Origin of the sequence: Stenotrophomonas sp. NPDC077420, from assembly GCF_044543385.1 — a bacterium.
GTDB lineage: Bacteria > Pseudomonadota > Gammaproteobacteria > Xanthomonadales > Xanthomonadaceae > Stenotrophomonas.
The window spans coordinates 1-55,521 of sequence record NZ_JBITVZ010000007.1; the positions used below are offsets into that span (position 1 = coordinate 1).

General features: G+C 67.5%; 50 protein-coding genes, 7 tRNA genes and 1 pseudogene (1 of these 58 only partly in view). 10 read left to right on the plus strand and 48 right to left on the minus strand.

Going from position 1 to position 55,521, the window contains the following annotated elements; genetic code table 11:
• A pseudogene (locus tag ACIGII_RS08680) lies at positions 1 to 100 on the plus strand (IS481 family transposase); the annotation flags it as partial.
• 31 nt (positions 101 to 131) lie between these two features.
• Here the strand turns inward: ACIGII_RS08680 and truD are convergent.
• The 7 genes from truD to ACIGII_RS08715 all read right to left on the minus strand — a co-directional run bounded on the left by truD (position 132) and on the right by ACIGII_RS08715 (position 6,374).
• Positions 132 to 1,181 carry a tRNA pseudouridine(13) synthase TruD gene (gene truD, locus ACIGII_RS08685; protein ID WP_399636754.1) on the minus strand — a complete coding sequence of 350 codons (1,050 nt, stop codon included), beginning with the start codon at positions 1,179 to 1,181 and terminating at the stop codon, positions 132 to 134.
• Positions 1,178 to 1,675 carry a 2-C-methyl-D-erythritol 2,4-cyclodiphosphate synthase gene (ispF, locus tag ACIGII_RS08690; RefSeq protein WP_399636756.1) on the minus strand — a complete coding sequence of 166 codons (498 nt, stop codon included), beginning with the start codon at positions 1,673 to 1,675 and terminating at the stop codon, positions 1,178 to 1,180. Before ispF ends, truD begins: the two co-directional genes overlap by 4 nt.
• Before the next feature lie 64 nt (positions 1,676 to 1,739).
• On the minus strand, positions 1,740 to 2,438 hold the full coding sequence (ispD, locus tag ACIGII_RS08695) for a 2-C-methyl-D-erythritol 4-phosphate cytidylyltransferase (protein WP_399637093.1): 699 nt from the start codon (positions 2,436 to 2,438) through the stop codon (positions 1,740 to 1,742).
• The gene (ftsB, locus tag ACIGII_RS08700; protein ID WP_399636757.1) at positions 2,435 to 2,785 is read right to left on the minus strand and encodes a cell division protein FtsB; all 351 of its coding nucleotides are present in this window, start codon (positions 2,783 to 2,785) and stop codon (positions 2,435 to 2,437) included. The genes ispD and ftsB overlap by 4 nt, the downstream gene beginning before the upstream one ends.
• A 5-nt stretch (positions 2,786 to 2,790) precedes the next feature.
• Entirely contained in the window at positions 2,791 to 4,077 is a 1,287-nt protein-coding gene (eno, locus tag ACIGII_RS08705) for a phosphopyruvate hydratase (RefSeq protein WP_399636760.1), read from the minus strand.
• 69 nt (positions 4,078 to 4,146) lie between these two features.
• The gene (locus tag ACIGII_RS08710; RefSeq protein ID WP_399636762.1) at positions 4,147 to 5,796 is read right to left on the minus strand and encodes a CTP synthase; all 1,650 of its coding nucleotides are present in this window, start codon (positions 5,794 to 5,796) and stop codon (positions 4,147 to 4,149) included.
• Between the two features lie 335 nt (positions 5,797 to 6,131).
• On the minus strand, positions 6,132 to 6,374 hold the full coding sequence (locus tag ACIGII_RS08715) for a hypothetical protein (RefSeq protein ID WP_399636764.1): 243 nt from the start codon (positions 6,372 to 6,374) through the stop codon (positions 6,132 to 6,134).
• Between the two features lie 162 nt (positions 6,375 to 6,536).
• Here ACIGII_RS08715 and parE point away from each other — a divergent pair, with 162 nt between their 5' ends.
• Positions 6,537 to 8,426 carry a DNA topoisomerase IV subunit B gene (parE, locus tag ACIGII_RS08720; protein WP_399636766.1) on the plus strand — a complete coding sequence of 630 codons (1,890 nt, stop codon included), beginning with the start codon at positions 6,537 to 6,539 and terminating at the stop codon, positions 8,424 to 8,426.
• A 260-nt stretch (positions 8,427 to 8,686) separates the two neighbouring features.
• Here parE and ACIGII_RS08725 read toward each other — a convergent pair whose 3' ends face one another.
• Positions 8,687 to 9,808, minus strand: a complete 1,122-nt coding sequence (locus ACIGII_RS08725; protein ID WP_399657496.1) for an anion permease — start codon at positions 9,806 to 9,808, stop codon at positions 8,687 to 8,689.
• Positions 9,809 to 9,821: 13 nt separating this feature from the next.
• Entirely contained in the window at positions 9,822 to 10,448 is a 627-nt protein-coding gene (locus tag ACIGII_RS08730) for a DUF47 domain-containing protein (RefSeq protein ID WP_399636768.1), read from the minus strand.
• Between the two features lie 342 nt (positions 10,449 to 10,790).
• Between ACIGII_RS08730 and ACIGII_RS08735 the strand changes: the two genes are divergently transcribed.
• Complete coding sequence (locus ACIGII_RS08735; protein WP_399637096.1) at positions 10,791 to 12,047, plus strand: hemolysin family protein; 1,257 nt, start codon at positions 10,791 to 10,793, stop codon at positions 12,045 to 12,047.
• Complete coding sequence (locus ACIGII_RS08740; protein WP_399636770.1) at positions 12,031 to 12,690, plus strand: exopolysaccharide biosynthesis protein; 660 nt, start codon at positions 12,031 to 12,033, stop codon at positions 12,688 to 12,690. Before ACIGII_RS08735 ends, ACIGII_RS08740 begins: the two co-directional genes overlap by 17 nt.
• Positions 12,691 to 12,987: 297 nt before the next feature.
• On the opposite strand, the gene ACIGII_RS08745 is transcribed toward ACIGII_RS08740, so the two are convergent.
• The 4 genes from ACIGII_RS08745 to ACIGII_RS08760 form a co-directional block, all read right to left on the minus strand.
• Positions 12,988 to 13,488, minus strand: coding sequence for a pyridoxamine 5'-phosphate oxidase family protein (locus ACIGII_RS08745; protein ID WP_399636772.1), 501 nt, complete (start codon positions 13,486 to 13,488; stop codon positions 12,988 to 12,990).
• Between the two features lie 159 nt (positions 13,489 to 13,647).
• Positions 13,648 to 14,643 carry an LLM class flavin-dependent oxidoreductase gene (locus ACIGII_RS08750; protein WP_399636775.1) on the minus strand — a complete coding sequence of 332 codons (996 nt, stop codon included), beginning with the start codon at positions 14,641 to 14,643 and terminating at the stop codon, positions 13,648 to 13,650.
• Between the two features lie 115 nt (positions 14,644 to 14,758).
• Complete coding sequence (locus ACIGII_RS08755) at positions 14,759 to 15,505, minus strand: sulfurtransferase (protein WP_399636777.1); 747 nt, start codon at positions 15,503 to 15,505, stop codon at positions 14,759 to 14,761.
• 20 nt (positions 15,506 to 15,525) lie between these two features.
• On the minus strand, positions 15,526 to 15,888 hold the full coding sequence (locus tag ACIGII_RS08760) for a DUF6164 family protein (protein ID WP_399636778.1): 363 nt from the start codon (positions 15,886 to 15,888) through the stop codon (positions 15,526 to 15,528).
• Positions 15,889 to 15,951: 63 nt separating this feature from the next.
• Here ACIGII_RS08760 and ACIGII_RS08765 point away from each other — a divergent pair, with 63 nt between their 5' ends.
• Together ACIGII_RS08765 and ACIGII_RS08770 are read left to right on the plus strand one after the other, a co-directional pair.
• Positions 15,952 to 16,392 (plus strand): FKBP-type peptidyl-prolyl cis-trans isomerase, encoded by a 441-nt coding sequence (locus ACIGII_RS08765; RefSeq protein WP_399636780.1) that lies wholly within the window; start codon positions 15,952 to 15,954, stop codon positions 16,390 to 16,392.
• 7 nt (positions 16,393 to 16,399) lie between these two features.
• Positions 16,400 to 17,644, plus strand: a complete 1,245-nt coding sequence (locus ACIGII_RS08770) for a TIGR03862 family flavoprotein (protein WP_399636783.1) — start codon at positions 16,400 to 16,402, stop codon at positions 17,642 to 17,644.
• Between the two features lie 220 nt (positions 17,645 to 17,864).
• On the opposite strand, the gene ACIGII_RS08775 is transcribed toward ACIGII_RS08770, so the two are convergent.
• The 5 genes from ACIGII_RS08775 to ACIGII_RS08795 all read right to left on the minus strand — a co-directional run bounded on the left by ACIGII_RS08775 (position 17,865) and on the right by ACIGII_RS08795 (position 23,411).
• On the minus strand, positions 17,865 to 19,487 hold the full coding sequence (locus ACIGII_RS08775; protein WP_399636785.1) for an FMN-binding glutamate synthase family protein: 1,623 nt from the start codon (positions 19,485 to 19,487) through the stop codon (positions 17,865 to 17,867).
• A gap of 47 nt (positions 19,488 to 19,534) precedes the next feature.
• Complete coding sequence (locus ACIGII_RS08780) at positions 19,535 to 20,842, minus strand: nucleotide sugar dehydrogenase (protein WP_399636786.1); 1,308 nt, start codon at positions 20,840 to 20,842, stop codon at positions 19,535 to 19,537.
• Positions 20,843 to 21,068: 226 nt separating this feature from the next.
• Positions 21,069 to 21,524 carry a BLUF domain-containing protein gene (locus ACIGII_RS08785; RefSeq protein ID WP_399636788.1) on the minus strand — a complete coding sequence of 152 codons (456 nt, stop codon included), beginning with the start codon at positions 21,522 to 21,524 and terminating at the stop codon, positions 21,069 to 21,071.
• Between the two features lie 63 nt (positions 21,525 to 21,587).
• Positions 21,588 to 22,592, minus strand: a complete 1,005-nt coding sequence (locus ACIGII_RS08790; RefSeq protein ID WP_399636791.1) for a TraB/GumN family protein — start codon at positions 22,590 to 22,592, stop codon at positions 21,588 to 21,590.
• 93 nt (positions 22,593 to 22,685) lie between these two features.
• Complete coding sequence (locus ACIGII_RS08795) at positions 22,686 to 23,411, minus strand: glutathione S-transferase family protein (protein ID WP_399636794.1); 726 nt, start codon at positions 23,409 to 23,411, stop codon at positions 22,686 to 22,688.
• A gap of 50 nt (positions 23,412 to 23,461) precedes the next feature.
• Between ACIGII_RS08795 and ACIGII_RS08800 the strand changes: the two genes are divergently transcribed.
• Positions 23,462 to 23,548, plus strand: a tRNA-Leu gene (locus ACIGII_RS08800).
• Positions 23,549 to 23,576: 28 nt separating this feature from the next.
• Here ACIGII_RS08800 and ACIGII_RS08805 read toward each other — a convergent pair.
• The 3 genes from ACIGII_RS08805 to ACIGII_RS08815 form a co-directional block, all read right to left on the minus strand.
• Positions 23,577 to 23,867, minus strand: a complete 291-nt coding sequence (locus ACIGII_RS08805; RefSeq protein ID WP_399636797.1) for a DNA-binding protein — start codon at positions 23,865 to 23,867, stop codon at positions 23,577 to 23,579.
• Positions 23,868 to 23,991: 124 nt separating this feature from the next.
• Positions 23,992 to 25,401: an oxygen-independent coproporphyrinogen III oxidase gene (hemN, locus tag ACIGII_RS08810; RefSeq protein WP_399636800.1), complete on the minus strand. Its 1,410-nt coding sequence runs from the start codon at positions 25,399 to 25,401 to the stop codon at positions 23,992 to 23,994.
• 44 nt (positions 25,402 to 25,445) lie between these two features.
• Positions 25,446 to 25,883 carry a group III truncated hemoglobin gene (locus tag ACIGII_RS08815; RefSeq protein ID WP_399636802.1) on the minus strand — a complete coding sequence of 146 codons (438 nt, stop codon included), beginning with the start codon at positions 25,881 to 25,883 and terminating at the stop codon, positions 25,446 to 25,448.
• Positions 25,884 to 25,982: 99 nt separating this feature from the next.
• Between ACIGII_RS08815 and ACIGII_RS08820 the strand changes: the two genes are divergently transcribed.
• Positions 25,983 to 26,276 carry a hypothetical protein gene (locus ACIGII_RS08820; protein ID WP_399636804.1) on the plus strand — a complete coding sequence of 98 codons (294 nt, stop codon included), beginning with the start codon at positions 25,983 to 25,985 and terminating at the stop codon, positions 26,274 to 26,276.
• Complete coding sequence (locus ACIGII_RS08825) at positions 26,273 to 27,325, plus strand: 4Fe-4S dicluster domain-containing protein (RefSeq protein WP_399636806.1); 1,053 nt, start codon at positions 26,273 to 26,275, stop codon at positions 27,323 to 27,325. The genes ACIGII_RS08820 and ACIGII_RS08825 overlap by 4 nt, the downstream gene beginning before the upstream one ends.
• A 55-nt stretch (positions 27,326 to 27,380) precedes the next feature.
• Here the strand turns inward: ACIGII_RS08825 and ACIGII_RS08830 are convergent, their stop codons facing one another.
• From ACIGII_RS08830 to uvrB, 17 genes are all read right to left on the minus strand, one after another.
• A complete protein-coding gene (locus ACIGII_RS08830; protein WP_399636809.1) occupies positions 27,381 to 27,617 on the minus strand; it encodes a hypothetical protein in 237 nt (78 codons plus the stop codon).
• 186 nt (positions 27,618 to 27,803) lie between these two features.
• Positions 27,804 to 28,013 carry a hypothetical protein gene (locus tag ACIGII_RS08835; protein ID WP_399636811.1) on the minus strand — a complete coding sequence of 70 codons (210 nt, stop codon included), beginning with the start codon at positions 28,011 to 28,013 and terminating at the stop codon, positions 27,804 to 27,806.
• Positions 28,014 to 28,144: 131 nt separating this feature from the next.
• Positions 28,145 to 28,218: transfer RNA gene (locus tag ACIGII_RS08840), tRNA-Cys, on the minus strand.
• A 47-nt stretch (positions 28,219 to 28,265) separates the two neighbouring features.
• Positions 28,266 to 28,341: transfer RNA gene (locus ACIGII_RS08845), tRNA-Gly, on the minus strand.
• 61 nt (positions 28,342 to 28,402) lie between these two features.
• Positions 28,403 to 28,478 (minus strand) — tRNA-Gly (locus ACIGII_RS08850).
• Positions 28,479 to 28,622: 144 nt separating this feature from the next.
• A tRNA-Gly gene (locus ACIGII_RS08855) sits at positions 28,623 to 28,698 on the minus strand.
• Positions 28,699 to 28,744: 46 nt separating this feature from the next.
• Complete coding sequence (gene pgsA, locus ACIGII_RS08860) at positions 28,745 to 29,368, minus strand: CDP-diacylglycerol--glycerol-3-phosphate 3-phosphatidyltransferase (RefSeq protein WP_399636812.1); 624 nt, start codon at positions 29,366 to 29,368, stop codon at positions 28,745 to 28,747.
• Positions 29,369 to 29,377: 9 nt separating this feature from the next.
• Positions 29,378 to 31,225 carry an excinuclease ABC subunit UvrC gene (gene uvrC / locus ACIGII_RS08865; RefSeq protein ID WP_399636815.1) on the minus strand — a complete coding sequence of 616 codons (1,848 nt, stop codon included), beginning with the start codon at positions 31,223 to 31,225 and terminating at the stop codon, positions 29,378 to 29,380.
• On the minus strand, positions 31,222 to 32,637 hold the full coding sequence (locus ACIGII_RS08870) for a hypothetical protein (protein WP_399636818.1): 1,416 nt from the start codon (positions 32,635 to 32,637) through the stop codon (positions 31,222 to 31,224). Before ACIGII_RS08870 ends, uvrC begins: the two co-directional genes overlap by 4 nt.
• Positions 32,638 to 32,661: 24 nt before the next feature.
• Positions 32,662 to 33,459, minus strand: coding sequence for a 3-deoxy-manno-octulosonate cytidylyltransferase (kdsB, locus tag ACIGII_RS08875; protein ID WP_399636820.1), 798 nt, complete (start codon positions 33,457 to 33,459; stop codon positions 32,662 to 32,664).
• 42 nt (positions 33,460 to 33,501) lie between these two features.
• On the minus strand, positions 33,502 to 34,524 hold the full coding sequence (lpxK, locus tag ACIGII_RS08880) for a tetraacyldisaccharide 4'-kinase (protein WP_399636823.1): 1,023 nt from the start codon (positions 34,522 to 34,524) through the stop codon (positions 33,502 to 33,504).
• Entirely contained in the window at positions 34,524 to 36,272 is a 1,749-nt protein-coding gene (gene msbA / locus ACIGII_RS08885; RefSeq protein ID WP_399636826.1) for a lipid A export permease/ATP-binding protein MsbA, read from the minus strand. Before msbA ends, lpxK begins: the two co-directional genes overlap by 1 nt.
• Complete coding sequence (locus tag ACIGII_RS08890) at positions 36,269 to 36,691, minus strand: biopolymer transporter ExbD (RefSeq protein ID WP_070209310.1); 423 nt, start codon at positions 36,689 to 36,691, stop codon at positions 36,269 to 36,271. Before ACIGII_RS08890 ends, msbA begins: the two co-directional genes overlap by 4 nt.
• Before the next feature lie 3 nt (positions 36,692 to 36,694).
• Positions 36,695 to 37,375: a MotA/TolQ/ExbB proton channel family protein gene (locus tag ACIGII_RS08895; RefSeq protein ID WP_399636829.1), complete on the minus strand. Its 681-nt coding sequence runs from the start codon at positions 37,373 to 37,375 to the stop codon at positions 36,695 to 36,697.
• 3 nt (positions 37,376 to 37,378) lie between these two features.
• A complete protein-coding gene (locus ACIGII_RS08900) occupies positions 37,379 to 39,742 on the minus strand; it encodes a DNA internalization-related competence protein ComEC/Rec2 (protein ID WP_399636832.1) in 2,364 nt (787 codons plus the stop codon).
• Positions 39,743 to 39,911: 169 nt separating this feature from the next.
• A tRNA-Val gene (locus ACIGII_RS08905) sits at positions 39,912 to 39,986 on the minus strand.
• A gap of 106 nt (positions 39,987 to 40,092) precedes the next feature.
• Entirely contained in the window at positions 40,093 to 42,117 is a 2,025-nt protein-coding gene (gene uvrB, locus ACIGII_RS08910) for an excinuclease ABC subunit UvrB (protein WP_399636835.1), read from the minus strand.
• Between the two features lie 148 nt (positions 42,118 to 42,265).
• Between uvrB and ACIGII_RS08915 the strand changes: the two genes are divergently transcribed.
• The gene (locus ACIGII_RS08915; RefSeq protein WP_399636838.1) at positions 42,266 to 42,805 is read left to right on the plus strand and encodes a GspH/FimT family protein; all 540 of its coding nucleotides are present in this window, start codon (positions 42,266 to 42,268) and stop codon (positions 42,803 to 42,805) included.
• A 47-nt stretch (positions 42,806 to 42,852) separates the two neighbouring features.
• Here the strand turns inward: ACIGII_RS08915 and ACIGII_RS08920 are convergent.
• The 10 genes from ACIGII_RS08920 to ACIGII_RS08965 all read right to left on the minus strand — a co-directional run.
• Positions 42,853 to 42,929, minus strand: a tRNA-Asn gene (locus ACIGII_RS08920).
• Between the two features lie 53 nt (positions 42,930 to 42,982).
• Positions 42,983 to 43,426, minus strand: a complete 444-nt coding sequence (locus tag ACIGII_RS08925) for a type IV pilin protein (RefSeq protein WP_399636840.1) — start codon at positions 43,424 to 43,426, stop codon at positions 42,983 to 42,985.
• Positions 43,423 to 47,184 carry a pilus assembly protein gene (locus tag ACIGII_RS08930; protein ID WP_399636843.1) on the minus strand — a complete coding sequence of 1,254 codons (3,762 nt, stop codon included), beginning with the start codon at positions 47,182 to 47,184 and terminating at the stop codon, positions 43,423 to 43,425. Before ACIGII_RS08930 ends, ACIGII_RS08925 begins: the two co-directional genes overlap by 4 nt.
• An 11-nt stretch (positions 47,185 to 47,195) precedes the next feature.
• A complete protein-coding gene (locus tag ACIGII_RS08935) occupies positions 47,196 to 47,720 on the minus strand; it encodes a PilX N-terminal domain-containing pilus assembly protein (protein ID WP_399636845.1) in 525 nt (174 codons plus the stop codon).
• A gap of 2 nt (positions 47,721 to 47,722) precedes the next feature.
• Positions 47,723 to 48,889: a PilW family protein gene (locus ACIGII_RS08940; protein WP_399636847.1), complete on the minus strand. Its 1,167-nt coding sequence runs from the start codon at positions 48,887 to 48,889 to the stop codon at positions 47,723 to 47,725.
• Positions 48,886 to 49,362 carry a type IV pilus modification protein PilV gene (gene pilV, locus ACIGII_RS08945; protein ID WP_399636849.1) on the minus strand — a complete coding sequence of 159 codons (477 nt, stop codon included), beginning with the start codon at positions 49,360 to 49,362 and terminating at the stop codon, positions 48,886 to 48,888. Before pilV ends, ACIGII_RS08940 begins: the two co-directional genes overlap by 4 nt.
• Complete coding sequence (locus tag ACIGII_RS08950; RefSeq protein ID WP_399636851.1) at positions 49,359 to 49,874, minus strand: GspH/FimT family pseudopilin; 516 nt, start codon at positions 49,872 to 49,874, stop codon at positions 49,359 to 49,361. The genes pilV and ACIGII_RS08950 overlap by 4 nt, the downstream gene beginning before the upstream one ends.
• 162 nt (positions 49,875 to 50,036) lie before the next feature.
• Positions 50,037 to 51,425, minus strand: coding sequence for a nucleotide 5'-monophosphate nucleosidase PpnN (gene ppnN / locus ACIGII_RS08955; protein ID WP_399636854.1), 1,389 nt, complete (start codon positions 51,423 to 51,425; stop codon positions 50,037 to 50,039).
• Between the two features lie 242 nt (positions 51,426 to 51,667).
• Positions 51,668 to 54,934, minus strand: coding sequence for a carboxypeptidase regulatory-like domain-containing protein (locus ACIGII_RS08960; RefSeq protein WP_399636855.1), 3,267 nt, complete (start codon positions 54,932 to 54,934; stop codon positions 51,668 to 51,670).
• A 324-nt stretch (positions 54,935 to 55,258) separates the two neighbouring features.
• Positions 55,259 to 55,521, minus strand: partial view of an SDR family NAD(P)-dependent oxidoreductase gene (locus ACIGII_RS08965; protein WP_399636856.1) — the end only. It continues 481 nt past the right edge of the window; only the last 263 of its 744 coding nucleotides appear in the window; the start codon falls outside the window, past its right edge; it ends in the stop codon at positions 55,259 to 55,261.

The window sequence follows — 55,521 nt, forward strand, 5'->3', positions numbered from 1 at the left end:
GCTCCACCACTACAACTGGCACCGACCCCACATGGGGATCGGCAACCAGCCGCCTATTTCAAGAATCCCGCTGAACAACGTACTGGGTTTACACAACTAACAGTCGGCGCTACCCCGGGCTGCGCCGGCCATCATTCGGCGTCACCCCGCTCTGCCACGGCGGCGTCCGTTACCGGGCCCAGTTCGTGCAGGACGGCGGTGGCGTAGCAGCCCGGCGGCAATGCGAAGGTCAGCTCCAGTACGTCCGCTTCCAGCCAGCGGTGCTGCAGGTTGGCCGGGCGCAGGCGCAACGCGCGGCGCTCCTGCTTCAGGCGGGCGCCTTCCAGGCCGGCGCGCAGCTGCAGGGATTGTTCGTCGCTGATCGCAGCCAGCTCCAGCGCCGCTGCCGCACCCGTGCTGCGCAGCTCGCCCTCGCCCCACAACGGGCCACTGGGGTGGATGTCGAAACGCCCCAGCCGGTCGGCCAGCAGGTCGGTCCACGGCTCGGGGCCGAACACGCTGCGGCTGCCGTCCAGCATCCACACCTCGCCGTCCAGCGGGCTGTCCCAGTTGCCCTGCGCCACGCGCTCGGCCAGCACCTGGTTGAACAGCGCCGAGCGTGCCGCCGAAAGCAGCAGCGAGCGCTGGTCCGGACGCACCCGGCGGCCACCAAACATCGCCAGCGCGGCCGGCACGTTGCCACCATCGCGCCCGAAACGCTGCTCGCCGAACCAGTTGGGCAGGCCGCGCGCGGCGATCAGCGACAACCGCTCGTCGATCGCCTTCGCCTCGCCCTCCACCTTCCGCAGCACCAGCCGGAAGCGGTTGCCGGCCAGCGCACCACGCTGCAGCTTGCGGTTGTGCCAGGTGGACGCGATGACCTCGACCTCATCCGACGCCAGCAGCGCGATGTCCGGCGCAACGCGCTTGGGCAGGTGCACGCTGAAGCGCTGGGTGGTGACGGCATGGCGATCCTTCATGCCGGCGTAGCTCACCGCCATGTCCGGCAGCCCGGCCCACCGGGCCAGCAGCTTCGCCACATGCACGGTGTTGGCGCCGCGCTTGCGGATCGTCAGCAGCAGGTGCTCGCCTTCCCCGCTCGGCTCGAACGCCGGCAGTTCGTCGACCTGGAAATCCTCGGGCGCGGTGCGGATGTCGGCGCGCAGCAAGGGCGCGCCGAACGCCAGCGGCAACGGAATCACAGCGCCACCAGCAGCACGACGGCCTGCGCGGCGATGCCTTCCCCGCGTCCGGTGAACCCCAGCTTCTCCGAGGTGGTCGCCTTGACGCTCACCGCGTCCAGCGCGATCCCCAGCAGCGCGGCAATGCGTTCGCGCATGGCCAGCGCATGCGGGCCGACCTTGGGACGCTCGCAGATCACGGTGACGTCGGTGTTGCCGACCTGCCAGCCGCGCTCGCGCAGCAGCTGGTTGCAGTGTTCAAGGAAGCGGCTGCTGTCGGCGCCCTTCCAGCGCATGTCCGACGGGGGGAAATGCTGGCCGATGTCGCCCAGCGCCAACGCGCCGAGCATGGCGTCGCACAGCGCGTGCAGGATCACGTCGCCGTCGCTGTGCGCAAGCACGCCGCAGCTGTGCTCGACCCGGACCCCGCCCAGCATGATGTGGTCACCCTCGCCAAAAGCGTGGACGTCGTAGCCCTGGCCGATGCGGACGGGCGGGAAAGCAGGCGTGTTCATGGTGGAAACCCAACGGTAGGGCCGGGCACGGCCCGGCCGGGTGACAGGGGCGCAACGCGCGGACTCAGGTCCCGCGGCGCGACAGCTCGAATTCGAATCGCGACAGATCGGCCGGGGTGGTGACCTTGAAGTTGTCCTCGCTGCCCTCGACCAGCAACGGGCGCAGCCCCTGCCGCTCCATTGCCATGGCGTCGTCGGTCACCTCCACGCCCGCCGCTGCCGCATCCTGCAGCGCACGCGCCAACTGGTGGCGGCGGAACAACTGCGGGGTCAACGCACGCCACAGCCGTGCGCGCGGCTGGGTGCCGTCGATGCCGCCGTCGTCGCCGGCCCGCTTGAGGGTGTCGCGCACGGGTGCGGCCAGGATCGCCCCGACCGGGTCGTTGCGGCCGACCTCGAGCAGGCGCCCGAGGTCGGCAGCGGCCAGGTTCGGGCGTGCCGCATCGTGGACCAGGACGAAATCGTCCGCGCGCACGCTGTCCGGCAGCGCCTGCAGCCCGGCCAGCACCGACGCGGCGCGGGTCGCGCCGCCGGTGCAGGTCAGGATCGGCTTGTCGGCCAGCGACTGCCAGCCCGGCCAGTCGGCGTCGTGGTCGGCAATCACCACCATCACCCCGGCCACGACCGGATGCGAGAGCAGCGCTTCCAGGGTGTGTGCGAGCAGCACCCGGTCGCCCGCGAGCAGATACTGCTTGGGCACCGGACCACCGAATCGGGCACCCCGACCCGCGGCCGGGACCACCGCCCAGACACTGCCCATCAGGGCACTTCCTGGTGCGGCGCGTCCGGGTCGGCCAGCACCGCCGGCGCACGCGGCGGCGCCACCGGGGCGTTCTCCACCACGCGGTAGAACTTCTCGCCGGGCTTGATCATGCCCAGCTCGCTGCGCGCACGTTCCTCGATGGCGGCCTCGCCTTCCTTGAGGTCCTTGACCTCGGCCGCCAGCGCATCGTTGCGCTGCTGCAGGCCGGCGTTGTCGCGTTTCTGGGCTTCGACCTGGGCTTCGAGCATCATCACTTCTCCCGAATTGCCCGGGCCGAACCAGAAGCGGTACTGCAGCCATGCCAGCAGTACCGCCAGCACCAGCAGCAGCCAGCGCCAGGTGCGCATGCGGGTCAGCGCTTCAGCGAAACGAACGCGTCACGCCCGGCGTAACGCGCACCGGCACCGAGCGCTTCCTCGATGCGCAGCAGCTGGTTGTACTTGGCCACGCGATCGCTGCGGCACAGCGAGCCGGTCTTGATCTGGGTGGCGGTGGTGGCCACGGCGATGTCGGCGATGGTGGTGTCTTCGGTTTCGCCCGAACGGTGCGAGACCACGGCCGCGTAGTTGGCCTTGTGCGCCATCGCGATCGCTTCCAGGGTTTCGGTCAGGGTGCCGATCTGGTTGACCTTGATCAGGATGGCGTTGGCGGTGCCGGACTCGATGCCTTCCTTGAAGATCTTCGGGTTGGTCACGAACAGGTCGTCGCCGACCAGCTGCACCTGCTTGCCGATGCGGTCGGTGAGCAGCTTCCAGCCCGCCCAGTCGTTCTCGGCCAGGCCATCTTCGATCGTGATGATCGGGTACTGCGCGGCCCAGTCGGCCAGGAAGTCGACGAACTGCTCCGAGCCCAGGCGCTTGTTCTCGCCGACCAGGTTGTACTTGCCGTTCTCGTAGAACTCGCTGGAGGCCACGTCCAGGCCCAGCAGCACGTCTTCACCCGCGGTGTAACCGGCCTTGCCGATCGCTTCGAGGATGGTGTCGAGCGCTTCGACGTTGCTGCGGAAGTCCGGCGCGAAGCCGCCTTCGTCACCCACTGCGGTGCTCAGGCCATGGCCCTTGAGCACCGACTTGAGCGAATGGAAGATTTCGGTGCCGGCGCGCAGCGCTTCGGAGAACGAGGTGAAGCCGACCGGCAGCACCATGAATTCCTGGAAGTCGACGTTGTTGTCGGCATGCGCGCCGCCGTTGATGATGTTCATCATCGGCACCGGCAGGGTGACATCGCGGCCCTGCGCCAGGTACTGCCACAGCGCCTGCTTCTTCGAGGCCGCCACGGCATGCGCGTTGGCCATCGACACCCCGAGCAGCGCGTTGGCGCCCAGGCGGCCCTTGTTCTCGGTGCCGTCCAGGTCGATCAGGCGACGGTCCAGGCCTTCCTGGTCGGCGGCGTCGAAGCCCTTCAGGGCCGAGGCGATGGTGGTGTTGACGTTGTTGACCGCGTTGCGCACGCCCTTGCCCAGGTAGCGGGTCTTGTCGCCATCACGCAGCTCGACCGCTTCCTTGGTGCCGGTGGAGGCACCCGACGGCACGGCGGCGCGGCCGAACGAGCCGTCCTCCAGGGTGACTTCGGCTTCCAGCGTGGGATTGCCACGGCTGTCGAGGATTTCACGGGCGTGGATGCTGCGGATCGCGGTCATGGCGGGCCAATTTCCAGTCGGTAAGGGGAAGGCGCCGCCCTGTGGCGGCGCGTGAAACATGCGTCGTGATTATGCAGCAGAACGCGCGGCTTTTCGCTCGCGGGCGGCGCTGATGAAGCCGATGAACAGCGGGTGGCCATCGCGCGGGGTGGACAGGAATTCCGGGTGGGCCTGGCAGGCCAGGAACCACGGGTGCTGGTCGCGCGACAGTTCGATCACTTCCACCAGCGTGTCGTCCATCGACTTGCCGGCGATCACCAGCCCGGCATCTTCGAGCTGGGTGCGGTAGCGGTTGTTGAACTCGTAGCGGTGGCGGTGACGCTCGGACACCACGTCCTTGCCGTACAGCTCACGGGCCAGCGTGCCCGGCTTCAGGCGCTGCTCCTGCAGGCCCAGGCGCATGGTGCCGCCGAGGTCGCTCTTGTCGTCGCGCTTTTCGACATCGCCGGTGGCGGTGCGCCATTCGGTGATCAGCCCGATCACCGGATTCGGCGACTGGCGGTCGTTCTCGGTGCTGTTGGCGCCGTCCAGGCCGACCACGTTGCGGGCGAAGTCGACCACGGCGGCCTGCATGCCGTAGCAGATGCCGAAGTACGGCATCTGCTGCTCACGGGCGAACTGCGAGGTCAGCACCTTGCCTTCGAAGCCACGGTCGCCGAAGCCACCCGGCACCAGGATGCCGTCGACGTCCCTGAGCGCGGCCATGTCAGTGCCTTCCAGGTCCTGCGCTTCCAGCCACTTCAGGTTGACCCTGGTGCGCTGGCGCAGGCCGCCGTGCTTGAGCGCCTCGCCCACCGACTTGTAGGCGTCCTGGTGGTCGACGTACTTGCCGACCACGGCGATGGTGACTTCGTCCACCGGGTGCAGGGTCGCATCCAGCGCGGCTTCCCATTCGTGCAGGTCGGCCGGACCGGCCTTGTCGCCGAGCTTGAGCTGGTTGATGACGATCTCGTCCAGGCCCTGCGCGTGCAGGCCCATCGGAATGCGGTAGAGCACGTCGACGTCGGGCACGCTGATCACGGCACGTTCGGAGACGTTGGTGAACTGGGCGATCTTGCGGCGCTCGGAGTCGGGCACCGGCTGCTCGGAACGGCACAGCAGCACGTCGGGCTGGATGCCGATCGAACGCAGCTCCTTGACCGAGTGCTGGGTCGGCTTGGTCTTGAGCTCGCCGGCGGCGGCGATGTACGGCACCAGGGTGAGGTGCATGAACAGCGCCTTTTCCGGGCCGCGCTCGGTCCGCACCTGGCGGATGGCTTCCAGGAACGGCAGCGATTCGATGTCGCCCACGGTGCCGCCGATCTCGACCAGCGCCACGTCGAAGCCTTCGGTGGCTTCGTCCATGCAGCGGCGGATTTCATCGGTGATGTGCGGAATGACCTGCACGGTGGCGCCGAGGTAGTCGCCGCGACGTTCCTTGCGGATCACGTTTTCGTAGATGCGGCCGGTGGTGACCGAGTTCTTGCGGCTCAGGCGGGTGCGCACGAAACGCTCGTAGTGGCCCAGGTCCAGGTCGGTCTCGGCGCCGTCGTCGGTGACGTAGACCTCGCCGTGCTGGAACGGGCTCATGGTGCCCGGATCGACGTTGATGTACGGGTCGAGCTTCATCATCGTGACCTTCAGGCCACGGGCTTCGAGGATGGACGCCAGCGAGGCGGCGGCGATGCCTTTGCCAAGCGAGGAAACCACGCCGCCGGTTACGAAGATCAAGGGAGTCATGGCTGGAGGTGTCCTGTCAGGAAGGGGAAAACGGCGCCGGCGCGGGGGGCGACGGACGACGTGAAGGGGAAATCGGGACGGGAGCGGTCGGCAGCGGAATGGTCACGCACCGGGGCATCCTGCGAGGTCGGGGGGGCCGTGCCGGTCGCCGATGGGACCGTCACCTCCTGCCTACCCTGCTGGCGGTCGCGCACGACCAGACCAGTCCATTCGCTGATGGATGACACGCACTGCTCCCGGAAAGCGATAGTTTACAGAGTGGAGCGCCCAAGCCCAAGGGGCAGGAACGAAGACGCCCCGGCAAGCCGGGGCGTCGGGGCAGCCTGGAAGCGCGGTCAGCGCTTCTTCCGGGCCTCTTCTTCCTCTTCCTGCTGCGGCACCTGCTGGCCCTTGGCCTTCATTTCGGCAGTGGCGGCAGCACGGCGCTTGGCCTTGGCGTCGGCTTCGGACTGGGCCCGGGCCTCGGCCTGTTCGCCCTGCTGCGCGGTGGACTGGCCCTGTCCGGCGTTCTGGGCCATGGCCAGCGGCACGGCCACGACGGCGGCGGCAATGGCAACGATGGTCAGCAACTTCTTCATGGGGTCTCCTCGCTATGGCTGGGGATGGCGTGGCCGGGGGACCGGCTTTCACCACCGGAACCATTCTATCGCGGGCTGGTCGGCCGCCCCCTGAACGTGCGGCGTGCAAAAAAGCCGCCCAGACCGCAAACTTCGCCGTCGCTTTGCGCTTTATGAAGACCGATGAACACCCGCTATAACGCCGCCGATATTGAAGTCCTGTCTGGCCTGGACCCGGTCAAGCGCCGCCCCGGCATGTACACCGACACCGCCCGCCCGAACCATCTGGCCCAGGAAGTGATCGACAACGCCGTGGACGAGGCCCTGGCCGGGCATGCCCGGACGGTCGAGGTCACGCTGTACAAGGACGGCAGCTGCGAGGTCAGCGATGACGGCCGCGGCATGCCGGTAGACATCCACCCGGAAGAAAAAATCCCCGGCGTGGAGCTGATCCTGACCCGCCTGCATGCAGGCGGCAAATTCAGCAACAAGAACTACACCTTCTCCGGCGGCCTGCACGGCGTGGGCGTGAGCGTGGTCAATGCGCTGTCGACCCTGGTGGAAGTGCACATCAAGCGCGAAGGCAGCGAGCACCGCATCACCTTCCGCAACGGCGACCGCGCCACCCCGCTGGAGGTGGTGGGGACGGTGGGCAGGAAGAACACCGGCACCCGGGTGCGCTTCTGGGCCGATCCGAAGTACTTCGACACGCCCAAGTACAACCTGCGGGCGCTGCGCCACCTGCTGCGCGCCAAGGCCGTGCTGTGCCCCGGCCTGACCGTGAAGCTGCGCGACGAGGCCACCGACGAGCAGGACACCTGGTACTTCGAGGACGGCCTGAGCGACTACCTGAAGGCCGAGCTGGGCGAGCGCGAGATGCTGCCGGCGGAGCTGTTCGTGGGTTCGCTGAAGAAGGACACCGAGGTGGTGGACTGGGCGGTGGCGTGGCTGCCGGAAGGTGAACTGGTCCAGGAAAGCTATGTCAACCTGATCCCGACGGCGCAGCACGGCACCCATGCCAACGGGCTGCGCACGGGCCTGACCGAGGCCCTGCGCGAGTTCTGCGACTTCCGCAACCTGCTGCCGCGCGGGGTGAAGCTGGCGCCGGAAGATGTGTGGGACCGGGTGTCGTTCGTGCTGTCGCTGAAGATGACCGACCCGCAGTTCAGTGGCCAGACCAAGGAACGGCTGTCGTCGCGACAGGCGGCGGGCTTCGTCGAGGGCGCTGCGCACGACGCTTTCAGCCTGTTGTTGAACCAGAATGTCACCCTGGGCGAGGCGATCGCGCAGCTGGCGATCGAGCGCGCCAGTGCGCGCCTGAAAACCGAGAAGCTGGTGGTGCGCAAGAAGGTCACCCAGGGTCCCGCCCTGCCCGGCAAGCTGGCCGACTGCATCAGCCAGGACCTGTCACGTACCGAGCTGTTCCTGGTGGAAGGCGATTCGGCCGGCGGCAGTGCCAAGCAGGCGCGCGACAAGGACTTCCAGGCGATCATGCCGCTGCGCGGCAAGATCCTGAACACCTGGGAGGTGGCGTCGGGCAGTGTGCTGGCGTCGGAGGAAGTCCACAACCTGGCGATCGCGATCGGCTGCGATCCGGGCAAGGACGACATCACCGGGCTGCGCTACGGCAAGGTGGTGATCCTGGCCGACGCCGACTCGGACGGCCTGCACATCGCGACGTTGTTGACGGCGCTGTTCCTCAAGCACTTCCCGGCGCTGGTGGATGCCGGCCACGTGTTCGTGGCGATGCCGCCGCTGTTCCGCGTGGACGTGGGCAAGCAGGTGTTCTACGCGCTGGACGAGGAAGAAAAGCGTTCGCTGCTGGACAAGATCGAGCGCGAGAAGATCAAGGGCCAGGTCAATGTGACCCGCTTCAAGGGTCTGGGCGAGATGAATCCGATGCAGCTGCGCGAGTCGACGATCCATCCCGACACGCGCCGCCTGGTGCAGCTGACCGTCGACGACGGTGAGCAGACCAGCGCGCTGATGGACATGCTGCTGGCCAAGAAGCGCGCCGGCGATCGCAAGCAGTGGCTTGAGAACAAGGGCGACCTGGCTTCGCTTGAGGTCTGATTGCTGATGAAAAATCCCGCTTCGGCGGGATTTTTTTTGCTCTCGCGGGTGGCAGGCAATTCCGTAGTGCCGGGCCCTGCCCGGCAGCTTCATGCATCTGGGCGAACAGCCGGTGACCGTCGCTTGGCCTGAGCTTGGCCGGCGGGGCTGCCCGTCGGCCGCCCCGGCTCGGAAGAACAAAAACGCTGCTCTCAGCGACCAGCCAGCAGACACAAAAAACCCGGCCGAAGCCGGGTTTTTCACGTTTCAAACCAACCCGATCAGGCCCAGCCGAACAGCTCGAACAGCTTCAGGATCAGGTAGGCGCAGCCGCCGGCGGCCGGGATGGTGAGGATCCACGCCCAGACGATGCGTTCGATCACGCCGAAGCGCAGCGAGCGCGGGTTCTTGGCGTAGCCCACGCCCATGATCGCGGTGGAAATGCTGTGCGTGGTCGAGACCGGCATGCCGAAGTGCGCGGCCAGGGTCAGGATCGTCGCCGAGCTGGTTTCCGCCGCGAAACCGTGGATCGGGTGCAGCTTGACCATCTTGTGGCCCAGCGTCTTGATGATCTTCCAGCCGCCCGAGGCCGTACCCGCAGCCATCACCACCGCGCAGGTCAGCACGATCCACATCGCGATACCGTCACCGGCGTGTGCGTCCGGGTGCATGAAGGCCAGCCAGGACGGCAGGTCGTTCAGTGCGCCGGTCGCCTCGGCGCCGATCAGGGTCATGGCGATGATGCCCATGGTCTTCTGCGCGTCGTTGTGGCCGTGGGCGAAGCCCATGTAGGCCGCCGAGACGATCTGCGCCTTGCCGAAGAACGCGTTGACGATGCGCGGGCGGGCCAGGCGGCCCAGCCAGCCACCGGCCTTGGCCATGCCCGCGATGATCGCCCACAGCAGCAGCATCACCACGATGCCGAGCAGGAAGCCGGCGATCGGCGAGGTGATCATCGGCAGGAACACCTTCCACAGCAGGCCCTTGTTCTGCGCCCAGGTGCCGATGCGCTCGGACCAGATCAGCGCGTCCCAGTTGTTGTGGGCGGCGGCCAGGCCGGCGCCGCACAGGCCGCCGATCAGCGCGTGCGACGACGACGAGGGAAGGCCCTTCCACCAGGTGATCAGGTTCCAGATGATGCCGCCAAGCAGCGCGCACAGGATCACCTGCGGGGTGACGTCGACCACGCCGGTGTTGAGCAGGCCCGAGGCGATGGTCAGCGCCACCGCGGTGCCGGTCAGCGCGCCGATGAGGTTCATGAAGGCGGCCAGCATCACCGCCCAGCCGGGCGAGAGCACCTTGGTCGCCACCACGGTGGCGATGGAATTGGCGGTGTCGTGGAAGCCGTTGATGAACTCGAAGACGAGCGCGGCCAGGATCACCACCAGAACGAGGGTCAGCATGCTGTGGCGTCCGTCAGCTGTTCTTCAGGACGATCTGGTACGCCACCACGCCGGCCTCGCGGCAACGGTCGATGGCCTTTTCCAGGATCTCGAAGAATTCCTTGAGCAGGAACATCTGCAGGTTGTCCAGGCGACCGGAATAGATGTCGCGGTACAGCTCGAGCATCAGGCGGTCGGCTTCGTTCTCCAGCGCGCGCAGCTTCTCGTTGAGCGCGGTCATCCGGTCCAGGTTCATGTGGCGCAGGTCGTTGACCATCTCCACCACCACGCTGGCGGCCTGCTCGAGCATCGCCGCGCGCGGCGCGAAGTCGATGTGCTCCAGGTGCTTGGTCGCCAGCGAGTAGCGGTCGGCGAACTTCTCGACCTGCTTGGGGATCTTGTACAGGGCCGACCCCAGCGCTTCGATGTCTTCGCGCTCGATGGGGGTCATGAAGCTGTCCACCAGCGCCTGGCTGATCTTGTCCGAGGCCGCGCGTTCGCGCAGGCGGGCCAGCTTGAAGGCATCCAGCGCCGGCTGGCGGTCGGCGTCGCGCAGCATCGAATGCAGCGCCTTGGCGCTGTCCTGGGCGGCCTGGGCAGCCTCGTCCAGCAGGGTGTAGAACTGTTTGCCGGAGCCGAAAATGGTCTGCAGAGAGAACATTGAGAAACCTATTCGCCGTCGAGGAAGGACGGCACCGGGCGGAATTATGACGGTTTGATGTCCAATCCGGGTACTCCCCATCGTCTTCACATCGTCGAGGGGCCACCTGAACGACCCTGTTTGCTTCCTTCCCCCCGGCTTTTGTTAAGATGCGCGGGCACCTTCGGGTGCACTCTATGGACGACGACCCTTACCCCCCGCCGCGCCCCCCAGGCCTGACCTGGCCAGGCAGCCGCCGCCATCGCCTGAACACGCCCTCCCTGCCACCAACCGGGGACGACGCCCGTGTTTGAACTGATTCTGCTTGTTTTCGCCCTGATCCTGCTCAACGGGTTCTTCGCCATGTCCGAGATGTCGGTCATGACCTCGCGCAAGAGCCGCCTGAAGCAGATGGCCGGTTCCTCCAAGCGTGCCGCCAAGGCGCTTGAACTGTCCGAAAAGCCCGAAAGCTTCCTCTCCACGGTGCAGATCGGCATCACCGTGATCGGCGTGCTGACCGGTCTGCTGGGCGGCGACGCCATCGGCGAGGCCATCGCCGGCTGGATCAAGGGCCTGATGCCCGGGTTCGGCCACGCCGAGCTGGTCGGCAAGGGCCTGGCCGTCACCTTGATCACCTTCGTCACGCTGATCTTCGGCGAACTGGTGCCCAAACGCCTTGCCCTGACCCGGTCGGAAGACATTGCCGGGCTGGTCGCCCTGCCGATGAGCTGGCTGGCCAAGCTGGCCTTCCCCTTCGTCTGGCTGCTGTCCAGGACCACCCGGCTGGTGCTTCGCCTGTTGGGCCTCGGCAACGACGAAGCCGCCACGGTGACCGAAGAGGAGATCCGCATGCTGGTGGCCGAAAGCCACGAGGCCGGCGTGATCGACGCGCATGAGCGCGACATGATGAACCGGGTGATGCGCCTGGGCGACCGCACCGCCGACAGCCTGATGACCCCGCGCAACCGGATCGCATGGCTGGATGTCCAGGCCGATGCGGACAAGAATTTCGCTGCCATGCGCGAGCATGAGTTCTCGCGCTATCCGGTCTACCGGGGCAACGACCAGGACATCGTCGGCGTGCTCGAAGTGAAGAGCCTGGTCACCCGCCTGGTGCGCGACGATCATTCGCTGTTCCAGCAGCTGCGCGATCCGCTCTACGTCTCCGATTCCACCCATGCGATGAAGCTGCTGGAGATCTTCCGCGAGGAACAGCAGTCGATGGCGCTGGTGGTGGACGAGTACGGCGAGATCCAGGGCCTGGTGACCATCAGCGATCTGATGGGCGCCGTGGTGGGCCGCATGCAGTCGGTGGAAAACGTCGACGAGGACGCGCTGGTGGTGACCCGTGAGGACGGCTCGCTGCTGGTGGACGGTTCGCTGTCGATCGAAGACCTGCGCGAACTGATGGGCAATGCCGAACTGCCCGATGCCGAAGACGGCGACTACTACACGCTGGCCGGCATGTGCATCCATTACTTCGGCCGCATCCCGCACGCCGGCGAGTACTTCGACTGGGCCGGCTGGCGCATCGAGATCGTCGACCTGGACGGGGCGCGCGTGGACAAGCTGCTGATGCGCGCGCTGGCCGAAGAGGAGAGCGATGAACTCACCGGCTGATCCGCCCCCCGCGCCGGAACAGAGCCGGCCGGAATACCAGAACGAAGGCATCCGCACGCTGCTGGCGATGTTCGACCACGGCGATCCCGACGAACGCCTGCGCCTGGGGCAGATCCTGCAGGGCCTGCAGCAGAGCGCGTTCGGGGTGTTCCTGTTCGTGGCGATCCTGCCCTCCTTCATCCCGATCCCGGGGTTGGGCGGCGCGGTCAGCGGACCGCTGGTGATCCTGATCGGTGCACAGATGCTGTGCGGGTTGCGCCGCCCGTGGCTGCCGGGGTTCATCGCCAACCGCGGCCCCCGTCGTGGCACGATGCACCGCTTCCTTGCCCGTATCGACAGGCCGTTGCGGCGCCTTGATCGCATGCTGAAACCGCGGCGGCCGGTGCTGCTGGTTCCGGTGGCCGCGCACGCCTTCACCGGGCTGCTGCTGGTACTGATCGGGCTGCTGCTGTCGCTGCCCATTCCCTTCACCAACTACCTGTTCGGTTTCCAGCTGCTGCTGTTCTCGCTGGCGCTGCTGGAGCGCGACGGCACGTTGATGCTGATCAACTGGATCGGCGCGATCGCCGCGGTGGTGTTCTTCAGCTTCAGCTCCGGGCAGCTGGTGGAGTACCTGAGCGAGCTGGTGCAGCGCTGGTTCTGAGCGCAGGAGCGTCCCGACCAACGGTCGGGACCTACCGGCATGGGCGGCGCGCGGATGGCCTCCAACAATCACCGGTGGGTCGGGTGACCATCACGGGTAGCACCCGACCGTTGGTCGGGTGACCATCACAGGTTGCTCGGGTGACCATCACAGGTAGCACCCGACCGTTGGTCGGGTGACCATCACAGGTAGCACCCGACCGTTGGTCGGGTGACCATCACGGGTAGCACCCGACCGTTGGTCGGGTGACCATCACGGGTAGCACCCGACCGTTGGTCGGGTGCGGATCGGCCACGATCAGCGCAGATCGACCACGCCGTTGTCCGACATCGCGGACGGGTCGTCGGACACCGCCGACAGCACGAAGCTCAGGGCCTTGCCCAACAGCGTGCCCGGGCCGTCCCAGTATTCGGCTGATTCGGCGCTGACGTGGATCAGGCGCAGGTTCGGATCGTCCTTGCCGCCCGGGAAGAACAGCTTCATCGGCGGCGACCACAGTTCGTCGATCTTGGCGCGGTCATCGACGATCCGCGCGATCCCCGCAACCGAGACGTAGGTGTTCTTCGACTGCGAGGCGTAGGACACGTTGACACGCGGGTTCAGCGCGATCTCGGCCACCTTCGGGCTGTCGGCGGCAACCGCGAACCACAGGTCGCCGTCGAACTCGACTTCCTGGGTACCCAGCGGACGACTGTACAGCCGCCCGTCGACGCCCGTGGTGGTGAACATGGCGATGTCCACGCCACGGATCAGTTCGGCCAATTGTCTGATGTGCTGCTGGCGATCGGTATCGGCCATGGGATGACTCCTGCAAATGGAGGCCCATCACACCAAGGTGGCGGCCATGGCGACGTGAACCGGACGGTCACGCCGCCTTCGCGATCCGTTGCGCGCGCGACCGCCGCCGTCAGACGCGTCGGTGCCTCCTTGCCGGGACGCGTGGCGACGCGTTCGTCATCACGACCGGTGCGGGTTGGCCTGGTGCGCCTGCATGGCGAGGCCGAACGAGCGCTTGCGGGCGGCGTGGTCGTAGATGTTGGCGGTGAGCAGCAGCTCGTCCGGCGTGTGGCGCGCGACGAACGCGGCCATGCCCTCGCTCACCTGGCGCAGGTCGCCGACCACCGCGCAGGCCAGCGCATTCTGGACGCCCAGCTTCTCGTGCGGCTGCCAGAACGCTTCGATGTCGTCGATCGGCGGCGGAATCAAGCCCGGCTTGCCGCGGCGCAGGTTGACGAAGCTCTGCTGCTGGGTGGTGAACAGGCGCTTGGCCTCGGCCTCCGTTTCGGCCGCGACCACGTTCAGGCCCAACACCGCGTAGGGCGCGGCGAGGTACTGCGAGGGACGGAACTCGCGGCGATAGACCGCCAGCGCTTCGTCCATCGCGTCGGGCGCGAAGTGCGAGGCGAACGCGAACGGCAGGCCCATGGCTGCGGCCAGGCGCGCACTGAACAGGCTGGAGCCGAGCAGCCACACCGGGACCGGAATGCCGGCACCGGGCACCGCGCGGACCGCCTGCCCCGGCTGCGCCGGCTCGAAATAATGCAGCAGTTCGCGCACGTCCTGCGGGAACTGGTCGGCGCTGTCGAAGTAGCGGCGCAGCGCCCGTGCAGTGGGCTGGTCGGTACCCGGCGCGCGGCCCAGGCCCAGGTCGATGCGGTCCGGGTACAGCGAGGCCAGCGTGCCGAACTGCTCGGCCACCTGCAGCGGCGAATGGTTGGGCAGCATGATCCCGCCGGCACCGACCCGGATGCGCTGGGTGCCACCGGCTACATGCCCGATCAGGACCGCCGTGGCGGCGCTGGCGATGCCGGGCATGTTGTGGTGTTCGGCCAGCCAGTAGCGGTGGTAGCCCCAGCCTTCGGCGTGCTGGGCAAGGTCCAGCATGTTGGCGAAGGCCGCCGTGGTATTGCTGCCTTCACAGACCGGGGCCAGATCAAGGATCGAAAGTTGCATGCGCGCGTTCCATCAAAGGGTATTGCCCAGGGATGGGGGCGCAGCCGCCGGATACCATGGGCGCTGGCGGAATGGTGATTCCTGCGGGATGGCCAGGGCCGGCCACCCCGCGCGATCAGCCGGGGGTGAGGTCCACCAGCGGCTTCAGCTCCGGATCCAGCGCCACGCGCTCGTCGAATACGAAACACCGCCCCTCATACCCTTCGCCGCCGACCGCTTCGAAATAGCCGAGGATGCCGCCCTCGAGCTGCAGCACGTTGTCCATGCCGTCGTTGCGCATCCACAGCGCGGCCTTCTCGCAGCGGATGCCGCCGGTGCAGAAGCTCACCACGGTGCTGTCGCGCAGCGCCTCGCGATGCGGCGCCAGCGCCTCGGGCAGGTCGGTGAACTTGGTGATCGGCAGCACCAGCGCGTCCTGGAAGGTGCCGTATTCGATTTCCTGGGTGTTGCGGGTATCGAGCATCACCACCGGCTTGCCGGCGTCATCGTGGCCCTGCCGCAGCCAGCGCTGCACCGTCGCCGGGTCCACCGAGGGCGCGCGCGGGTAGGCCAGGGGCTGGCCGTCGTCGATGCGGAAGCTGATGATCTCTGCTTTCACCTTCGCCTTGAGCCGGGCAAACGGCTGCATCTGGCTGTAGCTGGTCTTGATCCGCAGGCCCGCGAACCTCGGGTCGGCGCGCAGTTCGGCGTAGAACCCGTCGATGCCGGCTTCCGGACCCGCCAGGAACAGATTGATGCCCTCCCCCGCCACCAGCACCGTGCCGCGCAGCGCGGCCGCCTCGGCGCGCGCCAGCAGCGTGGCGCACAGCGCGTCGGGGTCGGCGATGGGGGTGAAGTGGTAGGCGGCAGTGTTGGCGATCATCGGACGATTTTACCGCGCGGTCAGCGCAGCAGCACGAACGGCAGCAGCACCAGCGCCGCCGCCACCAGCATGCCGGCCAGCACCGCCACCACGAAGAGCGGACGGCGCCGCAGCAGCGTGCCGAAGGTTTCCGCAGTGCCGTCGGCCAGCGCGGCCTGGCGCTCCGCGCGCACCCGCTCGCCGCGCGCCTGCTGGTAGTCGCCCATCAGCGCCCTGGCCCGGGGCTGGTCGGCGTCGTCCCGGATCCATATGCCACCAAAGGAAATCCCCCAGGGGCTGGGCTCGGTGCGGTAATGGGCGATGCCGGCCCGGTCCAGCAGGGCGGTCACCTCCTGGATTTCATCGTCCGCGACGTTGCGCAGGTTGAGCAGCAGTTTCGACATGGGCCCATGATAGCGCCCGACGATGCGCTACCCTTGCGTCCCCGTTTTCCACCGGTGCCGCCCATGGCTCGTCTGCCCAAGTTCCTGCTTGTTCCCGCGCTGCTGTCGCTGCTGGCCGCCTGCACCCCGCCCGGTCCGCCGCCGGGGGGCAGCATCGCCACCTTCGAGAAGATCGACACGCAGCCCGGCACCGGCGCCGAGGCCACCCCCGGCAGCACGGTGGTGGTCCACTACACCGGCTGGGTGTACGACGAGAAGGCGGCCGACAAGCACGGTGAAAAGTTCGACAGTTCGGTCGATCGGGGCGAGCCGTTCAGCTTCGGACTCGGCCAGGGCCAGGTGATCCGCGGTTGGGACGAAGGCTTCGCCGGCATGAGGGTCGGCGGCAAGCGCACCCTGATGATTCCCGCCGCGTATGGCTACGGCGCCTCCGGCGCCGGCCCGATTCCGCCGAATGCCTCGTTGGTGTTCGACGTCGAACTGCTCGACGTCAAGCCGCGTTGAGCCGCCGATGAGCATCGACGTACGCGCGCCGGGTCGGGTCGCGATCATCGGGGGCGGTCCGGCCGGCCTGATGGCGGCCGAAACCGTGCGCGCCGCCGGCCATGCCGTGGACCTTTACGAGGCCAAGGGCTCGCCCGGGCGCAAGTTCCTGATCGCCGGCAAGGGTGGCCTGAACCTGACCCACTCCGATCCGTACGACGTGTTCGTGGCGCGCTACCGCGAGCGCGCGACGGACGTGGGTGCGTGGCTGGCCGATTTCGACGGTCCGGCGCTCCGGGCGTGGGCGCTCGGGTTCGGCGTGGAGACCTACGTCGGCACCTCCGGCCGGGTGTTTCCGGTCGACCGCAAGGCCGCGCCACTGCTGCGTGGCTGGGTGCGTCGGCTGAAGGAACAGGGCGTGCGCTTCCATGTGCAGCACCGCTGGCGCGGCTGGCAGGACGACGGCGCGCTGTGCTTCGACACGCCGGACGGTATCGCCACGGTGCAGGCCGATGCGGTGGTGCTGGCCCTGGGCGGCGGCAGCTGGCCCGAGCTGGGCTCGGACGGGGCCTGGGTGGCGCCGCTGGCCGCATGCGGCATCGACATCGCCCCGCTCAAGGCCGCCAACTGCGGCTTCGACATCGACTGGACGCCCTACTTCCGCGACCGCCAGGCCGGTGCGCCGTTGAAACCGGTGGTGGCGCACTGGATCGGGGTGGATGGGAGGGAGCACATGCAGCAGGGCGAGTGCGTGATCACCGCTACCGGCATGGAAGGCAGCCTGGTATACGCGCTGGCCGCGGATCTGCGCGATACCCTCGCCCGCGACGGCCAGGCCCAGCTGCAGCTGGACCTGCTGCCCGGCCAGACCGAAGCGCAGTTGCTGGAGAAGCTGCGCAAGCCCCGCCAGGGGCGCAGTTTCGGCGAACACCTGCGGCGCCAGCTGGGCCTGGGCGGGGTGAAATCAGCGCTGCTGTTCGAGGTGCTGGGCAAGGAGGCGGGCCAGCTGCCGGCCGAGGCCATTGCTGCCGCGCTGAAGCGGCTGCCACTGTCGCCGCTGCGTCCGCGCCCGATCGATGAGGTGATCAGCACGGCAGGCGGCGTGCGGCTGGAGGCACTGGATGACGCGCTGATGCTGCGCGACCAGCCCGGCACGTTCTGCGCCGGGGAAATGCTCGACTGGGAAGCCCCGACCGGCGGGTATCTGTTGACCGCGTGTTTCGCCAGCGGCCTGCGGGCCGGGCGTGGCGTGGTGAAGTACCTCGCGCGGTGACACGGCGTACCGACCAACGGTCGGTACCTACCGGTAGCATCCAGGCAGCGGTAGGCACACGGTTGCGTCCAGGCACCGGTCCGCACACGGTTGCGTCCAGGCAGCGGTCGGCACACGGCGCGTACAGGCAGCGGTCCGCACACGGTTGCGTCCAGGCAGCGGTGGGCACACGCCGGTAGCGCCCGACCGTTGGTCGGGCGACGATCCGGCACATCGCGCGTCAGCGCGATTTGCTGGATCGCAGGGCCTGGATGCGTGCCGGTGGCTGGAACGAATCGCTGCGCGCGTCACCCCAGAAATCATGGAAGACCGCGTGGTCCGGCACCCGCCGCAGCAGTTCGCCCGGGGTGAGATAGCGGTACAGCGAGGCCAGGGAGCGGATCTCCACCGGCGAGACGCGGCGCACGATGTGCTCCGGACCCAGTTCGGCCGGATGCCGCAGGCCGGCCGCGCACAGCAGGTCACGCAGCGCGCGCAGGGTGTTCTCGTGGTAGTTGTGCACGCGCGTGGCCTTGTCCGCCGCATCCAGGTGGCGCCAGCGGTTCGGGTTCTGCGTGGCAATGCCGGTCGGACAGCGGTCGCTGTGGCAACTCAGCGACTGGATGCACCCCAGCGCGAACATGAAACCACGCCCGGCGTTGCACCAGTCCGCGCCCAGCGCGATGGTGCGCGCGATCTCGAAGGCGCTGCTGACCTTGCCCGCCGCGCCGATCCGGATGCGGTCGCGCAGATCCAGGCCTACCAGGGTGTTGTGTACCAGCAGCAGCGCCTCATGCATCGGTACGCCGACATGGTCGACGAACTCGGCAGGGGCCGCACCGGTGCCGCCTTCAGCGCCGTCGACGACGATGAAATCCGGCAGCAGGCCGGTTTCCTGCATGGCCTTGGCAATCCCGAACCATTCCCACGGATGCCCGATCGCCAGCTTGAAACCGACCGGCTTGCCACCGGACAGCTCACGCAGCCGTGCCACGAACTGCAGCAGCTCCACCGGCGTGTTGAATGCCGAATGCTTCGAGGGCGAGATGCAGTCCACGCCCATCGGCACGCCGCGCGTGGCCGAGATTTCCGCGCTCACCTTGGCTGCCGGCAGCACCCCACCGTGGCCGGGTTTGGCCCCCTGCGACAGCTTGATCTCGATCATCTTCACCTGGTCGGTGCACGCGTTGGCGATGAAGCGCTCTTCGCTGAACCCACCCTTCTCGTCGCGGCAACCGAAGTAGCCCGACCCGATCTCCCAGACCAGGTCGCCGCCCATCTCGCGATGATAGGGCGAGATCGAGCCTTCGCCGGTGTCGTGGTAGAAACCGCCACGGCGCGCGCCTTCGTTGAGGGCGCGGATGGCGTTGGCCGACAGCGAACCGAAACTCATCGCCGAAATATTGAACACGCTGGCCGAGTACGGCTTGGCGCAATTGGGGCCGATCAGCACGCGGAAATCAGGGTCGGCCACCTCGGTCGGCGCCAGCGAATGATTGATCCATTCGTAGTCCACCGCGTAGGTGCTGCGCAGCGTGCCGAACGGCACCACATCCATTTCATTCTTGGAGCGCTGGTAGATCAGCGCACGCTGCTGGCGCGAGAACGGCACGTCTTCCAGGTCGCTCTGCACGAAGTACTGGCGGATCTCCGGCCCGATCGATTCCAGCCCGTAACGGAAATGCGCCAGCACCGGATAGTTGCGGCGCAACGTACTGCGTCTCTGCAGCAGGTCCCAGGTACCCAGCCCCGCCATGGACGCGGTGATCCCGACGCCCCAGTACCAGGCCGGCCAGATCGTGGCCAGCCACAGGCAGACCGGAAGCAGAAGGATGGCGAGCAGGTAGACCAGATACCGGTGCATGGCGTTCCTCAATCAACACATGCGCCGGAGTCTACAACCGTCCGGGTCTACAGCCGGTCGTCAACCACCTCGCGCGGCCACACCGACTTCACGTCGTAGACCACGCCGCGCGGCCGCAGCAGTGCCTGGATCGCGGCACGGTCCATGCTGCGGAAACGGTCGTGCGCCACCGCCAGGACCACCGCGTCATAGCCCTGCGGATCGGGCGCGTCCACCCACTGCAGCGCGCTGCCCTGCAACGTGGCCGGGCCCACCCACGGGTCCTGCACCTGCACCTGCGCGCCAGCGGCCTGCAGCGCCTGGGCCAGTTCCAGCGCGCGGCTGTTGCGCAGGTCCGGGCAGTTCTCCTTGAAGGTCACCCCCAGTACCAGGACGCGCGCCTGCGCCACGCCATGGCCACGCGCCTGCAGCAGTTCCAGCACCCGCTGTGCCACGTGCGCGCCGACGCGGTTGTTGACCTGGCGCGCGGTGTGGATGAGGTCGGGGTGGTAGCCGACGCTCTCGGACTTGTGCAGCAGGTAGTACGGGTCCACGCCGATGCAGTGTCCGCCGACCAGGCCGGGCCGGAACGGCAGGAAATTCCACTTGCTGCCGGCTGCATCCAGCACGTCCTGGGTGTCGATGCCGAGCCGGTCGAAGATCAACGCAAGCTCATTGACCAGCGCGATGTTGACGTCGCGCTGGATGTTCTCGATCACCTTGGCCGCTTCGGCCACGCGGATCGAGGGTGCCGGCCAGGTGCCGGCAGTGATGATCCGCGCGTACAACGCGTCGACCACCGCGGCGATCTCCTCCGTGGACCCGGAGGTGATCTTGCGGATATCGGCCAGGCGCCGTTGGCGGTCACCGGGGTTGATCCGTTCGGGGCTGTAGCCGCAATGGAAATCCTGGTTGAAACGCAGGCCCGAGCCGGCTTCCAGCAGCGGCACGCACACTTCCTCGGTGGTCCCGGGGTACACCGTGGATTCGTAGATGACCAGGTCGCCCGGCTTGAGCAGGCTGCCGATGAGGATGCTGGCGCTGCGCAGCGGCCCCAGGTCGGGCTGTTCGTGCGCGTCGATCGGGGTGGGCACGGTGACGATGTAGACGTTGCACCCGGCAAGGTCGGCCGGCGCGGCGCTGTAACGTGCGTGCGTGGCGGCGGCCAGCTCGTGCGTTTCCAGCTCCAGGGTGTGGTCGATCCCCTGCTGCAGTTCGGCCACCCGCGTCGCGTCGATGTCGTAGCCCAGGGTCGGCTGGAGCGTGCCGAAAGCGACAGTAAGTGGCAGCCCCACGTAGCCCAGGCCGATCACGCAGATGCGTGCCTGTGCGGCAGCGGCGGCGGCGTGCGGGAAGATCGGGGATGTGGGGGTCATGCGTGGCCCGACGGCAGGAAACTGAGGCGACAAGCCTAACGCCTGGCGTGCGGCGCCACAAAGAACAAAGCCGCCGCCCGCGGAGAGTACGGACGACGGCCAACAAAGTGGTCCAGCTGCGGTTACTTCCCTTTCAGACAACCCCGGAGTCGTACCCCGGACCGGTCACAGCTGGTAGGCACATCGTAGGCGCTGCCCTGTGATCTTTCTGTTACGAACCGGCCGATCACGATCCGAGGGTGACCGCTGCCGGTTCAAGCTCACCGGACACGCCGGTCCACAGCTCGAGCAGGCGCGCGAAGCCGACCCGCCGCTGGCCGTCCACCGGCGCGGCAGCAGTGAACCCGGGCCAGTCCGCTTCGACGATCGCGCTCATCACTGCGGGCTCGATCCGTGACGAGGCCATGGTCCAGCGCGGGAAATGCCGGGTCGCCACTTCGCCACGCGCCAGCTCGCGGATCCGCACATGGCTGCGCGCATTGAGGACCCGCTGTTCGACCGAGGCCATCCCATCGTCGGGGCCTTCGAGGTACTGCAGGAAGCGCTGGCCGTCGAACATCAGGACGCTGGTGACACCGGTAACCTTGTTGAAGCTCGAGGCGGCGGCAAGTATGCGGTCGATGTCCGACCCGTCGATTCCGTCGACGGCTTCGCTGACGTAAGCGAATGCGTGCAACGCCATGGGCACCCCCCCGGTATGGTCGGCATGACTATGCCATGAAGCGCGCGTGGGACAAAAGACAGGTCACGGCTCCTGCACGTCGTAGCCGTCCTGGCGCAGCCGGTCGAGGTAGCCGCCGGGCTCGACCAGCGCATGCACCGGCACCGTGGCGAAGGTCACCGCATGGCGGGCCAATCCATCACGGGCGGCGGCCAGCCACTTCTCCGTCGCGCGCGCGTCAAGCTGGGTCATGCCGCGCCGCTGCCCGATCCCGCTGCTGGCAATGGCGCCGATGCAGGCGTCGTACTGACTTTTCAACGCCAGTTGCTGCAGCGCTGCAGTGTCGCCTACGGCCCAGGCATTGGCGCGTTCGACCAGCAGCGGTAACTGGTGCTCCACCACATCCAAGGTGCGTTGCAGGCAGGTCACATCCTCCAGCGGACTGGCGCGCACTTCCTTCAGCGCCGCGCGCGGGTCTTCCACCTTGATCTCCAGCTTGGTCACCACCGGGGTCAGGCCGCGTCGCTTGTAGGCTTTCTTCAGCTGGTCACCGACCCCGGAACGCGGGCTCAGCCCCACGTCCTCCAGTGCCGCGGCATACAGCCGGGTGGCCGCCACCAGCGGGCGGTCCTTCTCCACCCCGCCACCGCGCCCCAGGTAGCGCTGCTTCAACGGCTGCCAGCGGGCATACAGGTCTGCAGGGAGAATCTCCTGCAGCCGCCGTCCCTGTGGATCGTGGGCGGCCTTCATGGCCGACGGCAACAGGGTCAGCCGGCCAAAGAAACCGACGTCCGCGTCCAGCGTCCAACCCGGCGCACCGAGCACCGCATCGGCACGGGCGATCACCGCCTCGACTTCATCGGCCCGCCATTCCAGCCGGGCCGGCAACGGCGACACCGTGCCCAGGATCCACAGCGCATGGCCATCGGTCGCGGTGACCCGCCACAGGCCGGGACCCGGTTGCACGCCGGACACCACCACCGGCGCCAGGTCGACCACCTCGGGTGAACCGGACTGGGCGCTGGACGAGGGCATGCCCGCCCATGCCAGCGCCAGGCCGAGCATCACCCCTGCTGCCACCTTTGCCATGCCCGCCCCGATCCCTGCGTGAGTGCTGAGCGCAGACTACGGCGGCAGCGCGGGGGGCGTAAAGACAGCGTGGGCGAGCAGCGTCCGCACCGTTCAGGGCGCGTCCGGGGCCTGCCGGTAGGGCTCCTCGAACGGACGGAAGTCATGCTCGGCCAGCGCCGCCGCCACCCAGGCCTTTACGCCCGGCAGCGCCTGCACGTCCTGCATGTAACGGTCCACGCGCGGCGACACCGGCACGGCGTAGGTGTGCAGGCGCATCACCACCGGCGCGAAGAAGGCATCGGCAATGCTGAAGCGCTCGAACAGCAGCGGTCCGTCGTGCCGGGCCAGCAGGCGCTCCCACAGTGCGTGCAGCCGTTGCAGATCGGCGACGACCTCGGGCTGGCTGCGGAGTACCCGCGCGCCGACGTCAGGCAGCCTCGCCTCGATGTTCATCGGAAAGTGCGAACGCAGCGCGCCGAAGCCACTGTGCATGGAGGCGGTGGCGCTGCGCGCCAACGCGCGGTCGTCGCGGTCCAGCGGCCACAACGCGTGCTCGGGAAAGCTTTCGGCCAGGTATTCGGCAATCGCCAGCGTATCCCACACCACGCGCCCGCCATCGACCAGCACCGGCACCGTGCCCGAGGGCGACAGCGCCTCGGCACTGCGCTTGAACTGCGAGTCCGGCTCGAAGCTGTCGAAGCGCAGTACCACTTCCTGGAATGGAATGCCGACCTGGGTCATCACTACCCAGGGCCGCATCGACCACGACGAGTAGTTCTTGTTGCCGATATGCAGCGTGAGCATGGCCAGCAGTTCCAGGCGCGAGGGATGGGCCATGCTAGCGCAGCGCCGGTCCGGCTTTCCGCTACACTTCCCCCCGCCAGCATGCCCGGATGGCGAAACTGGTAGACGCATCGGACTTAAAATCCGCCGGGGGCAACCCCATGCCGGTTCGATTCCGGCTCCGGGCACCATTTCTGGACCACGACAGGCCTCGGACCGTCACGCAGCGTGAAGCGGGGATGGTGGAGCGAGCGGTTGCACTGCCAGGCGCAGCCCCATCGCCTTCAGGATGGCGGTGAGGCTGCTCAACGCGGGATTTCCCTTCGGCGACAAGGTCCGGTAAAGCTGCGTGGAATTCAGGTGTGCCTGTTCGGCAACCGACTGGACGCCGCCCACGGCCTGCGCCAACTGGCGCAGCACCGTCAACAACTCCGCCTGTGTTCCATCGGCCAGGATGCTGTTGATGACATCCAGCGCGAGCGCAGGATCGCTGCGGTACAGCTCGGCCATCGCATCGTCATTCGCTCGGCTTCTCATTGTTCGATTCTCCGATTCCAATCTTCCAATGAAATTCCCGCTTTGCATTCACCAGACCAGATGCATGTCCGAGCGAGGACGCTCCGCGGGTAACGGTTCAGATCGCTTTCGAGTAGCGGACCGGATGTTCGGGTTGGGCCAGGTAGCGGTCGAAGCACATGGCCAACAGGCGCAGCAACGGGCGGCCGCGTTCGGTGGCGCGGACCACTCCGTCCCGGTAGTCGGCCAGGCCGTCGCCCTGCAGCACTGACAGCGACGCCAATGCATCGGCGAAGTACCGGTCGAAATCGACGCCATGGCGCGCCGCGATCGCCCGCCCGTCCACTTCGCCCTGGCACATCAGCTGGTTGATCAGCGCCGCGCGCAGTTCGTCGTCCGCCCCCAGGGTGAGCCCCCGCCAGACCGGCAGGCGGCCCGCATCCACCGCCGCTTCCCAGCCCGGCAGGTCGCGCGGGTTCTGGCTGTAGCTGCTGCCGATGCGACTGATCGCACTGGCGCCCAGGCCCACCAGGTCGGTCTGCGCGTGGGTGGTGTAGCCCATGAAATTGCGGTGCAGGTGGCCCGCGCGCTGGGCCCGCGCGAGGTTCTCGCCCGGCAGCGCGAAGTGGTCCATGCCGATGTACTGGTAGCCGGCCAGGGTCAGCCGGCGCACCGCCAGGCCCAACAGCGCCAGCTTCTGTTCCGGACCGGGCAGTGCCGCATCGGGAATCTGCCGCTGCGCCTTGAACAGGTTCGGCAGGTGGGCATACCCGTAGATTGCCAGGCGGTCCGGCCGCTCGCGCAGCACCGTCTCCAGGGTCCGCGCAAAGCCGTCCAGGGTCTGGTGCGGGAGCCCGTAGATCAGGTCGACGTTGACCGACGCCAGCCCGTGCTCGCGACAGGCGCGCAGTACCTCCAGGGTCGCGTCCACGCCCTGCTCGCGGTTGATCGCGCGCTGCACGACCGGGTCGAAGTCCTGGATGCCGAGGCTGGCCCGGTTGAAGCCGAGCGCACCGAGTGCGGCAATGTCGTCGCGGCTGACGAACCGCGGATCCAGTTCAATCGAGAAATCGCGGTCCTGCGCGTCACTGAAGGAAAACCGGCGGCGCAATCCCTCGATCAGTTCACGCATCTGCGCCCGGGCCAGGAAGTTCGGCGTGCCGCCGCCCAGATGCAGCTGGATGACCTCGCGCGAAGCGTCGAACAACGGCGCGACCAGGTCGGCCTCGCTGAGCACGCGGGCCACGTAGGCCACGCCCTTTCCCGGGTCGCGGGTGATGACCCGGTTGCAGCCGCAGTAGAAGCACGGGCTGCTGCAATAAGGTACGTGCACATACAGCGACAACGGCAGCGCCTGCGCGTTGCTGCCTGCGATGGCCGCACGCAGGTCGTGCTCGCCGAAGCCGTCATGGAAATGCGGTGCGGTCGGGTACGAGGTGTAACGCGGCCCGGGCCGGTCGTAACGGCGCAGCAGCTCGGGATCGAAGTGCCAGGCAAGCCCGGCGGCGGCAGGCGAAGAGGTGTCCATGCCGCCAGCGTGCGCGTCGTCGTGCCGGCGCGCATTGAGCCAGATCAATCCGGGCGCGTCATCCGCACGACGGGCAGCTCGGGCCAGCGCTGCATCTGGATGCGCCGCCAGAAGGTGTCGGCGATGCGCACCGCGACGTCGTCGGCCAGGCGCTGCATCGGCGCATTGTCCGATTCGGCGGTGGCTCGGCCGAACAACAGCAGCCAGCGGTCGAACAGCGCCCGTTCCAACTCGGGCATGGCCATGTGCCGGGACATCGGGTTGCCGTTGAAGCGCCGCGTACCACGCAGCATGGCCGACCAGAAATCGACCAGCTGGGCCAGGTGCGCGTCCCAGTCGTGGACGCGCGCGTCGAACACCGGGCCCAGCAGCGGGTCCTGGCGCACGCGCGCGTAGAAGTCGTGCACCAGCCGCGTCACCTCCGCCTCGCTGCACAGCTGCAGCGAGGCCACCGGCAGGGCGGGAACGGCGGGCGGCGACATGGAATTCCTCGGCAGCGGGGCAGGCAATGCCGCCATGATGCGACGCCGCTTTGATCAGGATCAATGTGGCGTGCTGTCGCAGGGCCTAGTGTGCGTGCCATGCGCCCCGCCAACGATTCCCCCGGCATCCGCCGCCACATGCTCATCCACTACTGGGGCGCCGTGTTGTGGCCCAGTTTCATCGCCGCCGGACTGGCCTGCACGGTGTTCTTCGCCTTCGTCGATCCGCTGCGCCTGCGCGACATCAGCTTCCCCGGCCAGGCGTTCAGCCGCGAATTCGGCTACACCCTTGGCTTCTTCATGTTCTGGGCGGTCACCGCGCTGGCCAGCGCGGTGACCGGCTACCTGTTGCGGCCCCTGCCCCGCGACGATGACGAGCTGCCGCTGGGATGAGCGCGACCTGTGCCACCATCGCACGCCCGGCGCTGCGCTGGCGTGCGCTGCTGTCGGTGACCCTGCTGGGTGGCTTCTACACCCTGCCCTGGCTGCGCTGGGAGGGCCGCCAGGCGCTGCTGTTCGACCTGCCGGCGCGCCGCTTCGACCTGTTCGGCTGGACCCTGTGGCCCGGAGACGTGGGCGTACTGTTTGGCGCGGTCGCCGTCATGGCGTGCTCGCTGGCGCTGCTGACCACCCTCGCAGGGCGCGTCTGGTGCGGGCATGCCTGCCCGCAGACCCTGTGGGGTGCCCTGTTCCGCTGGGTCGAGCGCGGCTGCGCACGCGGGTCGCGGCACCCGGCGCTGGCGGCGACCCTCAAACATGTGGCCTGGGCCTTGATCGCGCTGTGGACCGGGATCACCTTCGTCGGGTTGTTCACGCCCATCGACGCGCTGGTCGTCGGGTTCTGGCCCGGGCAATGGAGCGGTTGGGAACGGTTCTGGGTGCTGTTCCATGCCACCGCCACCTGGGCCAACGCCGGATTCCTGCGCGACCAGGTGTGCCTCGACCTGTGCCCCTACGCGCGCCTGGCGCCGTCGCTGTTCGATGCGGACACGCCGCAGGTCGGCTACGACGCGCGCCGCGGCGAACCGCGCGGGCCGCGCGCACGCGGCCGTGGCAGCGTGCAGCAGCGCGGTCGCGGGCTGCTCGATCCCACCAGCGCCAGCGACTACGCGTTCCGTGCAGCGCACCCGGCGCTGGCCGGTCCGTTGCCGCGCTTTGCCGAGGACCGGCTTGGCGACTGCCTGGACTGCAGTGCGTGCGTGCAGGCATGCCCGATGCAGCTGGACGTGCGCAATGGCCCGCTGCCGGACTGCATCGCCTGCGGCGCCTGCGTGGACGCCTGCGATGCGCAGATGCGCGCATGGCGGTTTCCGGTCGGCCTGCTGCGCATCGCCAGTACCCACGGCATGCAGGGCCAGCCCAGGCGCTGGCTGCGCCCGCGCGTACTCGCTCCCTTGGGCGGCCTGGTCCTGCTGCTGGCGCTGGGGATGCGGCAGCTGTAGCCGCGGCCGCGGTGATGCGCCATGGACGTCGATGGCGCCGGTTCCGCAGCCGGTGTCAGCGCAGCCGCGTGCTCGGCGGCGGCACCATCTGCGCGCGCCGGACGATGCCCAGCTGTTCGATGATCAGGGCCAGTTCGTTGGTCACCTGGGTACGGCTGCGCCCCTGTGGCACCAGGCGCTCCAGCACCTGCTGATAGGTGGTCCAGAATTCCGGCCCGCACCCATGCTTGCTGTAACTGGCCTCCAGCTCGGTGCGTACACCGCTGGCCAGATCGTTCGCGCCGTATTGCATACGACCTCCCTTGAACCCGCTCTGGATCGAGACGAGCAATTCCCCCTGCCAGGCTTTCGCCTGCCGCCCCGTCGCTGGGTGGCAACGGAACTTCACCCACGTTTCACCCCACCCTTTCACGGCCTTCGCGCGAAGTCAACCAGCGGCGCATCCTGCACCGCTGATGAACTGAATGATTCAGCTACGTCAGGCGCTGATGCGCAGGACGCCGTAGGCCGCGATCGCCACGCCCGCGCCGAGTACCAGCCAGGCCACCCCGTTGAAACGCTTGAATACCTTGGCCAGGCCGAACGAGAGGGCGATGGCCGCCGCTCCGAAGCCCAGCATGACCGCGCCGCTGACGTTGCTGGGCGAATCCCAGAACGAACCGGGCACCCCGGCAGCCGCAATCCACATGGCCAGATCCATCGAACACCTCGGTAAGAAAGGATCCTGCACAGTAGGCAGGGCGTCGTACCGGGCAGGTGAAGGGCCGCCACGGCGGTGAAAACGAAAAAACCCCGCCAAAGCGGGGTTTCTCGAACAACTGGAGGCCTGGGTCGGAATCGAACCGGCGTACACGGATTTGCAATCCGTTGCATGACCACTCTGCCACCAGGCCGGTGACCTTACAGAACAAGACCCCGCATGCGGGGCCTGGTTCGAATCTGGAGCGGGAAACGAGACTCGAACTCGCGACCTCAACCTTGGCAAGGTTGCGCTCTACCAACTGAGCTATTCCCGCAAAATCAGGCGCATATATTACCGGAACAGCAGGTAATACGCCAGCATTGCGACACATGATCTGGAGCGGGAAACGAGACTCGAACTCGCGACCTCAACCTTGGCAAGGTTGCGCTCTACCAACTGAGCTATTCCCGCTCATGTGCTGCTTTTCCCGTCGACCTGCGTCGAGGGAGCGCTATTGTGTCGGTATTCCTTCACGTCGTCAACAGGTTCATGCAGTGATTTCCGAATGGGGACGGAAACGAAAAAAGCGACCCGGAGGTCGCTTTTTCCTGTATCTGGAGCGGGAAACGAGACTCGAACTCGCGACCTCAACCTTGGCAAGGTTGCGCTCTACCAACTGAGCTATTCCCGCTTGGGAGGCGAAATTCTACAGCCAAACGCGGTGCTGTCAACAGCCCTCAGCCCTTCTTTTTCGCGCGCGCGGTTTCGCGCGCGGCACGCTCGTCTTCGCGCAGGCTCGGCCACGCCGCGTGCAGGTACTGCAGGCCCGAGAACAGGGTCAGCACCGCAGCAATGGCCAGGGTCCAGTCGCCGATGTGGAACACCGGTTCGCCCATCCAGATGGAAGACACCGGCGTGTTGGGCGCCACCGAGTACAGCAGGCACAGCAGCGCCACCATCTGCGCGGTGGTCTTGATCTTGCCGATCAGCGCCACGCGCACCTTCGCACGCTGGCCGATTTCCGCCATCCATTCGCGCAGCGCCGACACCGCGATCTCGCGACCGACGATCACCGCGGCCCAGAACGCCATCCACGGGGTCGGGTGGCCCTGCACGATCAGGAACAGCGCCACCGCCACCATCAGCTTGTCGGCGACCGGATCGAGGAAGGCGCCGAACGCGGAAGCCAGGTCATAGCGGCGGGCGATCCAGCCATCCAGCCAGTCGGTCAGCGCCGCCAGGCCGAAGATCGCCGCGGACGCGAAGTTGGTCCAGGTATAAGGGAGATAGAACACCAGCACCAGCACCGGGATCATCACGATCCGCAGCAGCGTCAGCCAGGTGGGGAGGGTCAACTTCATTGCGTCTCTCTACTCGCCGGCCGCAGGGGGCGTGGGCAGTCCATGAAGGTTAGCGTAGATGCGTGCGGCCAGGGCGTCATTGATGCCTTCGACCTTGGCGATTTCCGCCTCACCGGCTGCTTTCAGGCCGACCAGGCCGCCGAAGTGCTTGAGCAGGCTGGCGCGACGACGGGGCCCGATGCCGGGAATGTCCTCGAGTTTGCTGGTCATGCGCGCCTTCTGGCGGCGACCGCGATGCCCGGTGATCGCGAACCGGTGCGCTTCGTCGCGGACCTGCTGGATGAACTGCAGGGCCGGCGACGCTGCACCCGGGCGCAGCTCGCGGCCGTCGGGCAGCACCAGCGCTTCGTGGCCGGCGCGACGTTCCACGCCCTTGGCCACGCCCACCAGCATCACCCCTTCCACGCCCAGGTCGGCCAACGCCGCCTGGGCCTGGGCGAGCTGGCCGGCGCCGCCGTCGATCAGCAGCAGGTCCGGCAACACGCCCTCTTCTTCCACCGCGCGGCGGAAGCGGCGGTCGATCGCCTGGCGCATGGCGGCGTAGTCATCGCCCGGCTCGATGCCACTGATGTTGTAGCGGCGGTACTGGCTGCGCACCGGCCCGCTGGCGTCGAACACCACGCACGACGCCACCGTGGCCTCGCCCATGGTGTGGCTGATGTCGAAACACTCCACCCGCTTGACCGCTTCGGCCAGGCCCAGCATCTGCCGCAGGTCCTCGCTGCGCGCGTGCTGCGCGCTGCGGCTGGTGAGCTCGCTGACCAGGGTGATCTGCGCATTGCGGCTGGCCAGTTCCACATAGCCGGCGCGTTCGCCCCGCACGTTCCACTTCAGCTGCACCTTGTGTTCGGCCGAGTCGCTCAGCGCCGATTCGATCAGGCTGGCGTCGGGAATCTCGCGGTCGAGCAGGATCTCGCGTGGCGGCGCATGTTCGGCGTAGTACTGGGAGACGAACGCGCCCAGCACTTCCTCGGCGCTTTCCTCGCCATTGGTGCGTGGATAGAAAGGACGCGTGCCCATGTTGCGCCCGTCACGGAACGACAACAGCATCACGCACGCGCTGGCGCCCTGGGTCGCGCACGCCAGCACGTCCAGGTCGGCGGCACGACCGTCGACGTACTGCCGGGTCTGCATGCTGCGCAGGGCCGTGACCAGGTCGCGCAGGCGCGCGGCCTGCTCGAACTCGAGCGCTTCGCTGGCCGCCTGCATCTGCGTGCCCAGTTCGCGCGCCAGCTGGTCGCTCTTGCCTTCCAGGAACAACGCGGCGCGACGCACCGATTCGGCGTAGTCGTCGGCGGCCACCAGTGCCACGCACGGCGCGCTGCAGCGGCCGATCTGGTACTGCAGGCATGGCCGCGAGCGGTTGCGGAACACGCTGTCCTCGCAGCTGCGCAGCTTGAACAGCTTGTGCATCAGGTTCAGCGTTTCGCGAACCGCGGTCACGCCCGGGTACGGGCCGAAGTAGCGCCCCGGTACCGCACGCGGGCCCCGGTGCAGGGCGATGCGCGGCCACTCCTCACGGGTCAGCAGCACCTGCGGATAGGTCTTGTCGTCGCGCAGCGACACGTTGTAGCGCGGCGACAGCGACTTGATCAGCTGGTTTTCCAGCAGCAGCGCTTCGGCCTCGGAGCGGGTGACGGTGACGTCCATGCGCGCGACCTGCGACAGCATCGACATGATCCGCGCGTTCTTCGGCGCGCCGTTGAAGTAGCTGCCCACCCGGTTGCGCAGCGCGCGCGCCTTGCCGACGTACAGCAGGGTGTCGTCGGCGGCGTACATGCGGTACACGCCGGGCGCGGTGCTCAGGTGGGCCGCGAATGCCTTTCCGTCGAAGGCCGGTGCGGTGGACAGGGTCATTCGCTGATCGGCACGTCGCTCAATACGCCACTGACCGGGTCGAAACGCAGCACGGCGTGCGCGTCGGTTTCGGCGATCCAGACCGCGCCGGCCCCCAGTGCCAGCCCGGAAGGACCGTGCAGGCGCCGCGGCAGCTCCACCGTGCCGAGCTCACCGCCGCCCAGGCGCAGGGTGCGCAGGCGACCATTGCCGGCGTCGGCGATCCACAGCACCGGTGCATCGGGGCTCATCGCGATGGCTTGCGGATACTGCAGCAGTGCGGTGGCGCGCGGGCCATCCTGCTCGCCGAAGGCATACGGCCCCTGCCCGACCAGGGTCTGGACCAGGTCGCCGCGCAGCTGCACGGAGCGGATCGCCGAACCGAGCGCATCGCAGACGTACAGCACCTGCTGCACCGCCGCCAACGCGGCCGGCTGCGCGAAGGCGGCCAGGTGGCCGCTGCCATCGCGCTCGTCCAGCGCCCCGGAGCCGGCCCGCCAGGACAGCGTGCGCTGGCCCAGGTGGTAGCTCCAGATGCGGTTGTCGCCGGACATCGCGATATGGATCTGGTTGTCAGCCACGGCGATGCCGTGCGGGTGGTTCAAGGCGGTCTGGCGGGGATCGTCCACCCCACCCTCGCGCGGGTCGCCGGGGCGGCCATTGCCGCACAGGGTATCGACCTGGCCGGTCAACAGGTGGATGCGACGCAGCGCGTGGTTGCCGGTATCGGCCACGTACAGCCATTCGCGTTCCAGCGCCAGGCCCTGCGGCCGGTTGAACGCCGCCTCGCCCGGGCCGCCGTCCATCATGTCGGCCGTGCCCAGGCCGAACTGGCGCAGCACGCGACCGGCGTGGCTGCATTCAAGGATACGGTGGTGCCCGCTGTCGGCGATGTACAGCCGCTCGGTGCTGACCGCCAGCGCCGACGGGAACAGCAACGGCAGGCGCGGCTCCGGGCTCAGTTCGCGCGCGCGCGGCGCATCGCCGCCGAGCGGGCTGGCGACCCCCTGGCACAGCGCGTTGAGCGCGCGGTCCAGGTCGTCGGCGAACCCCACCAGCCGGTCCACTTCCCTGCCCTGCGCATCCAGCAGCACCAGGGTCGGCCAGGCCGTGATGTTGAACCGGCGCCAGCCATCCCAGTCCGCGTCGAGCAGTGCCGGTGCGCTCACGCCCTGGCGCCGCAGCAGCTTCAACGCCTGCTCCGGTTCGCGTTCGAAATCGAAGCGCGGCACGTGCAGGACCAGCGGCTGCAGCTTGCCGGGGTTGCGCGACTGCCACTGGCCCAGCTCGGCCAGCCGCTGCGCGCACCACGCCGAACCGGCATTGACGAAGGCCAGCACCACGGGGCGGCCGCGCAGTTCGGTCAGGGTGGTCGGCGCGGAATTGAGCCACGTGGCGAATTCGGGAAGGTCCTGGACGAGCTGTACGTTCATGCGCTGATTATGCAGGAGTCGGCGTCATCCGACCGTCGTGCCACCGTCAATTTGACGACGGGCCAGCCAGGCCTCGGCGCGCTCCAGGTCGGCCGGGGTGTCGATGCCCGGCGGGAAGGCGGCCGGGGACAGCGCCACGCTCAGGCGGTGGCCAGCCTCCAGCACGCGCAGCTGCTCCAGCGACTCCAGCTGCTCCAGCGCACCCGGCGGCAGCGCGGCGAAACGCTGCAGGAAGCCGGCACGATAGGCGTAGATGCCGATATGGCGCAGCCAGTGCGCGCCCGACAGGCGCTCGCGGCTCTGCGCGAACGCGTCGCGGTGCCACGGAATCGGCGCGCGGCTGAAGTACAGCGCGTCCAGGTTCTGCTGGCGCACCACCTTGACCACGTTCGGGTCGAACAGGGTCTCGGCATCCTCGACCGGGGTGGCCAGGGTGGCCATGTCGGCGCCGCTGTAGACCAGCGCCTCGGCCACGGCGCGGATGCCTTCGGCCGGGGCAAAGGGTTCGTCGCCCTGCAGGTTCACCACCAGGGTGTCGTCAGGCCACCCGGCCTGGCGCGCGCATTCGGCCAGGCGGTCGGTCCCCGAGGCATGGCTGGCCGCGGTCATCGCCACCCGCACGCTGGGCAGGCCCTGCACGGCGTCGGCAATGCGCGCGTCATCGGTGGCCACCCAGACCTCGCGCGCACCCGCCTGCAGGGCGCGCTCGGCCACGTGCAGCACCAGCGGCGTGCCGCCAAGCAGCCGCAGCGGCTTGCCCGGCAACCGCGACGCGGCATAGCGCGCGGGGATGGCAACGACGAAATCGACAGGCTGGCTCATGCAGGGAAACCTCTCGGGAAAACGCGGACGTGGCAAGCGCGCTCAGCGCTTGCCGAGTTTATCGACGCGGTCGAGCAGCGCCACCCAGAACGCGGCCGGCAGCTCGGCCGACAGCGGCACCGCGAAGTGCCACTCGGTGGCGAATGCCTTGCACTTCACCGCGTCCTTCTCGGTCATCAGCACCGGCAGTTCGCTGCCAAAGCGCAGGTCGGCCGCCTGGTAGGCGTGGTGGTCGGCGAACGCGTGCGGGACCACGCCGATACCCTGCGCGCGCAGCATGTCGAAGAAGCGCTGCGGGTGGGCGATGCCCGCCACGGCATGCACGCGCTGGCCGCGGAAGTGCGACAGCGCGCGGGCACGGCCGCCACTGAGCGGGTGGGCACGCTCGATATGCAGCTGCATGCCCCACTCGCCAAACCCGCAGGTGGCCAGCGCTTCGGGATCGGCACTGGCCTGGCCCAGGTTGACCACCCGGAAGTCGCAATCGCGCGCGCGGCTGGCCGGCTCGCGCAGCGGTCCAGCCGGGATCAGCCGCCCATTGCCATAGCGGCGCTGGGCGTCGACCACTTCGATCTCGATGTCGCGCGACAGCCGATAGTGCTGCAGGCCGTCATCGCAGACGATGATGTCGCAGCCGGCCTCGATCAGCGCCCGGCCGGCGGCCACGCGGTCCGCGTCGACCCGGACCGGCACGCCGGTTTTCCAGGCAATCAGCACCGGTTCGTCGCCGCCGAGCGCGGTGTCGGTGTCCGCGTCCACCCAGCGCGCCAGCTTGGCCTCCTGGCGGCCATAGCCGCGGCTGGCCACGCCGGGCTTCCAGCCGGCCTGGCGCAGCTGCTCGACCAGGGCAATGGTCAGCGGGGTCTTGCCGGTGCCGCCGGCGGTGACATTGCCGACCACGATCACCGGCACCGGCAGCGCATGCCGCTTGAACCAGCCGCGCCGGTACAGCCCACGCCGCAGCGCCACCACCGCGCCGTACACCGGCGCCAGCAGGCGCGCGGCGAACGGCACCGCGCTGCCGTCATACCAGTACGACGGCGTCTGGGTACCCGGGGACGCCATCAGGGCTGCCTTTCGCGGAACTGCATCTTGTGCAGGTGCTCGTACAGCCCGCCCAACGCGAGCAGTTCGTCATGGGTGCCGCGTTCAACGATGCGGCCATGGTCCATCACCAGCACCTGGTCGGCATGCTCGATGGTGGACAGGCGGTGCGCGATCACCAGCGTGGTGCGCTCGGGCATCAGGCGCTGCAGGGCGTCCTGCACCAGCCGTTCGGACTCGTTGTCCAGTGCGGCGGTGGCTTCGTCCAGGATCAGCACCGGCGCGTCGCGCAGGATCGCGCGGGCGATCGCCAGGCGCTGGCGCTGGCCGCCGGACAGCAGCGCACCGTTTTCACCCACCGGGGTCTGCAGCTGCTGCGGCATGCGCTCGATGAACTCCCAGGCATTGGCCGCTTCGGCCGCCCTGCGGATCTGCTCGTCGGTGGCATCCATGCCATAGGCGATGTTGGCCGCCACGGTGTCGTCGAACAGCATGACCTTCTGCCCGACCATGGCCACCTGGCGGCGCAGGTCGGCCAGCGGGTAGTCGTCCAGCGGCACGCCGTCGAGCCGGATGCAGCCGCCGCTCGGTTCATAGAAGCGCGGCACCAGGCGGATCAGGCTGGTCTTGCCGCTGCCGGAACGGCCGACAATGGCGGTGACGGTGCCGGGCTTGGCGTCGAAGGTGATGTCGTCCAGCGCGATGCCGGTGTCTTCCCGGTAACGCAGCATGACGTGCTCGAACGAGAGTTCGCCGCGCACGCGCTGCGCACGGGTACTGCCCTGGTCGCGCTCGACCGGCAGGTCGAGGATGCCGAACAGGCGTTCGGCCGCCGCCACGCCGCGCGAGATCGAGGTCTGTACGCTGGTGAGCCGGCGCAGCGAGGGAATGATCGCCATCATCGAGGTCATCAGGCCCATGAACTGGCCGGCGTTGAGGCGTCCGGCCAGCGCTTCGCGGGTGGACACCCACACGATCACGGCCAGGGCCAGCGCGGCCAGGAACTGGACCGTGCTCGAGGCCAGCGCACGCGTGGTTTCCACCTTCATGTTGAGGCCGAGCATGCGGTTGGCCAGGCGGGAATAGCGCGCGATTTCGTGCGCCTGGGTGCCGTGCACCTTCACTTCCTGCTGCGCCGCCAGCGACTGTTCCGCGGTCTGGGCCATGCTGCCCATGCCGTCCTGGATGCCGCGGCTGATGCGGCGGTAACGCTTGCCCACGAACGACACGATCACGCCGATCAGCGGCACCACCACCAGCATCGCCACGGTCACCTTGACGCTCATCTGCAGCATCACCACCAGCATGGCGATGATGGTCAGGGTGTCGGCGACCAGCGTCTTGAGCGCATCGGCGCTGGCCTGGGTGACCTGCTCGGTGTCGTAGTTCAGGCGGCTGACCATGACCGGCGTGGCTTCGCTGTCGAAGTGCGACGACGGCAGGTGCAGGTACTTGGACAGCACCTGCTCGCGCAGGTCGCGCACCACGCTGCGGCCGGTACGGGCCAGCGCATAGTCGCTGACCAGGGTGGCCAGGCTGCGCATCATGAACAGCCCGAGGATGGTCAACGGCAGGATCACCGCCATGCGCGGTTCGGGATTGACGAAGCCGCGGTTGACCAGCGGTTCCATCAGCTTGGTGAAGTGGTAGCCGGCCAGGGCTTCGACCACCATCGCAATGACGGCGGCCACCATGAACACCCAGTAGGCACGGGTGTAGCCCAGCAGGCGTTTGTAGATCGGCCAGACCGGCGCGTGTTGTTTACTCATGGACGCACCTCCGGCGCGGTAGCGATGGCGATGCGGCGGAAACCGAGCTGGCCCAGGGCATCCTGGGCGGTGACCACGGCCTGGTACGGGGTGCGGGCGTCGGCGCGCAGCAGCACGGTCTGCTCACGGTCGCTGCCGGCGACCGCGGCGATGGTCTGCTTGACCGATTCAACGTCGGTGCGCAGGACTTCCTGGTCGTTGATGAAGTAGCGGCCTTCGGCATTGACCAGCACGCTCAGCGAACGTGGCGGTTCGGTGGTGTCCTGCTGGCTGGCGGTCGGCAGCTGCAGCTGCAGCGTCGAGCGCGCATCGAAGGTGGTGGTGACCACGAAGAAGATGATCAGCACCAGGATGACGTCGATCAGGGGGACCAGATCGATATGCACCTCGTCCTGGACCCGGTCGTTGCGGATGCGCATCCGTCAGCCCTTGGCCGTGACAGGCGAGGCGGCGACCGGCGCAGTGCCGGTGCCGGTGCGCGGCTGCGCGTTCATGACGCCGGGGCGGCCGTCCAGCGCGTCGAGCAGGGCCGACGCCTCCATTTCCATCTCGATCACGTAGCCGCCGATACGGCCCTTGAAGTAGCGATGGAACATCAAGGCGGGAATGGCCACGATCATGCCGGTAGCGGTGCACACCAGCGCCTTGCCGATACCCCCGGCCAGCTGGTTCACATCGCCCACGCCATGGTCAAGGATGCCCATGAACATCTGGATCATGCCCACCACGGTACCCAGCAGGCCCAGCAGCGGACCGGCCGAGGCGATCGTGCCCAGCGCGTTCAGGTAGCGCTCCATGCGGTGCACCAGGTGGCGGCCGGCGTCCTCGATGCGTTCGCGGATCTGGTCGCGCGGCCGGTTGCGCGCTTCCAGTGCCACCGCCAGCAGCGCGCCCAGCGGCGAGTTGGCCCGCAGCGACTGGATGTGGGTGGGATCGAGCTTGCCGCGCGCGGCCCAGTTGCGGACCTCCTGGCCCAGCCCCGGGGGCAGGACCTCATTGCGCCGCAAGGTCCAGAAACGCTCCAGGACGATTGCCAAAGCCAGTACGCCCAACAGCAGCAGCGGCAGCATCGGCCAGCCACCGGCCTTGACCAGTTCCCACACGTTTCAACCCTCCGGCCCATCGGCCGCCTGTATGACCGCCGATAGGATAGCAGCCGACCGTGCCCGCTCCGCGGCATCCCACCAACGGCGTTCGAAAAGACGCTGTTCGCGCACCTGCAGCCCGTCGCGGCCAAGCCAGATCCGCAGCGCCCCGCTGCCGGCGGTGTCCAGCACTTCGGCGTGGGCGTCCCGCCAGCGCTGCACGACCTCGGCACGCGGGTGGCCGAAGCGGTTGCCGTGACCGGACGAGACGATCGCCAGCCGCGGCGACACCGCCTGCACCCAGGGCGCGCTGGAGGAACCGGCGCTGCCGTGGTGCGCCACGAGCGTCATCTCCGCGCGCAACGCCCCCGGATCGTGGGCCAGCAGGCGCGTTTCCTCGGCGTGGCCGATGTCGCCGGTCAGCAGCAGCGCACCGTGCGCGGTCTGGATGCGCAGCACGCAGCTGCTGGCATTGCCCGCAGGGGCCCTGCCCGGCGGCGGGTGCAGGACCGTGAAGCCGACCCCATCCCAGTCCCAGGCGTCGCCGCGCTGGCACGGCAGTGCCGCGTCCCGGACCGCCCCCGCGGGTGCCTGCAGCAGCGGCATCGCAAACGCGCGGCGCACCGCGGGCATGCCGCCGGCGTGGTCACGGTCGCCATGGCTGAGCAGGACGCGGTCCAGGCCGCTTTCGCCCAGGGCATGCAGGGTGGGAACCACGATGCGCTCGCCCGCGTCGAATCCGGCGTCAGCGGCCGGGCCGGCGTCGTACAGCAGGCGGTGACGGTGGGTACGCACCCACACCGCCAGGCCCTGCCCCACGTCCATCACCAGCAGCTCGACCTCACCCGGCGCTGGCCGCCCCCGCGCCGGCCACAGCAGTGGCAGGCACAGCAGCAGGGCCGGCAGCCGGGCGCCCGCCGCGCGCGGCAGCAGCAGCCAGAACACCCCGCCCACCGCCGCGGCCAGCGCGGCCGTGCCGGCCAGCGGCGCCCACCACAGCGCCCACGGCTGCCGCGCCACGGTGCCGAACAGCCACCAGCTGGCGTCGAAACAGGCGCTGGCGGCACGCCATGGCCAGCGCCCCGCGCCTGCGTACACCGCCTCCAGGCCGGTGCCCAGCAGGGCCAGCGGCACCACGACCAGACTCCACCACGGGATCGCCAGCAGGTTGACCAGCGGCCCGGCGCGCGAGGCCTGGCCGAACAGCGCCACGGTCAGCGGCAGCAGCGCCAGGGTGGTCACCCCCTGTGCGGCCAGGAAGCTGCGCAGCCAGTGCACGTCGCGGCCTGGCAGGCACCAGACCAGCCACAGCACGCCGGCAAAGCTGAGCCAGAAGCCCGGCGCCAGCACCGACAGCGGATCGACCAGCAGCACGGCGAGCGCAGCCAGGGCCAGCGCCTGGCCCACGCTGACGGGTCGCCGCGCGCAACGCGCCAGCGCCACCACCGCGATCATCAGCACGGTGCGTACGGTGGGCAGGGCGAAGCCGGCCACCGCCGCATATAGCCCGGCCCCGACCACCGCTGCCGCGGCGGCCGCCAATGGGCGCGGCCAGCACCTGCCGAGCACCGGAAGCGTCCGCCACGCCAGCGCCGCGCATGCCGCCGCGAAGCCCGCGACCAGCCCGACATGGAAGCCGGAGATCGCGATCAGGTGGGTCAAGCCCAAGGTTCGCAGGTCATCCCAGTCGCGCTGGGTGACGCCGCGGGTGTCGCCCAGTGCCAGCGCCTGCACGAAGCGGGCGCCCGGCCCCGGCACCTGGGTGGCGATCGCGGCCGCCATGCGTTCGCGCCAGGCCGGCAGCCCGCCGGGTGGACCCAGCGCCCTGGCCGGTGCGCGCACCTGACCGGTACCCGCCAGCCGCTGCCACAGCGCATGCCGCTCCGCGTCGAAGCCACCCGGGTTGCGCAGCCCACGGGGCGGTCGCAGCCGGGCCTGCACTTGCCAGCGCGACCCGGCCTGCACCGCATGCCGGGACGCAGGCGTGCGCGCGCCGCTGTCGTCATGCCAGTAAAGCACCAGCTCGCGACCCCGCAGCCGGACCGGCATGGCCGGGTCATCGTCCACCCGGAAACGGAACCGGGTAGTGCGGGGTCCCTGCTGCGGCAGGTCCACCACCCTGCCCCGCAGCAGCTGCAGCGTGGCCGGCGCACCGGCAGGCAGCTGCAGGTCGAGCGCGGCGTGCGCCTGCAGTGCGGCCCAGCCGATGCCCACCAGCACCGCGCCACACCAGCGTGCGCGCGCCCAACCCCACCAGAGCGGCACGCCCAGCAGCAGCGCGCACACGGCCAGCGGAGCAGGAAGCAGCTGCGGCGCGAACACCACCATGCAGATGCCGCACAACAGCGCTGCCGCCGAGGCCTTGCCGAACAGGGGGAGTGTCATGCGCGCCACGCCGGGAAAAGAGCATGCTCGATGCGGTTCCCTGCCGGGAACATCAGGCAGCTGGCGTGCGTGCTGTGGGAATGCGCCGCGAACGCAACCGACGAAACGCAAAAAAGCCGACCTGATGGTCGGCTTTTCGGGGATGCCACTCCAGTCGCTGGGACTGTCGTGGTGGGCGGTACAGGGTTCGAACCTGTGACCCCTACCATGTCAAGGTAGTGCTCTACCGCTGAGCTAACCGCCCGTTTTTCTCGCTGCGCCGTTGCGATTGCGTCGGTGCAGGCCGCGTATATTACGGGCGTCCTGCGTGAAGAGCAACACTTTTGTGAAGGTATTTCGCAGCGCGCCGTTCAGCCCAGGCTGAGCTCCTTCAGCTGGCGGATCTGGTCGCGCACGCGCGCGGCATCTTCGAATTCCAGGTCGCGCGCATGCTGGTACATCTGCTGCTCCAGCGCCTGCAGGCGCTTGGCGATCTGGGCCGGTTCCAGGCTGCGGTAATCCACTGCCTCCTCGGCCACCTTGCCGCCGCGCCCCTTGCCCTTGCCGCGCGCTTCCTTTTCCGCCGCTTCCGAACGCGCGCCTTCCAGCACGTCCACGATCGGGCGCAGCACCGACTTGGGCACGATGCCGTGCGCTTCGTTGTATTCCACCTGCTTGGCACGGCGCCGGTCGGTTTCCTCGATGGCCGCCTGCATCGAACGGGTGATCTTGTCCGCGTACAGGATGGCCTTGCCGCGCAGGTTGCGTGCCGCACGGCCGATGGTCTGGATCAGCGAACCGGTGGAGCGCAGGAAGCCCTCCTTGTCCGCGTCCAGAATCGCCACCAGCGACACTTCGGGCATGTCGAGGCCTTCGCGCAGCAGGTTGATGCCGACCAGCACGTCGAACTTGCCCAGGCGCAGGTCGCGGATGATCTCCACGCGTTCCACCGTATCGATGTCCGAATGCAGGTAGCGCACGCGGATGCCGTGTTCGGTGAGGTACTCGGTGAGGTTTTCGGCCATGCGCTTGGTCAGCGTGGTGACCAGCACGCGGTCGCCGAGCTTGATCCGTTCGGTGACCTCGCTCATCAGGTCGTCCACCTGGGTGCCGACCGGGCGGATTTCCACCACCGGGTCGATCAGCCCGGTCGGGCGCACCACCAGCTCGGTGATCTCATCGCCGGCCTCGCGCAGTTCGTACGGCCCCGGCGTGGCCGAGACGTAGATGCTGCGCGGGCAGCGCGCCTCCCACTCTTCGAAGCGCAGCGGGCGGTTGTCCAGCGCCGAGGGCAGCCGGAAGCCGAATTCCACCAGGGTTTCCTTGCGCGAACGGTCGCCCTTGTACATCGCGCCGATCTGCGGAATGGTCACGTGGGATTCGTCGATCACCAGCAGCGCATCGGGTGGCAGGTAGTCGAACAGGGTCGGCGGCGGCTCGCCGGCGGCCTTGCCGGTGAGATGCCGTGAATAGTTTTCGATGCCGTTGCAGAAGCCGACCTCGGCCATCATTTCCAGGTCGAACTGGGTGCGCTGGGCCAGCCGCTGCGCTTCCACCAGCTTGTTCTGCTCGTACAGCTGCTCCAGCCGCACCTTCAGCTCGGCCTTGATCGTGTCTACCGCAGACAGCACGCGCTCGCGGGTGGTGGCGTAGTGGGTCTTGGGGTACACGGTGTAGCGCTGCAGCCGGCGCAGGCTCTCGCCGGTGAGCGGATCGAACATGCTGATCTGCTCCACCTCGCCGTCGAACAGTTCAATGCGTACTGCTTCGCTGTCCGATTCGGCCGGGAAGATGTCGATGACCTCGCCGCGCACACGGAACGTGCCGCGGTGCAGCTCGTACTCGTTGCGGGTGTACTGCAGCTGGGTCAGGTGGTTGATCAGGTCGCGCTGGTCGATGCGTTCGCCGGTGGACAGGATCAGGCGCAGCGACAGGTAGTCCTCGGGCGCGCCCAGGCCATAGATGGCCGACACCGTGGCCACCACGATCGCGTCCGGGCGCGACAGCAGGGTCTTGGTCGCCGCCAGCCGCATCTGTTCGATGTGCTCGTTGATCGAACTGTCCTTCTCGATGAAGGTGTCCGACGACGGCACGTAGGCTTCGGGCTGGTAGTAGTCGTAGTAGCTGACGAAGTACTCCACCGCGTTGTGCGGGAAGAACGCCTTGAACTCGCCATACAGCTGCGCGGCCAGGGTCTTGTTCGGCGCCATCACCAGCGTGGGCTTCTGCACCTGCTGGATGACGTTGGCGATGGTGTAGGTCTTGCCCGAGCCGGTCACGCCCAGCAGGGTCTGCTTGGCGATGCCGGCGTCGAAATTGGCCGTCAGCTTCTCGATCGCGGCCGGCTGGTCGCCCGCCGGGGAGTACGGAGATACAAGTTCGAAGCGATCGCTCATGGTGCCGCCATTGACCGGGCCTTTCATTATACCGGGGGGTTGGGTGACGGCCGGCTGAGGGGCAGGCCGACGCCCCACTGGGCGGTACGCTGATGGGGCTCGGCCGCTGCAGGGGACAGGGTAGATGCTCCTGCAAGCGGAGCCTGCCATGTCGCCCCCGCGCCACCCCTCGCGCCGTCTGCGCGGCGTCAGCCTGCTGGAGCTGTGCGTGACCTTGGCCATCGCTGCGTTGCTCTGCCTGCTCACCCTGCCCTCGCTGAGCCGCGCGCTCAGTGACTGGCGCGCCGACATGCTGCGCATGCAGCTGGTGTCGGTGTTCAACAGCGCCCGCAGCATCGCCATTACCCGCCACGAGCCGGTGGCGGTGTGCCCCAGCGCCGACGGCGCACACTGCGGCAGCGACTGGAGCCGGGGCTGGCTGATCTACCGGGACCACGGCGGCAGCGCCGAGACCCCTGCGGCGGAGGATATCCTGCAGTTCCGCGCCGGTTACGACGACAGCGCGTTGCGCGCGCGCACCGGTCAGGCACGGCGGCGGCTGCGCTTCCAGGGCAACGGGAGCAGCGGCGGCAGTCCGCTGACGGTACACATCTGCGCCGGTGGGCGGCTGCAGGGCCAGGTGGTGGTGAACAACGTCGGGCGCACGCGCTCGGCGCGCAGCCGGGCACCGGCCGAGTGCCCGCGCTGAATGCCACAACGACAAAAGCCGCGATTTCTCGCGGCTTCTGCAGATACTGGCGCCCGAAGTTGGACTCGAACCAACGACCCCCTGATTAACAGTCAAGTGCTCTAACCGGCTGAGCTATTCGGGCGGGGACGCGAATTCTAGACGGTCACTCGTGGCGTTGCAACATCCCGCGCCGGCTTACCAGCACTCCAGCGCACTGGTGTTGGCCGGGGTCTTCACCCCCGCCTGGTTCACCGAGAGCGTGCCGCAGGGGTCCTTGGCCTGGTCACCCTGCGGCACCGCGGTGATCGTGAAAGTGTTGGCATTGGTGGACGTGAACGTCACCTGGTACATCGCCTTGCCACCGTCGCGGGGCGAGGCGATGGAGGTGCCGCTGTTTTCCACGAACTTGAAGTTGGTGTAGCTGTTGTTGAGCGTGTGCTGGCGCTCGGCACGATGACCATACTCCACCAGTTCCGCCTTGGCCGCGGCGCGCTTGGACTTGCGCACCTGGGCCGTGTAGGAGGGATAGGCGATGGAGGCGAGCACGGCGATGACCGCGACCACGATCATCAGCTCGATCAGGGTGAACCCGGCCACCCTGCGCGGGGTGCGCCGCTGTGGGGAGAAGCGCTTGCTCACAGGATCTGCCTCCAGGATTGACGACCGCAGGGATAGGGAACGTAGATGATGTCGGGACCATTGGGGTACCCCATCTGGCAGACGTTGTTGCCCGGCGACCCGGGTGCCGGCCCACTACCACCACCACCACCACCGCCACCGCCACCGCCACCGCTCAGCGAAGCGACCGGCGCACGCGGCAACGCGAACGGCGTGTTGTTGAGCACGGGGGCGTTGCCTGGACTCTTGTTCTTGAGCCCGGCGGTGCCGGTCGCAAACCCGGTCCCGCCCGGCGAATTCAAGGTGGCGCGCCCCAGCGCACCCTCACCGGTCAACGGGGTCAGGGCAAAGAACCAGTTGGTACCGACCGCGGCGCAACCGCCCGAACTGGACGGCTCCGGCGCGTACGTGGACAAAGCCACGATGCCGTTGGACAGCGACGGCGTGCTGACCACGCGCTCGCTGAGGCCGTCCTTGACCTTGCTCACCGGCAGGTCGATGAACCACCCGCTTGCATTGGCCGGCGTGGCACCGGCCACCAGGGTGCGGGTGTCCCCCGAGGTGGTGATGGTTCGCCCGGCAAGATTGCTGCGGGTCAGGGTAGTGGCGACCGGGCCGACGTTGGTGTCGTTGATCGCGTAGATGCTCTGCAGCGAGTTGTCCCGCGAATCCGGGTCGAAGGAGAAGCTGCCCGTACCGAAGTACAGCATCACGCCACCGTTGGGACCGCTGCCGGCGGTGATGCCGCCGGTGATCGGCTGGCGCAGGTTGAGACCGGCGTCCACCGAAACCAGGCTGGTGAACAGCGGCCGGGTCGGCTTCTGCGTCATGTTGCGCAGGTCGAATTTCCAGACCGCACCCTTCTGGTCGGTACCGTACACGGTGTCGGAAATGCCATCGCGCGAGCGCTTGTCCTGCTCGGCCCCGCCCCAGCGATCGATCACGACGATGCTGCCCAGCCCGTTGCTGCCGGCCGGCAGCGGACTGCCGCTCTCGACCGCGTCGATCATGGTCGCCTTGCCCGATGCGATGTCGACCACGAACAGCACCGCCTTGCCGTTGGCGCTGTTGAAGCCGTTGCCGAAGATCGCCTTGAACACCACTTTCTTGTCTTCCAGGACCGGGACGATCACCGGCTTGGCCAGCACGTGGCCGATGTTCTTGCGCACGTCTTCCGGGAGCGATGCGTCGAGATCGCTGATCTCCCACAGCTTCTTGCCCTTGTCGAACGCACTGCCTGCCGTGACGTCCAGGCCGAACACGCTGCGCCCGCCGGCACCGGACGCGCCAACCAGCGTCGTATGCCAGGCGGTGCCGTAGTAGGTGTCACCCACGGCAATCTGCCCATCCACGTAATACCTGTGCTGGAACTTCTGGGTATTCTTCTTCTCCGGATCGGCCGGGAACAGCAGGTTGCCCATGTGCCCGAGCGCGGTGCTGGGAATGTAGGCGAATGCCTCCGAGCCGCCCCCCGCCACCGTGTCGCCAGCCGCATTCATGCCGCCGTTGAACGCGTGCAGCATGCCGTCATTGGCGCCCACATAGACCATGTAGTTGGACTCGGCCTTCTTTTCCAGGTAGGTCGCGTAGGAGGTGGACAGCTGGTCGTCGGACAGGCGGCGGTAGCCGTAGTCATCACTCGGCGAGCTGACGAACGGGGCGGAGGTGACGATGTCACCCAGCCGGGTGGTACGGTCACGCAGTTTTCCGCCATTGCGCACTTCGCGGGACGTATCGCCTCGCAGGTAATCGACGGCCGCAGCGGCATCCACGCCCAGCGCGGTCAGTTCCGTAGTGGCGTAGCAGAAGGACATGCCCGCATAGGGCGCGCCTTTCAGGCAGATATCCTCGAGCTTCACGTTGCTGGAGGTAAACGCCTCGGTCTTGCCGTTCTTGGTGAAGAAGATCCTGCGCGCGGACGCGCTCGGCAGCTGCGCGCTGGCTTCCCAGAACGGGGTCTGCACCAGTGCACGTGTTTCCGGATTGATCGACAGCTTGGTCGCCGTCAACCTGCCGAACCAGTCGGTGCCCTCATTGGTGTACTCGTAGAACGGGCTGACGGTAAGCGAACCGGCGCCGATGCGCGCGCCGCTGAACCCGGTGCCACCGGACGGCGAGTTGCCGGCCGTCACGGCCGACAGCACGCGGCGCATGGCGTCGGTGATTTCCGCCGGCGTGCGGGCATTGATGTACTCGCCTCGGGTGTTGACGGCCGCGTGCCAGATGTCGTCGATGGTGCTGCGCGCATCGTCTTCCACCTTCGGCCAGTTCTGGTAGATCGCCGGGGTGAGATAGGGGTTCGCGGGATTGTCCGGGTTGAACAGATTGCCGCGCGCGCCCAGGGTGACGCCGTAGAAGTTGAGATGCAGATTCTTCTGGCAATCCAGCTGACTGTCCGGGGTACCCGATGAGCACGCCGCAGGCACCGGCACCTGCCCTGCAGTGAGGTCGGGACGCAGCGGCGGCAGGCCGTTGATGTTGTTGTAGTACTTCGTGACGATGTCCGCCATGGTGTTGGAGAAGCTGTCCGAGAACGGCGCCCCCATGCCCAGGTCGTTGTTGCCTACCGTCGGGCTGCCCTGGTTGCTGTAGCCGTCCGTGAACAGCATGACCGCATTCTTCTGGCAGACCTCCAATGTCGGCGCAAGGCTGTCGTTACGCGTGAACTGCTGCGTGGCCGAGTAGACTGCCTGGCGGTTGGGCGTACTGCCATTGGCGGGCAGCGCGAGCATCTCGTCGAACAGCGCCTTGCGCTCGCTGTTGACGCTCACATCCCGGATGGCCAGCTGCTTGGCGGCGGTGTTGTAGCTGCCGTGCTGATTGATGCGGAAATAGCCCACGCGCAGCCTGCCGATATCCGACAGCGACCGCGTCATGCCGGCGATCATCGCGCGATTGCGGTTTCCGTAATAGCTGAACCATACCGCAAAGTTCTTGGAGCCCGCATCGGTATTGTCCGCAGGCAGTGTGTATTTCCACATGTCGCAGCCGGTGCCGCACGCGTTCGCTGCGCGTGTGCGGGTTGCGTTTGCATAGGCATCGGTACCGTTGAGCCTGGGGTACGGATCGCTTTCGTCCTTCACCACCTTGATGAAGAACGTCGCCGGCCAGTACTGCACCCGGGCGTTACTGGTCCCGTTGCTCCAGACCCCGGCATTGCGATAGGTCGCGCCGTTGATGTACGCCCCGGCCGGGTAGGCCATGCCGTTCTGGATACGGAACGTCTCGGTACCGTAGTAATTGCTGGTCAGGTTGACCCGGGTATCGGCCGCGCCCGGCTTCGGATCAATCCGCGCCTGCGACGGGAGATATTCCGTGAAAGGCACGCCGTCATATTGCTGCCACGGCTCATACTTCACCGTGGGATCGAAATACGTCGGGTTGTATTGCGGGGAGCGTGCGAACCCCAGCGAGTCGAACGGCGGAATCCCGGGATAATTGTTGATGCGCGGCCCGGGCAGCACGTAGAGGTAATCGCAGCTGTTGTTGCGGTTGTCCGCGGCCGTGCTGAGGACGCCAGCAGACTGGAAGAAGCTTTTCAGGTCAGGGTTCCAGCAGCCCTCGCCGTCCTGGCCGGGGAACTGGGTCTGGAAGGTCATGGAGCCGGAATCATCCACTGCCATGATGAACGCCGGCGTGGACGGCTTGGGAATGTTCAGCGGCTGCTGGGACAGCAGGCCCTGCCCCTGGGAGGCGATCAGGTTGTAGCCCACCAACCCGAGGCCGAGTACTGCTACCGCCGAACCGGCGGCGGTCCATTTGAATCTGCGCGAAGCCATGGCCGCGATCCTCAGAGCTTGAAAATAGTGTCGATGACCGAACGCGACGTGGGATTGTCCTTGTCGTCGGCCGCGTACGCGGTGATCTGGAAGGTGGCGGTGGCCTTGTCCAGCGGCAGGCCGTTGTCGAAGGCATTGCCGCCAGGTCCGCCGCACTGGTCGATCTGGCGGACGCGCACCTTGGGCGCGGCTTCATTTTTCTTGGCCAGCTCCCTGCCCCACGCCACCGGGTCGAAGCCGTCCTCGCAGTTCTGGGTGATGCTGGCGGCGTTGACCAGGCTGTTGTTGGGTGGCGCTTCGCGGTCGGTGATCGCTTCCACGGCATCTTCCGCATTGCGCACGGCGCCTTCGGTGTTCTGGAAGGAGCGGCTGGCGGCGCGGTAGTTGGACGACATTTTTTCCTGCATGCTGGCAACCTGCATGCCGGCCACGCCGATCAGGGCAAGCAGCAGCAGCATGATCAGCGCGACATACAGGACTGCGCCGCGCTGCTGGCGGGCGCCCGGAAAAGCACGGAGGTGCGGCGAACGGTTCATGGTCAGTTCCCGAACAGGCGATTGCGCAGGGCCACGCTCACTTCATAGGCGGTGCGATAGCGCCCATCGGTGACGGCATCCTGGTTGTAGGTCATGCCGAGCACGCCGAGGCGGGCCGCGGCATCGGTGGGCCTGGAGTTGGCGTTGGTGCCGGTGCGGCCCGGGCTGCGCGCGACCAGGCCAACCTGGACCATGCCAACGCGGCGCCATTGCCCTGCACCGGTCGCATTGGCGGCGACGGTGACGCCGGAGGCCACGTTCTGTACGCCGATATAGCCGCTGGGCGGGCTTTCGCCGGTGATGACCGCCGAGGTATCCAGCCCGTACATCAACTGCAGGTTCTCGATGCCTTCGACCAGTTCCTCGTTGATCGCATACACCCCGGCCGAATTGGCGCGCGCGCGGCGCAGCCCGGGCCCGTTGGTGCCGGCGCCGATGTAATAGACCATCGACTCGGCGCGGTACACCTGGGTCGGTTCGGGCTGCGGCGCGTAGCGGGTCAGGTCCACGGTCCCGGCAGTGATCACGTTGGCGGACAGCGACCCGGCGAACACGTCGACGTTGTCGCAGTTGGCGATGCCGAACATGGTCGGTACCGCGAGCCCGCCTTCGGTCAGCCGCTCCCAGCGGTCCGCGGCGACCGTCAGCTTCTGGCTATTGATGGCGGTCACCGGTACGCCTTCCGGCGCCAGGAAGCGCAGCACGAGGACGTCGCTGCCGGGCATCGGGGCTGGCACCAGGTTTCTGATGGTATCCGGCATGTTGGCCGGCACGTTGCCAGCGCCCACGTCGAGGGTGTTGCTGGGCGCGGTCCCGGGGGCTTCGTAGCCTTGGATGGCCACGCTGAAGTCCAGTGGGCTGCCGTTGCCGGAGTTGGCCGCGGCCAGCATGTTGTTGCGCGGCAGGCCGGTTTCCTTGATGAAATGGGCCTGGTCATTCACGCAGCCCATGTGGCCGGCCATGCGGATGTCGCGCTCGAGGAAATCCAGGGCGAAGCGGCCGTTCTCCTGGGCACGCGCCACGCCTTCGGAAAGGCGCGAGGCCGAATGCGAGGCGATGAAGACCTGGGTGATGCCCAGCATCAGGATCAGGCCGATGACCAGCGAGATCATCAGTTCGATCAGGGACAGACCTGCCTGGCGGCTGCGGAACATATGCGGACCTTTCATAGCTGGGTCTGGGTGCGGAAGGTGGTGAGGCCGTCCGGAGCGGTCTTGCTCCAGCGCTCATCGGCCCAGCTGATCTCGACGGTGGCCACGCCGTTGGCGACGACAACATTGGCGGCGGCGTTGTCGCCCAGCGCCTTGACCACCTGGCACTGCCAGCGCGCGATGTTCTGTTCCACCGTGACGGTATTGATCGGCCGCGCGCACACGCCTGCCGCCGTCTTGCTGCCCGAGGCGAAGGTGGCATTGCTGTACCACTCCGACGAATGGCGGTTGCTGCGCATCTGTTCGGTGAGGTCGTAGGCCAGGTTGGTGGCCTGGGTGCGGTAGTTGGCGCTCTGCACGTAGCGCACGTTCATGGTCTGCAGCAGCGCGAAGCCGAGCAGGCCGAAGGCCAGCACCACCACGGCCACCAGCACTTCAAGCAGGCTGAAGCCGCGTTGGCGGCCGCGCGGACGGTAGGGAGTACGGATCATTTGCAGGGGCCCTTGACGGTGGTGACCTGCCCGGAGGCGTTGATGGTCAGCGTGCTCTGCAGCGGCTGGTTGTCGCACTTCTGCGGACGCAGGGTGACTTCCTGGTCGGTGCTGTTGCGGCGACGGCCGCGCCCATCGAACCCGATCATGGCACCGGGGGGGCCGGCAACGACCAGGGCTTTGTTGATGGAGGTGTAGCGCAATACGGGTTCGGTATTGCCCAGTACTCCGTCCCCGTCATTGTCGCTGAACGCCAGCATGCCCACGTCCCACTTGCCATCGCAGGTGGTGCCGGTGCTGCTGCCGCAGACCGCCCCGCCCTGGTTGTTGCGGATCGCGTCGCTGCGGGCCAGGTTGACCAGGCCGATCAGCTCGTTGTGCGCGGTGGCGATGCGGTTGGAGCGGATCAGGTTCTGGAAGTTCGGGAAGGCAATCGCAGCCACCACCCCGATCACCACGACGGTGACCATCAGTTCGATGAGTGTAAAGCCCTTGGACGTACGCAGATGCATGGAACGCTCCCCAGCGTGATGACAGGACAATGGACGCCCCGCCGCCCAGCGGCAAGCGACAGCAGGACGAACGGTCGCCCGGAGGCGACGGGCGTCAAACCGTTGACACCCGTACGGTTGGGAGGGGGGTGCGGGCTCCCGACCCGCCCCACCCCGCCTGGCTCAGGCCAGTACCCGGTAGCAGGGCTGGTATTCGCCGGAGATCTTCATCCGGCGCTGCTCGACGAAGGCGCGCAGCAGTTCGTCCAGGGCCTGCATCATGTCGGCGTCGCCATGGATCTCGAACGGTCCGAACTGCTCGATGCGACGCATGCCGTCTTCCTTCACGTTGCCGGCGACGATGCCGGAGAACGCGCGGCGCAGGTCGGCGGCCAGCGCATGCGGCGGGCGCCCGTGGTGCAGGTCCAGCCCGGCCATGGCCTCATGGGTCGGCACGAACGGCTGCTGGTACTCCCACGGAATCTCGATGGACCAGTTGAAGAAGAATGAATCCTTCTGCGCCAGGCGGTGCTCACGCACGCGCTTGATGCCGGCCGACATCTGCCGGGCCACGGCCACCGGGTCGCCGATGATGATCTGGTAGCGCTCGGCGGCGGCATCGCCCAGGGTCAGGCGGATGAAGCGGTCGATCTGCTCGAAGTACGGCGCGGCCACGGTCGGCCCGGTCAGGATCAGCGGGAACGGCAGGTCCTGGTTCTCCTCGCGCAGCAGGATGCCGAGCAGGTACAGGATCTCCTCAGCGGTGCCGACGCCGCCGGCGAACACGATGATGCCGTGGCCGATGCGCACGAACGCTTCGAGACGCTTCTCGATGTCCGGCATGATCACCAGGTGGTTCACGATCGGATTCGGCGATTCGGCGGCGATGATGCCCGGCTCGGTCAGGCCGATGTAGCGCGTGGTGTGCTTGCGCTGCTTGGCATGGGCGATGGTGGCACCCTTCATCGGGCCCTTCATCGCGCCCGGGCCGCAGCCGGTGCAGATGTCCAGGCCGCGCAGGCCCAGCTCATAGCCCACCTGCTTGGTGTACAGGTACTCGTCGCGGCCGATCGAGTGGCCGCCCCAGCAGACCACCAGGTTCGGGTCGCCCGGGTTGAGGATGCGCGCGTTGCGCAGCAGCCCGAACACGGCGTTGGTGATGCCTTCGGACGACTCCAGCTCGGCCGCATAGGCCGGGCCCATTTCGATGGCCATGTAGGCCAGGTCGCGGACCACGGCGAACAGCAGCTCGGCCACGCCGCGGATGATCTCGCCATCCACGAACGCCATGGCCGGTGCATTGACCAGGTCGATCCGCACGCCGCGGTCCTGCTGGGCGACCTGGATGTCGAAATCCGGGTACAGATCACGCGCCGCGCGCGGATCGTCGGAGGCACTGCCGCTGGTCAGCACGGCCAGCGCGCAGCGGCGCAGCAGTTCGTGCATGCCGCCGCCGGAGGCATCACGCAGGCGCGCCACTTCCGCCCGCGACAGCACATCCAGTCCACCGCGCGGGTAGATCCGCGCGTCCTGCACCGGCAGCGTCCGCGCCGGCTTTTCGGTGATCGTCATTTCCATTCTTTTCGCTTCCTCAAGGTTGCCGACTGTACCGCTGCCCCCTTGAAAAGCAAAACGGCCGGGAAACCCGACCGTTGGATATGTTTCGAGCCCGGCGACGCCTTGGGGGCTGCCGTACGTGCGCTTTTCCGCGCAACCGAATGACAATACGCCGAATACCGCACCCTGGCAAGCAGGGCAATGAAAAACGGCCGGGTTGCCCCGGCCGTTTTCCATCACGCGTCAAGTTCGATGGATCAGAACTTGTACTTCAGGGTCAGCTGCATCGACCAGCGCGACACGCCGGTGTTGCCCTTGTCGTTGTTGTTTTCCTGGATCGACGGGGTATCGGTGGAACCGGTGAAGTTGTAGATGTACTTGCCGGTGGCCGGGTCGATACCGGCGTAGCTGGCTACGCGGGCGGTCGAGTTGAAGCCGTAATCGTTGATGCGGCCCCACTTCTTGTTGAGCAGGTTGCCGACATTCATGATGTCCAGCGCCAGCTCACCCTTGTGCTCCTTCATGAAGCCCGGGAACTCCTGCGAGATGCGCATATCGAAGGTGTTCACGAAGCCGGTACGGAAGGCGTTGGCCGGGGCGATCTGGCCCTGGTACGCCGCCAGCTGCGGGTTCTTGGCCAGCCAGTCGAAGAACTGCTTCTCCATCGCCGCGCCGCCAACCCACTTCACGTCGCCCGGGCCGTTCGGCACGTAGAACAGGTCGTTGAAGTAGCCGGCACCCGAGGTGGATGCGGCGTCGCCGTTCATGTCGTTGTAGTAGATGTAGCTGTACGGACGACCCGAACGGCCTTCATAGAACAGGCCGACGCTGGTGTTGTAGTCGCCGAAGAACGCCTTCTTCCAGTTCAGCGAGGCGGTCACGCGGTCCTTGATCGCGTAGCGCGAGTCGTACGCCACGTTTTCGTTGGCGGTGCCGATCAGGGTGCTGCCCCAGTTGGAGGTGTTCTGCGAGCTGGTCAGCGGGCTGACTTCGGTCGAAGCGGTGTAGGTGTAGGCCAGCGACCAGCCCCAGTTTTCCATCAGCGGCTTGTTCAGGCCGACGGTGAACTGGCGGCCGATACCCTTGTCGGTGTTGCGCATGAGCATGACGTCGCCCATGTCGCTCGGGCGGTTGGCCTTGCCGTTGACCTGCCCAGCAGCAGTGGCCTGACCCTGCTGTACCGAATAACGGTTGGCCGGGGTGGACGGCAGGTAACCTGCCGCATTCCAATAGAGCTCACGACCATCCTGGCCAATACGGGTGTAGCTCTGGCCCGCGCCGTTGTACAGGTCCAGACGCTCGAAGTAGATCGCGTCGTTGACCTTGGTGTACAGGAACTCGGCCGACGCCACGATGCCGTACCACGGCAGCTCGGTATCGAAGGCCAGGTTGGTCTTCCACACCGACGGCAGCTTCAGGCCCGGCTCGGCGATGTCCACGTTCTGGCGCGCACCGGCGCCGGCGGCCGGGATGTACGGCGGATCGACGTTCGGGGTGAAGAAGTTGGTGGCCGGGCTGTTGACCGTGTACTCGGTGTAGTTCAGGCCGGTGTTCTGGTAGACGCCCGCCAGCCACACGTTCGGGGCCGCGCCGCCGAACAGGCCCAGGCCGCCGCGCAGCTGGGTCGGACGCTCGGTGTCGAAGGTGTAGTTCCAGCCGAAGCGCGGCTGCACCAGCTTGTCATCCGGCAGCACGGTGTTGTCGTACCCGTACAGGTCCATGATGCGCGGGTTGTACAGCTTCTGGCTGTCGAAGTCCGGCATGTCGACGCGGACGCCGAACTGCAGGGTCAGGTTGCTGTTGACCGCCCAGCTGTCCTGCACGAACAGGCCGGTGTTCTTCAGGTGGTACTTGGCCGGGATGTCGTCGTAGCTGCCGCCTGCGCGCGGCGCGCGGACGATGTACTGGTTGATGCGGCCGGCGGCGAAGTCGTTGAGGTTGTTGAACACGTACACGCCGTTGAGGTTGCGGCCGTAGTAGTTCAGCAGGTCATTGTCGGAGTAGTCGAAGCCGAACTTCACGGTGTGGTCGCCCACGTACCAGGTCGCGGCACCGAAGGCGCTCAGCTCCTTGGATTCGACGGCGTTGACGTGCGAGTTCTGCTCGGTACCGAAGTACAGCGAGTTGTTGGCGGTGCCGCCGAAGCCACGCACCTGGATCTGCGGCAGGTCCGAATACGGGGTGCGGATCGCCGAGTAATCCTTCTGCGACAGCTTGAACTCGGTCGAGAAGTTCTCGGACCAGTCGCTGAACAGTTCGCCCATCCAGGACTCATAGGTCTTGGGCAGGTCGTACCAGAAGCTGCTCAGCGAGACCGCGCTGGTGCTGATCTGCGGGAAGCGCGCCACGGTCTGTTCCATCTTGTTGTAGCGGATGGCGGCACGGTGGTTGTCGCTGATGTTCCAGTCGATCTTCAGCGCGTATTCTTCGATCTCGGTGTCGTTCGACGGCGCGCTCAGCGAGCCGGCGTCGAAGCCGTAGCCGGTGGCGATCTGCTGCGCACGGGCGATGTCGGCATCGGTGATGTTGCCCTTGCCGTACGGGGTGTCGGTCAGGCTGGTGCCCGGTGCCGAACGCTCCATCTTTTCGTAGTTGGCGAAGAAGAACAGCTTGTCCTTGACGATCGGGCCGCCCAGGGTCATGCCGTAGGTCTTCTCGTCGTCAAAGCCGTTGAAGCGGACGCCGTCCAGCTCCTTGCGCACCATGTCCTTGTCGCGGTACGCGTAGTACACGGTGCCGCCGAAGTTGTTGGTACCCGACTTGGTCACCGCGTTGATCACCGCACCGGTACCACCGGCGATGGTGGTGTCGTAGTTGGCGACGTCGATGTTGATTTCCTGGATCGCATCCATCGACACCGGCTGACGCTCGGTCGGCAGGTTGTTGGATTCCAGGCCGAACGGGTCGCCGGCGCCGATGCCGTCGATGCGGATGGCGTTGTAACGGGTGTTCTGGCCACCGACGGAGATCGCGCCGTCAGCCTTGCTGACCTGCGAGATGCGCGGGTCCAGGCGGATGTAGTCCTGGATGTTGCGGTTGGCCGACGGCAGCGACTCGATGGTTTCGCGGTTCACGTTGGAACCGGTACCCATCTTGTAGGCGCTGAACACGTCCGAACCACCGGCCACGGCCACCACCTGCACTGCATCGAGGTTGGTGGCAGCAGCCACCACGTCGCCGGTCAGGTTGGCATTGATGGTGTTGACCTGATTCAGGTTCAGGTAGACGCCTTCCTCGGTCTTGGTGCCTTCGCCGGGCTTGTTGATGGTGATGGTGTACGGACCACCCACGCGCAGACCACGCGCGGCGTAACGACCGGACGCATCGGTGGTGGCACGGCTGACAGTGCCCGACTCGGTGTGGGTGATGGTGACTTCAGCACCGATCACCGGCGCACCGGCGGCAGAGGTGACCTGACCGCCGACACCGGCAGAGGTGCTCTGGGCGAAGGCGGGAGCGGCAGCAAGTGCGGCCACGAGACCAAGGGTGAGCTTGGACATCCGGAGATAACGTGGGTGGGTCATTGGGGAGTAGCCTCGATGCGAGTTGGCGATGGCGGAAAAAAAAAACGCGCCCAAGCAGCCGTTCAGCGGCTGTATGGACTTTTATCTGGGTTCCCTTGCCGCAGGCTGGTTTCAGCCGCAACGGTTAACACTAGATTAACACGATAAGCCCGGTATATGACGATTTGGCGACAAAACACACGCCACCACAACGCAATCGTGACGCTTTCTTCACATCTGACTGAATAGGCGAGAAAAGGGCCGCTTCCCCCGTTCAGGTGGAAGGCAGGAGCGACCCGGGGCGGATGTGCCCGGGCAGGATGCCAAGCCGACATGTCGGCAAGGTTACGCCAGGTGCAGGACCTGGCCCCGGTAGGCGCCGCCGTCGGGCGACAGCAGCTGCACCGCCGCCGCGGCGGCCACGGTCGGCTCGCGTGCGATGCCGTCCTCGTCCAGCGAGAAGGCGCGGGCGCGCAATGCGGTGCGCATCGGGCCGGGTTGCAGCCCGCTCACCCGCACCGGGCTGCGCGCCAGTTCGTCGTGCAGGGCCGCGATCAGGCCGCGCAGGCCGTGCTGGGCCGCTCCATAGCCGCCCCAGAAGGCCCGCC

Excerpts from the sequence above, each read along its gene's own strand:
- ACIGII_RS08935 (WP_399636845.1), bottom strand. The coding sequence starts at position 47,720 with ATGAACCGTTCGCCGCACCTCCGTGCTTTTCCGGGCGCCCGCCAGCAG.
- ACIGII_RS08900 (WP_399636832.1), bottom strand. The coding sequence starts at position 39,742 with ATGACACTCCCCCTGTTCGGCAAGGCCTCGGCGGCAGCGCTGTTGTGC.
- ACIGII_RS08775 (WP_399636785.1), bottom strand. The coding sequence starts at position 19,487 with ATGCACCGGTATCTGGTCTACCTGCTCGCCATCCTTCTGCTTCCGGTC.
- eno (WP_399636760.1), bottom strand. The coding sequence starts at position 4,077 with ATGACCGCGATCCGCAGCATCCACGCCCGTGAAATCCTCGACAGCCGT.
- ACIGII_RS08735 (WP_399637096.1), top strand. The coding sequence starts at position 10,791 with ATGTCCGAGATGTCGGTCATGACCTCGCGCAAGAGCCGCCTGAAGCAG.
- ACIGII_RS08960 (WP_399636855.1), bottom strand. The coding sequence starts at position 54,934 with ATGACCCACCCACGTTATCTCCGGATGTCCAAGCTCACCCTTGGTCTC.
- uvrB (WP_399636835.1), bottom strand. The coding sequence starts at position 42,117 with ATGAGCGATCGCTTCGAACTTGTATCTCCGTACTCCCCGGCGGGCGAC.
- ACIGII_RS08745 (WP_399636772.1), bottom strand. The coding sequence starts at position 13,488 with ATGGCCGATACCGATCGCCAGCAGCACATCAGACAATTGGCCGAACTG.
- ACIGII_RS08950 (WP_399636851.1), bottom strand. The coding sequence starts at position 49,874 with ATGCATCTGCGTACGTCCAAGGGCTTTACACTCATCGAACTGATGGTC.
- ACIGII_RS08715 (WP_399636764.1), bottom strand. The coding sequence starts at position 6,374 with ATGAAGAAGTTGCTGACCATCGTTGCCATTGCCGCCGCCGTCGTGGCC.
- pilV (WP_399636849.1), bottom strand. The coding sequence starts at position 49,362 with ATGATCCGTACTCCCTACCGTCCGCGCGGCCGCCAACGCGGCTTCAGC.
- pgsA (WP_399636812.1), bottom strand. The coding sequence starts at position 29,368 with ATGAAGTTGACCCTCCCCACCTGGCTGACGCTGCTGCGGATCGTGATG.
- ACIGII_RS08825 (WP_399636806.1), top strand. The coding sequence starts at position 26,273 with ATGAGCGCGACCTGTGCCACCATCGCACGCCCGGCGCTGCGCTGGCGT.
- ACIGII_RS08770 (WP_399636783.1), top strand. The coding sequence starts at position 16,400 with ATGAGCATCGACGTACGCGCGCCGGGTCGGGTCGCGATCATCGGGGGC.
- hemN (WP_399636800.1), bottom strand. The coding sequence starts at position 25,401 with ATGGACACCTCTTCGCCTGCCGCCGCCGGGCTTGCCTGGCACTTCGAT.
- ACIGII_RS08890 (WP_070209310.1), bottom strand. The coding sequence starts at position 36,691 with ATGCGCATCCGCAACGACCGGGTCCAGGACGAGGTGCATATCGATCTG.
- ACIGII_RS08820 (WP_399636804.1), top strand. The coding sequence starts at position 25,983 with ATGCGCCCCGCCAACGATTCCCCCGGCATCCGCCGCCACATGCTCATC.
- ftsB (WP_399636757.1), bottom strand. The coding sequence starts at position 2,785 with ATGCGCACCTGGCGCTGGCTGCTGCTGGTGCTGGCGGTACTGCTGGCA.
- ACIGII_RS08740 (WP_399636770.1), top strand. The coding sequence starts at position 12,031 with ATGAACTCACCGGCTGATCCGCCCCCCGCGCCGGAACAGAGCCGGCCG.
- ACIGII_RS08730 (WP_399636768.1), bottom strand. The coding sequence starts at position 10,448 with ATGTTCTCTCTGCAGACCATTTTCGGCTCCGGCAAACAGTTCTACACC.
- ACIGII_RS08790 (WP_399636791.1), bottom strand. The coding sequence starts at position 22,592 with ATGGCAAAGGTGGCAGCAGGGGTGATGCTCGGCCTGGCGCTGGCATGG.
- ACIGII_RS08940 (WP_399636847.1), bottom strand. The coding sequence starts at position 48,889 with ATGAAAGGTCCGCATATGTTCCGCAGCCGCCAGGCAGGTCTGTCCCTG.
- ACIGII_RS08805 (WP_399636797.1), bottom strand. The coding sequence starts at position 23,867 with ATGGCCGAGCTGTACCGCAGCGATCCTGCGCTCGCGCTGGATGTCATC.
- ACIGII_RS08755 (WP_399636777.1), bottom strand. The coding sequence starts at position 15,505 with ATGATCGCCAACACTGCCGCCTACCACTTCACCCCCATCGCCGACCCC.
- ACIGII_RS08870 (WP_399636818.1), bottom strand. The coding sequence starts at position 32,637 with ATGAACGTACAGCTCGTCCAGGACCTTCCCGAATTCGCCACGTGGCTC.
- ACIGII_RS08815 (WP_399636802.1), bottom strand. The coding sequence starts at position 25,883 with ATGTCGCCGCCCGCCGTTCCCGCCCTGCCGGTGGCCTCGCTGCAGCTG.
- ACIGII_RS08765 (WP_399636780.1), top strand. The coding sequence starts at position 15,952 with ATGGCTCGTCTGCCCAAGTTCCTGCTTGTTCCCGCGCTGCTGTCGCTG.
- parE (WP_399636766.1), top strand. The coding sequence starts at position 6,537 with ATGAACACCCGCTATAACGCCGCCGATATTGAAGTCCTGTCTGGCCTG.
- ACIGII_RS08750 (WP_399636775.1), bottom strand. The coding sequence starts at position 14,643 with ATGCAACTTTCGATCCTTGATCTGGCCCCGGTCTGTGAAGGCAGCAAT.
- ACIGII_RS08915 (WP_399636838.1), top strand. The coding sequence starts at position 42,266 with ATGTCGCCCCCGCGCCACCCCTCGCGCCGTCTGCGCGGCGTCAGCCTG.
- ACIGII_RS08780 (WP_399636786.1), bottom strand. The coding sequence starts at position 20,842 with ATGACCCCCACATCCCCGATCTTCCCGCACGCCGCCGCCGCTGCCGCA.
- ACIGII_RS08795 (WP_399636794.1), bottom strand. The coding sequence starts at position 23,411 with ATGGCCCATCCCTCGCGCCTGGAACTGCTGGCCATGCTCACGCTGCAT.
- kdsB (WP_399636820.1), bottom strand. The coding sequence starts at position 33,459 with ATGAGCCAGCCTGTCGATTTCGTCGTTGCCATCCCCGCGCGCTATGCC.
- ppnN (WP_399636854.1), bottom strand. The coding sequence starts at position 51,425 with ATGACGATCACCGAAAAGCCGGCGCGGACGCTGCCGGTGCAGGACGCG.
- ACIGII_RS08760 (WP_399636778.1), bottom strand. The coding sequence starts at position 15,888 with ATGTCGAAACTGCTGCTCAACCTGCGCAACGTCGCGGACGATGAAATC.
- ACIGII_RS08930 (WP_399636843.1), bottom strand. The coding sequence starts at position 47,184 with ATGGCTTCGCGCAGATTCAAATGGACCGCCGCCGGTTCGGCGGTAGCA.
- msbA (WP_399636826.1), bottom strand. The coding sequence starts at position 36,272 with ATGAGTAAACAACACGCGCCGGTCTGGCCGATCTACAAACGCCTGCTG.
- ACIGII_RS08835 (WP_399636811.1), bottom strand. The coding sequence starts at position 28,013 with ATGTGGATTGCGGCTGCCGGGGTGCCCGGTTCGTTCTGGGATTCGCCC.
- ACIGII_RS08830 (WP_399636809.1), bottom strand. The coding sequence starts at position 27,617 with ATGCAATACGGCGCGAACGATCTGGCCAGCGGTGTACGCACCGAGCTG.
- lpxK (WP_399636823.1), bottom strand. The coding sequence starts at position 34,524 with ATGGCGTCCCCGGGTACCCAGACGCCGTCGTACTGGTATGACGGCAGC.
- ACIGII_RS08785 (WP_399636788.1), bottom strand. The coding sequence starts at position 21,524 with ATGGCGTTGCACGCATTCGCTTACGTCAGCGAAGCCGTCGACGGAATC.
- uvrC (WP_399636815.1), bottom strand. The coding sequence starts at position 31,225 with ATGACCCTGTCCACCGCACCGGCCTTCGACGGAAAGGCATTCGCGGCC.
- ACIGII_RS08710 (WP_399636762.1), bottom strand. The coding sequence starts at position 5,796 with ATGACTCCCTTGATCTTCGTAACCGGCGGCGTGGTTTCCTCGCTTGGC.
- ACIGII_RS08725 (WP_399657496.1), bottom strand. The coding sequence starts at position 9,808 with ATGCTGACCCTCGTTCTGGTGGTGATCCTGGCCGCGCTCGTCTTCGAG.
- ispF (WP_399636756.1), bottom strand. The coding sequence starts at position 1,675 with ATGAACACGCCTGCTTTCCCGCCCGTCCGCATCGGCCAGGGCTACGAC.